Genomic DNA, 41,453 nt, shown 5'->3' on the forward strand with positions numbered 1-41,453 from the left:
CGTCCAGTTCGAATCGTTGAACGCCTGCCACACATGGGTCATTTCGTGCACGAAGAGGTCGCAAATTCGACCGAAGTTGTCGCACAGGAGGCCGAAGGTGGGGCTAGGAGATGCCAGGTTACTGAACGCGACATTGCCAAGATTGATGGCATACCGCATGCTCGGCACCATGGGATTGCTTCCTCTAAAGAACGGTCCGTCGTTCGTCCACGGTCTTCCGCCTGCTCCCAGGCCATTGGTAATCGCGATCGTCTCCCACGGCGGCAGGGTCGGGCCAAAGACGTTGCGCGCGAAATCCCGTTCGCTGACGTCCAGCACGCGGGCGAAGTCGGGTCGGCTTCCTTCACATGCCGGTGGGATCGGGGCCACTGGGGTGGGCGCAACCGGTGGAATGGGCGCAATCGGCGGGGGAGGCGGCGTACCTGGCGGTAGATAGATGAAGCCGCCTTTCCATCCACCTTTCCCGCCGGTCGTACCGGAAGAAAACGCAAAATTCTGGCGGTCGGGCGATATCGCGCGGCAGCCTACATACTCGGCCAGGTACCAGTTCACCTGCCTTGCGGCTTGTTGGAAATCGCGCTGTTTGACGAGCTTGATGCCCGGAAAATTGAACTCGATGAGGTCCCATGGATCGATGCCGATCCGCTTGGCGAGGGATATCCAAGTCTCGCCTGCCGCCACCGCATGTCGCGTTCCCGCTGGCGGTACGTAGCTTTCGACGACAGGCTTCAAGGGTCTTTCCTGGTTCGGCAATGTAAGGACCTCCCTTGCTGAGTCCTGCAGAACTACCCGATCTTGCCGCCAATATTCATTGGTCGCCGTTACTTTGAGGCGGTTCGATGGTTCCATTCCATTCGGGCCGCGAACAGGTAGGCTAGGGAGGAGCCTCATTCGTAGCTTGGAGGCGTGGACAATCGAACCAGCAATCTCCGCTTTAGCGCCGGCCTTTTGACCTCGAGCCTAGCAGGTCATGCGTGCCGCTGACGCTCACGGTTCCGGAGCACTCGAAACCGCCGAAAATTCCGCAGGAGCCGGTGACCGTGACGCGCAGATCTTTGCGCTGGTACATGTCGACCGAAACGCCCACGCGCGAAAAGTCGTTCGCGCTGTTCGGCAATATCAAGTCGATGTGTTCGGCCGCCCAACGCGGCACATGTGAGTTGCTCTTCCAGAACAGCTCGTTGCCGGCGTGGTGCATGAAGTTCGGCCCGACCGTAAGGGCACCGTCCACGCCCTCGAACACGAAGCCTGTTTCGTCGATGTGCACGTTCACCCGGTCGGGTGCCACTGCGAAATGCAGCGAGGTGATGTCCTGGGGCTGCGGGTCTTTGCCGAATTGCGAGCTGTAGGCATCGCTCCATTGTCCGCGGTCGCGTCCGAGCCCGAAGCCGTGCCGGCCCGGGAGATCCCGCGTTGAGAGTGGCTTGTCGGACAGCTTTGGGCGCCAGATCTCCCGAAACCCCTTGCCGATCGTTGCCGCCATCGACAGATCGAGAGCCCAATGCGACGCCTTTTCCGGGCTTTGCCCTTCGGCGAATGCGTCGAATCCGTCCGTCGTCTTGGCAATGCGCAGCTTCTTGATCAGCTCTTCCCAGTCCTTGGGCAGGAAGGTGACGCCGTCGAGCGTGGTCGTCGCGGCAGCGACACCATACTTCTCGAGTTGGTGTCGGATGTAGGGCTTCTCGTCATAAAGGCGCACATTCGGGTTGGCGCCGGCAAAGTAATTCTTCAAATCGATCTGCGGTCGCAGCATGGTCAATCGCGCCGCGATCTTCCGGTAAGTGTCGGTCGTCGTCGGATCGGTCGTCGTCATGGCGCGCCCTCCGTGGCAATCCTCACCTCAGATTGGTCTCGCCCGAACGGGTTCGGGTTCACTGTCTGCTCGTTCTATGAAGTTGCCGAAGGCCCCATGCCAATTCCGGCAAAAGTCAAACCCCTATTGCCCCAGCACCGATGCAGTTTGAACCCGCCAACTGGAATCGGCGACCACTATGCAGGGGGTACTTTAAGCGGCGAGGATGATCAGATGTCACTGCGAGGCAGGGTATTGGATATACTCAATGGGCCGGCGGTCGCACGCATTCGTTTCCGATTTCCGATCCGCGGCAGCCACGTGACGATTGCGCCGCAAACGTTCCATCACGTCGCCCGCGCGATCCGGTTGGGGCGGGTCACCGTCAGGGCTCCGACGGATCTCGCGGCAGGCGTTGCCGCACAATATAACGATGTGGCGAGAACCAGGGCGGACGGCACAGCGGTCGCTGCGAACACGCTGGAGGTCGTGTCGGCGGCGGGGCGGATGGACGGAGCCTATATCGTCCATGAGAGCCTGCATGCAGCCTACGATCTGTTGCGTACCGGCCTCGACGCCAATGCCGAAGAGGCGTCCGCGTACGTCTGCACGGCGCTCTATTGCCGCATGACCGGCCTCCCGCGGCCGCGCTGGGCCAACGGCCCGATTTACGCCAATGCCGCTGAGGTCGCCAAAACGTTACTGTCGCAATACCAAAAGGGCGATCCTGGCATTCCCTGGGTCGGCGAGAGTGAATGGCGGATGCTGCGCGCCGGCGTGGGCCTTCATCCGGTCTATACCAGCGGACCCGGTGGTATTCTCACCGGATGGCTGCTCGGCCAGCAGTACACCCACGATGGCTGAGTGATGGGCACCTCGCCTGTTTCGGGAGGTAGCAGATCTTCTGGTTCCTTCCGCCACTCCTTCCACGGTGCCCGGCGCACATGAGCGCGTCAGGCGATTAGCAAGCCCAGCTTGCCGACCATCGCAAGCGAGCGTTGAACGCTTTCTCGCGTTGATAGCAGCAGCGGCTCGGCGGGCTTCCTGGCACGATCCTTCTGACCTACCTGGATGGTCGGGCCGAATTTCTCGGTCATTTCGGCCGTGATCTGGTCGATAGTCCGCGTACCATCGAGCAATTGCAGGAAATCCCTGGTTCGGTCGTCCTCCAACTGCACGGTTTGGTGGAGGAGATTGGTGACGAGCGGACCTGTTTGCGCTTGTTTTCGCGCGAGCAGGCTCGCCTGCGGATGCTCGGTCGCTTCCGTCAATAAGAAGGGACGCGACAGCAGGAACGAGACCTCGCCGCTGCAAGCTAGGATAAACATCGCCTCGGTCAACGCCTTTTGGTCATCATCTGCCTGCCCGCCGCCAAGCAGCACTCGCGCCCCATCGAGCAATTCGTCAAATGACAGCGCGCGAGGCCAAGCGCGGCCGAGGCATAGGTGCGCCGCCTTCAAGAGCGAATTGGTCACCGTGATCCTGCTACCGTCCTCATTTTCGAATTCCATCGCTGAATCGTCCGTTACGCAGGCGTCCGGATCAACCGGGCTCGTCGTGCTCAGCAAATAGAACCGGGTGACGAAATCGAGGTCGGTCTGGCGGGAGAGCGAGACGTTGTCGTGGCAGAGCAAGGTACGGCGAAAGCCGTTACCGTCGATAAAGTCCTGATACTGATCGCGTGCCATGAACTCGGTTTCCGGGAAGCGTTGCAACGTCGCGCGTACCTCCTCGGAATAGCCCGCCAGATTGCGTCGCGAGAAATCGGCGTCGCTTAGATATTGCAAGCCATGAGAGCCTGCAAGCTCGACAACCTCGTGCAGCAGGAAGGCCTCGGCGCCTTCGTCGAGATCGTCATGAAACAACAGCTCGTCGGGCGCCTTGAGGACGCGGTTGTACTGATCGCGCATGATCGCGCCGTGAACCGAGTTGGCTTTCGATCCCTCGCTCAAGAACTTCAAGATTGCGCGGGCCTGTCCTACTTTTTCTTTCATGCCGGTGAGGCGGCGGGTGTGATACCGCATCATGTCGCGGACCATGTCGCGCATATGTGAGAACGGGTGCGCATTGTAACTGACGTAGCAGACCCCCTGCGGCGCGAGGTTCTGTTTGAAGATCATCATCATCTTCTCGCGCACCGCCGGTGGCACCCAGGAATACACGCCGTGCGCGATGATGTAGTCGAACCGTCCGAAGCTTGCATCGACATTCATGATGTCGCAGTGGAGAAGCTTGATGTTCTCCAGGCCCAATGTAGCGACATTGTTCTGACCGCGCTCGATCGTCACGCCGCTCAGGTCGACACCGACGAATTCGCTGTTCGGGTATTGAAAGGCCATCGGCAACAGGTTGCCGCCGACGCCGCAGCCAAGCTCCAGCACCCGGCAACGCTCGACCGGCGCCGGCTGCATGCCGTAAACGGCGGCCATGGTAGCAAGATGGTTGGGATGAGTAAGCCCATAAACATGGCCCGGGTAGTAGACCTCGTCGTATGGCGTTGGACCGATGTTTGGGTGACGATGCTCGGTTTGAATGTTCATCGTGCTCAATTCCACGAATATGCGAACTTGTTGTTGTCGATCGAGACACGTGCTTCCTTCACCTCTTCCTTGGCGAGCGACTTGCTGAGGAATTCGCGCGACAGCTCGGGGAGCAGGGTGTTGGTGATGATGTTGTCAATCATTCGCCCACCGGAGTCGGGGTCGTTGCAGCGCGACACAATGTGCTCGACGACCGCGTCGTCATAACCGAAGGTCGCGTTATGATTGTCGCGAAGGCGCCTTCCGATGCGGTCGAGTTGCAAACGCACGATCCCGGACAGCATCTCGTCCGATAGCGGGAAGTACGGTATCGAGACGATGCGTCCGAGCAGCGCCGCTGGGAACACCTTGAGCAACTCCGGCCTTAGCATCCTGGCGAGCTCTTCCGGCTCGTCGCGATACTTTGGATCGCGTGATAGGCCCATGATCATATCGGTGCCGACGTTGGTGGTAAGGATGATCAAAGTGTTCTTGAAGTCGATCCGTCGCCCGTTGCCGTCCTCCATGGTTCCTTTGTCGAATACCTGAAAGAAAATCTCATGGACGTCGGGATGAGCTTTCTCCACCTCGTCGAGCAGAATGACGCTATAGGGCTTGCGCCGGACGGCCTCGGTGAGGCGCCCACCTTCGCCATAGCCGACATACCCGGGAGGTGCGCCTTTCAAGGTCGAGACGGTGTGCGCTTCCTGGAACTCTGACATGTTGATCGTAATCATGTTTTGCTCGCCGCCATAAAGAGTCTCGGCAAGCGCCAGGGCGGTTTCGGTCTTGCCCACACCGGATGGGCCAGCCAACATGAATACGCCGATCGGTTTCGACGGGTTGTCCAGCTTAGCGCGGCTGGTCTCAATTCGCTTGGCGATCATTGTCAGCCCATGGGACTGGCCGACGACGCGGCGGTTGAGGATCTCCGGTAGCTTCAGCACGGTTTCGATCTCGTCGCGCATCATCCGGCCGACCGGGATGCCGGTCCAATCAGAGACAACGGACGCCACCGACTGCTGGTCTACATGGGCATAGACCATTCGCTTTTCCGGATTGATGGTCTCAAGTGTGTCGAACTTGCCGCGCAGCTCCGCGCGCTTGGCAGCCGGATCTTCGCCTTCCTTGGGCCTGGACAGGATTTCACGAATGCTGCGGATGTCCTTGATGAGCTCCTGCTCGACCGCCCAATCGCCATCGAGGTTCGTCAGCTTGTCTTTCAGTGCGGCGATGTCGTTGTCGATCGCGACAATGCGCTCGTTGTCCTCTATCCCAAGGTCGCCGTCGCTGACGAGCGCAGATCTCTCAGCTTCACGAGCGGCAATCGCCACGCGTGCATCCTCGATCAAGGCCGGCGTCGCGCTCTGGCTGATGGCTACGCGTGCCGAGGCTGTATCAAGCAGGCTGACCGCCTTGTCCGGCAACTGCCGTGAAGGAATGTATCGGTGGGACAGGTTGACTGCTGCGACGATCGCAGCATCCGAAATGCGAACGCCATGGTGCTTTTCCATCGGACCGAGAAGTCCGCGAAGCATGATGCAGCAGGTCTCCACATCAGGTTCATCGATCTGGATTGGCTGGAAGCGCCGGGTGAGTGCGGGATCCTTCTCGATGTACTGGCGATATTCCGCCCATGTGGTGGCGGCGATCGTACGCAGCGTGCCACGGGCGAGGGGAGGTTTCAGGAGATTGGCCGCATCGCCGGTACCGGCGGCGCCGCCGGCGCCGATGAGTGTGTGGGCCTCATCGATGAACAAGATGATGGGAGTAGGTGAGCTCTGGACCTCGTCGATCACCGACCGCAAGCGCTGCTCGAACTCGCCCTTCATGGAGGCGCCGGCTTGCATCAGGCCGATGTCGAGTGCGCAGAGCCTTACACCGCGCAGCGGTGGCGGCACGTCGCCGGCGGCAATGCGCTGCGCAAAGCCTTCGACAACTGCGGTCTTGCCGACGCCAGCCTCGCCGGTGAGAATTGGATTGTTCTGCCGCCGACGCATCAACACGTCGATCAGTTGGCGGATTTCTTCGTCCCGGCCAAGGATCGGATCCATTTCGCCCGATTTAGCCTTGGCAGTGAGGTCCTGGGAGAACCGGTCGAGCGGCGTCGTGCCCTTCGGACCAGCTTGGGCCGCGCCTTCCGTGCCGGCGCCAACCAGGCCCGATCCGTCCATCGGCCGCATGTTCTCCTCGTCGGAGCCGGTCCAGACAGCGCGGCGTTCCGCCGCCAGTGCGTCGACGTTGACCTTGGCAAATTCCCGCGAGAGGTTGTTCAGCGCGCGACGAATATCGTTCGATTTCAGGCCGGCAACGAGCAGATGACCGGTGCGGATCTGGGTCTCGCCAAAGAAAAGCGTGGCATAGTGCCAGCCGCGATCGAGCAGATCGATGACCGAATTCGCGACGCCCGGCATGTCGGTCTCGTTCTTAGCAAAGCCGCTGATCACGCCGGCCAGGTCCGACAATAAGCGCGCGCGGTCGAGCTTGTAGTGATCGACCGAGAGGCTGAGATCGTTGCCCTCCTGCTGCAGAATATGAAACAGCCAGTGCGCAAGCTCGACGTTGCGATTGCCGGCGCTCTTTGCGTGGCGGAGGGCCTGTATGAAGGCATCATAGCCGGCCCGGTTCAGCTTGCCCGTTACAGCTTCAATGCTGATGTCGGTCACGGCGGCTCCTCCTGCTCAACTCCTCCGCGGATGCTTGTCATCATGCGGAATTGGCTTCAAATTCCATAGTATTAGGCGATCAGCACTATGGATAGGTTCAAATCGCCGTGGCATTGGCTGCGGCGCTCCGGCGGGATCTCAATCGCTCCCCGAGCTGAAAGCGGGCATCGCGGCGATATTCTTCTGTGGAGGCCCAGTTCGGCGAGACCCAAGAAGTCCATCCAAGTCGACCACTTTGTCCGAGCCTGACCGGTACAACCTCTCCGGCAGGAATGGCGAGCTCTACCTCCCATTCCAATTCGTCGCCGACATAGAAGAAAACGGCGTCGGCCAGTGGCTCCGACAGGTTGGGTGTTTCGGTCGGCAGGAATTGTTCGTACTGAGCAAATGTTCTGACAAAGACCCGAACTCTGATCTTGTCCTCGACGCTGAACACGCGCGAGCCCAGAAGGGCGTCCTGACCGAGCCTCGCATGCGTTCCGCCGAGCCGGCTGCAGTGACTTGGGTCGAACGAGAGCCAAGTGCCGACGAATTCGTCGATCTCGACTTTGACCTCGAACAGTCCTTGCAGGAATCGCGTCAACCGTGATGCACACTTCGCCCTTGGCGCGACCAGTCCAGCGAAGCTGAGCTTCGCCATGTCCGGAACGGTATCGCGATCGGCGAAAACATCGGTGCCCAAGCCGGCGAAGGAGCCGACATAGGCAATGAAGCGATCGTCCGCCGGGCGGTCGTGCTGCGCGATCGGGCGCGCGTCGGCCCAGGCACGAAAGAAGAGTTGCAGGAAGCGCCCGTTAAACAGATCGAGAAAGCGCGGGAAAGCGTCATCCCGCATCAGCCACCAGCTGAGGCTTTCGTCGGTGGTGGCAATGGGCAGGGCGCCCTGCGGGCCCAGGAGGCCGAGAAATTTGACGAGTATCCTGAGCCGGCCACTCTGGTCGTCCACGGCCGCGAGATTCGAGGCGGGAAACTCCAGATAAGGCACTTGGCCGAGGTCGACATATTCGTCGCGGCGCGCGGCACTGTCACCGATCCGCGGTCGATCCGGGTTGGCGCGCTCGAACTGGCGTAACGTATGGAAGAAATCGAAACGCCAGGGCTCGGCCTTCATCTGGTCGATCAGGGTCATAGCGGTCTCCGCGTGCCCATGCGCGGCGGCCATCGCATGATCTCGCCGCGCTCCGGCGTCGAGATGACCGTCTGGGTGAAGGTGTTGAAGCCGGAATAGTCGGCAAAGAAGCGTTCCAGGATCGCCCCGAGCAAGAACACGCCGCTGCCCTCAAATGCCTTCTCGTCGAGTGTGACGATAATCTCCAAGCCACGTGCTGCGCCGCTGCCGGTGCGCTCACGCACGCGTCGCACGATGGGGCGGCTTTCTATGCTGCGCACGCCGCGGATCTTGCGTTCCGTGGCGTCGTCGAATTGGTCGGCGAACAAGGACAGCATCTCGCGCAGCGCTCCGGCGTTCTTGCCGCCACCGCGCTCGACGAGCCCAAGATAGTTGAGGCTGAGCATGTTGATGAGCCGCCAGCTGACAACGCCGCTGTTGACGATTTCGCTGCGGCTGCGCAATTGGGCCACCACCGGCTCGCGCGGCGGCGTCGGACCAGCGACGCACATCAGATCAAGAGATGTGTCGTCCAGCAAACGAAAATCGGCGCCGCCCTGGCCGACCGGCAAGTGCTCCGTGAGATGGCGATTGGAGCAGAGAGCCCGAACGCTCAGTTCGGCGACAGAGCCTTTGCCGCTCAATTCACCGGGCTCGAGCAGTGACAGGAACATGTCCGTCCCGGTGTAGTCTGAGGAGGCGCCGTATGTCTTTTCTTCCACTGTGCGGCGCCGCGGCAAGCGGCGCACAGTGAAATAAAGCCTGTCGGCCGACCCGCCGCTCCGGTCGACGGCGGCCGAATATAGCGGGCGCACGGGGCGCTTATCCTTCTCTGCCGGAAGGTGTGCGTAGACTTCGAGCACCTGGTGCGGTTCGTATTCCAGATAGCGGCTGCGATCTGGCACCACATGGTACTCGTGCGTATTCGACTTGACCGGAATACGATCACTCGTCTTCTCGAACAGATTGATCGCCGGCGCGGTATAGAGCCTGAACGTCTCGGGGCGCACCGAGGCGGCCAATCGTGAACTGTGTTCATCGAATGCGAAGACAATATCGATCGATTTGCTGCGCAGCCGTGACATCACGCCGCGAAGTCCGGTGAGGGTAATGCCGAGGAACTTGCGTGGAAACATGAAATATTCACGCAGCAATTCCGAGCCACGAAAGATCCGGTTATCGTTAGGAAATAGAGACTCATTCTCGTCGAAGCCAATTTGCTGCACGCTGTCATGGGGGGCACGAGTCACCACCGGATCGCCAAAGTCGTCGAGATGCCGGAAGTAGACCCCCCTGCAATTCGAGATCAACTGCTCGTAAAGCGCGATGGCGTCGGATTCCGCACCGGACAGGTAGATCGGAAGCTCGCTCACGCGGCAGCCTGCGAACCACGTTTCCGGCTTGGTCCGAGCCTCCGCGTCCGGCGGCTCGTCCTCGAGCCGGGCCGCACTACGATGGGTCAACGATAGCCTCAGCCCCGCGATGACGTCACTGCCGATCGGGATACCAAGCGCCTGCAGAGCGCCCGCCGTCGAGAAATACTCGGCGCTTGTGACGTCAAATGGCCAGAGCACGATGTCGCGGCAAAGTCGAAACCGGCAGGAAAGACTTCGCTCTCTCTCGCGATAGGTCGCGTCGAAATAGGCGCCGCGCGCGATCTTCCTGCCGTCACGCAGCGCGGGGTCGGCATAGGGTGGCCGTGCGGTCACCAGCATGGCCGAAGGTGTCGGCGCAAGATAGTTCGGTACCAGTTGCTCGAGCAGGTTTGCAGTGAATTCCGGGAACTCGTGCTTGAGCTTGAGTTGAACGCGGGCGGCAAGAAAGGCAGCGCCTTCCAGCAGTCCCGTGATCATCGGGTCCGAGCGGTCTCGGATCAGGCCGCCGAGGCGCTCTGCGATACCTGGATATTCTTCGGCGAAATCTCCCGCCTGCTCGTACAGCAATGACAGTTCACGATTGTAGAAATCGAGGAATTCGCGATTCATGCTAAAGTCGATTGATCTGGATGTCGCCGCTGTCGAGATCGACGTCGGCGACAAATTCCACGGGGACGTTGAGCGGCTCAGCTTTGAGGTCGGCGTGAACGATGAAGCGCAGCTTCAGCTGCTCAGGGCCGACCGAGCCGTCGCGACGAACCCGAATCGTCTTGCGGTCGAGTCTGGGTTCGTAGGTCGCTAGCGTCTCGCGCAACGCGTCGGTGAGTTCGTCGTCCGTAACCTCGTCGATCGAGCGGTGGGCGATATCGGGGAAGCCGTAGTTCAAGATCGATCTCCGGACGCAATCCCGGTCGCTCAGATCCAAAGTCGATTCCAGAGCAATGGTATTGAGAAGGGCTTCTAGGTCATGAGAGATTTCCCGCCGCAACAGCGTTTCCGAGATCGGAAAGCGGCCGGCGCTACGCCGTCCGGCAATGACCCGTTCACCGAATTCATCGCGCAAATTGAGCTTCTTGCGCGCATCGCGAGCTTCATGAGCCAAGCGAAAGGCCAGCATTAGCGGGGGAGAGAGACGATCCCTCTTTGGAGTAATGGTCATTTACCTTCCCCAAGATGCCGGGCCCGCTATGCCCTTCCGCGGAGCATCAGCTGGTCTCCAGGATGGTTGTCGCCTCGGCAGGCGGTCGTGCTCGTAACCGCTCCCGCCGAGACGTCAACGCAATCGCACCGTGCGGCGCCGGCTCAGCTAATCGCAACCAACGCCAAGCAGAAGCCGACGATCAGGCCCATTCCTTGTTGGCGGGAACGTCCCAGCCAAACACCGGCGCCGCTCCAGCGCCGCCTTTTTCCGTCTGGGTCTTGTACGTCATCTTGACCTTGGCGAAATTCAGACTCACGTTTTCAGTGAGGCGATCTTCGCCGTGCGATCCGCCCGTCGATACACTCGTGACCAGAATGTGCTTCATCTCGATCTTGAGATACTCCAGCGGATTTTCACCCGCCTTGCGCACCGTGAGGATCGCCGTATCAATGTGCTTGCCGTTCGCACAGACTTTGAAAAGCTCCGGCGTGGCCTTGTCGACGAAGTGCGTGAAGTGCAGGTCCTGGATGCTGACCTTGCCGGCACCGCCGCCCGAACCGCTGTGGAAAGTGCCTGACTGGCTCTCGCCGAAAGACCAGCTCAAAATATCGATTTCGTCCTTGTGCTTGTCGTCCAGCGACTCGCCCTTAATCGGATCGAGTTTCAGGAAAATGTCGACAGCCATAGCATAGTCCTTTCAAATTTCTGCATGTTACGGTTGCGATGCTGCGGCGTCAGGAGCCGGGGCCGGGAAGGCGCGAAACCAGACTGAGGCCGACGTCCATCGCCTCCAACTGAAAGTGTGGACGAAGAAAGAAGCGCGCGTTGTAATATCCCGGGTTCTCCTCGTTTGCTATGACCTCTACCTTCGCAGCGGCCAGCGGCTTGCGCGCCTTCTGAGCTTCTGACGACAGGGCTGGATTGGCATCAACGTACTCGTTGATCCAGGTCTGCAGCCAGACCGTCAGCTCATCCTTCTCCTTCATGGATCCGATCTTGTCGCGAACCATGCACTTCAGATAGTGCGCAAAGCGAGACACAGCGAACATGTAGGGCAGTCGTGACGACAGGTTATCAGAGGCGGTGGCATCCACGCCTTTCTCGCCGAAATACTTCTTCGGCTTGTAGAGCGACTGAGCGCCGATGAACGCCGCCTTGTCGGTGTTCTTGCGATGGATCAGCGGGATGAGGCCCGCCTTCGCAAGTTCGTGCTCACGGCGATCGCTGATGGCGATCTCGGTCGGGCATTTCAGGTCGACGCCGCCGTCATCGGTCGGGAACGTGTGCGTCGGCAGGTTGATAACTTCACCGCCGGACTGCACACCGCGGATGCGCGTGCACCAGCCAAACTCCTTGAAGGCGCGGTTGATGTTGACGGCCATTGCGTAGGCGGCGTTGATCCAGCCGTATTTGTCGCCGGTGTGTCCGTCCGTCTCCTCTTCGAAGGCGAACTCTTCCACGGGCTCCGATTTCGCGCCGTAGGGGAGGCGGCCGAGCGCGCGCGGCATGCACAGGCCGAGATAGCGCGAGTCGTCCTGATCGCGCAGTCCCTTCCATGCGGCATATTCCGGCGTGTCGAACACCTTGCCGATGTCCCGAGGGTTGGACAGCTCGGTCCAAGAGTCCATTCCCATCAGCGTCGGCTCGGCGCCGCTGAAGAAGGGGGCGTGTGCGGCGCCGGCGATCTTGCTGAGATCGCGGAGCAGTTGCACATCGGTGGGGAGGTGACTGAAATAATAGTCGCCGATCAGGCAGCCGAAAGGCTCGCCACCCAGCTGGCCGAATTCATACTCATAGATCTGCTTGAAAAGGGGGCTCTGGTCCCAGCGTGCATCGGGATAAAGCCGCAGATTTCGATACAGCTCGTTCTTTGAGACGTTCATCACCCGGATTTTCAGGTTGGCGTCGGTCTCGGAATTGAAGACGAGGTAGTGGAGACCGCGCCACGCACTTTCGATTGCCTGGAACTCAGGTGTATGAAGAATCTCGTTCATTTGCGCGGTCAGCTTCTGGTCGATCCGCGCGATCATCTCCTCGATGGTGTCGAGGACGTCCGACTTTATGACGCTTGTGTCCTTCAACGCCTCTTGAACGAGCGTGGATACGGCGTTTTCGACTTCGGTCGCTGCACGTTCAGTGCGCGGTTTGAAGCTTTGCTTTAGCAGGCTGGTAAACTCATCAGCTTCGACGGTTTTGACTTGGGTAGGGCTCTCTGTGTGAACAGCTTCTTTTGCCATGGTCCCCATTCCTTCCTTAGCTCTCGGTGCCAGGTTCGCTCGACTGGCTTGTCGCGCGTTCCCGCAGCGCTGCCATCAGTTGAGGATCGGCGAGAAGTTTTTTCAGCTGGTCCTCGGCGGCCACCTTGCCGTCCATGTAGCGCAGCAGGTTGGCGAGTTGTTCGCGTGCCTCGAGCAGCTTGGCGGTGGCCGGCACCTGGCGGGCGACTGCCACCGGAGTGAAGTCTGCCATCTTGTTGAAGCGCAAGTTGACCGAGATCTTTTCGTCGGAACCATCGCTGAGGCGATTGGCGACGCGCGCCGTCACGCCGGGCTGGATTGCGGCCATGCGGTTGTCGAAATTGTCCATATCGAACTCGAGGAACTTACGCTCCTCGACCTTCGACTTCTCGATGCCGGGGTTGTTGCCGGAGAGGTCGGAGAGGACGCCCATGACGAACGGCAGCTCGATCAGCCGCTCGGCATCGTAAGGATCCTCGTATGTTATGTGCACGCGTGGTGCGCGGTTTCGTCGAATGAATTTTTGACCGCTGTCAGTAGCCATGGTTCCCCTCCTTGCGAAATCGCATCAGAAGCCAAATTGCACGACGCAGATTGACTAAGGCGTCTCAACTTGCGGTCGGCAAAACATTCTTATGTCCAGTTAGTGCCTTCGAGAGAAAGGTGGTTCAATACGATTTGTCGATTGTCTTGAGAGCGCCCTCAGGAAGGACATCATTCAGAAGGCTGAGGAAATCCCGCTGTGCGAGGTCGCGCGCGCGATCGACCAAAAAGGGGATCGGGCTGGACGGCTCCGTGGTTCGGAAAAACGACGCCACCTTCGTCAGCAGACCCAAGGCCTGCGCTCTAGTTTCCACCGAAAAAACAATATCTTGGGCGCTCTCATCCGTCGTTGATGAGAGCGGGGTCGCGAGCTCCGCCATCCGTTCGATCGGCAGGTCGAAGACTTTGTCCCGCCCGATGTTGATGGCAGCGCTCTCCACGTGGGACGGCACCAGCATCCGCATCACTTCAATAAATGATTTGCCGACCATCTCCTGCGCTTGACGTACCAGCAACAGCGCCGGGTTGGATGGTTCCATTCGGGCAAAATAGGCGGCCGCTGCGCCGAGCGCTGCGGACGCCTGTGCAGATGAAGCAAACATCGTGGTTGCGTCCAACGGCACCTGCGTATCGACGGGACCGGCATCTTCCGCAGTTGCGGCAATCGCCACCGGATCACGCAATGCGACAAGACCCGCAAGCCAGGCAGCCATGCCGTCAACCAAGCCGGAGAGCCTGTCGAGGCTGATAGGTTGCCCCGAATTCATCTTCTCACGCCAGGTCGCCTTGATACCTGCGATTTCAGCAGCGACCGCGGAGCACCGCGCGCTGATTGCCTTGAGAGTATCGAGATCCGTCTCGCTGACGATGCGCTCGATAGTCGCGAGATCGAGCCCGTCGGCGTCGGCATCGCCGGCGGGAATTTCGCCTTGCGCGATTTGATAGGCACGGTAGTGGAGGTTGCCGTGTCTGCGGTTCTCGATCAGGGGGAGGAACTGGAGCGGGTTGATCACGGTCGGAAACACGTCGATTGCTTCGACCGTGACGGCCCGAAGCGCGTAGTCGCCGTTCTCGCCCCTCGGATGTACCGCTTCCCACTGCTCGCGCAGCAGCAAGTTGGTCGCCCTCAGGCAGTTAAGAAAGCCGTCGAGATCGCGGTTGAGGATTGAAAACTTCGCGAGCAGCAGGTTTAGGCGCAGATCGCGGGTACGCGCCAGGAGGGGCTGTGCAGCGGCAAATTGGCCGGCAAAATCGACTGCCTTTGGATCGAAGCGTCCACGCTCCCCATTGGCATTGACGACCTCGAAGAACGACATTGGCAGCAGGGATTCCGCACCTGCGAAGAAGTTCAGATATTGGACGTCTCCGATGGCGTCGAGATCCGGTCCGCAGGGATCGTCAGCGGTAATGGGCAGCGTCAGGGAGGCGACATCAAGCATGCGAGGATCGTCCATCTGCTCGGTCACGGCCCCGCTGCCGAGCCGTGACGACTAAGGGATCGCGCGGGGCGCATGATCCGATTCTATACCTATGGGTCAGATGCCTGCTGATCTTGGTTCATTCCCGAAGATCATGCCATTTTCCCGTGAACCGGCAAGCTCTTGGAGCCGACTACTTGATGGCCGGGGTGGTTCTTTGGACGGCTGTCGTGAAACGTCAGGAGGCCAGCCCCGGGGCGGACTTGCCGGCACTGCCAATTGGCGGGGCAGGATTTCCGCGGATCTTGCATACGTCTGATCAGCTCTTTGCAGCGGGTCATTCGATCGAAGGAGGGAGTTTAAGCCCACATGGGCCAGCTTACTCAGGATACCCGCCTCTGCGAACTCAAGACGCCTCTTGGCAAGGACGTTCTGGTTTTTGCCGGATTCGAGGGCTCGGAAGGTCTCAGCGAACTGTTCGAGTATCGCATAGAGTGTCTCAGTGAGGATGCCGACCTCGACTTCGACCGAGCCATCGGTCAGCAATGCACGCTGACCATAAAGCTGCATGAAAAGGAGCGCGAGTTCAGTGGCATTCTGACAGAGGCCCAGTGGCTCGGGGTAAGGAACGACTATTTCAGCTACCGGATCGTGCTGAGGCCCTGGTTTTGGCTGTTGTCGCGGACCACCGATTGCCGGATCTTTCAGGACAAGAAAGCGCCCGACATCATCAAGGAGGTGTTCAACGAACGCGGCTTCACCGATTATGAATCCAAACTGACCGAAGAGGGGTCCTGTCCGAAGCTCGAATATTGCGTTCAGTACCGCGAGACTGACATGAATTTCGTGTGCCGGCTGATGGAACAGCACGGCATCTACTACTTCTTCAAACACGAGGGCGGCAAACATACGCTGGTGTTGGCGGATTCCAAATCGTCGCATAGCCCGATCAACGGTCTTGCTACGATTCCCTATATCCCGTTAACGGGGGCCGATCGTCGAGGCGAGCAGCATATCTACGAATGGGTCTCGGAGCGCCGGTTTCGAACCGGCAAGATCGAGCTTAACGACTACAACTATCAAAAGCCCAACGCGCAGATGATCAGCGACGCCAAGGGCTCCGAGCACTACACCCGGTCGGAGATGGAGTTTTACGACTATCCAGGGAAGTTCAAGGAAAAATCCGACGGCGAGCGCTACGCGAAGATCCAGCTCCAGGCCGAGCAGGCAATGGACCGAAGGCGCCGCGGCAACGGCGACGCCGTCAACCTGTTCCCCGGTGGGTTAACGAAGCTTGAAAAGCACTCCAAGGATTCGCAGAACGTGGAATATCTCGTGGTGCGAGCCACGCACTCGTTCTCGATCGAATCTTATCGCACCGGAGGTCCGAGCGACGCCGGGCAACACGTCTATTTCGGCAGCTACGAGTTTCTGCCGAGCGATCGGCCGTTTCGAGCGCCAATGACGACGCCGAAGCCAAGGATCAATGGCATCCAGACTGCCAAGGTAGTGACCAAAGACGACAATTCGAGCGAGGAAATCGACGTCGAGTCGCTCGGCGAAATCTATGTCCGCTTTTTCTGGGATCGCAAGAAGAAGCGGTCGTGCCGGTTGCGCGTCGCCCAGGTTTGGTCCGGCAAGCGCTGGGGCGGTCAGATCATTCCGCGTGTCGGACAGGAAGTCGTTGTCGAGTTCCTGGAAGGGGATCCGGACCGGCCCCTGGTGATTGGCACCGTGTACAACGACGAATACAAGCTGCCTTACGATCTGCCGTCGAAAAAGACGATTGGCGGCTTGAAGTCGGACTCCACCAAAGGTGGCGGCGGCTTCAACGAGTGGAGCTTCGAGGACAAGAAGGGGTCCGAGAAGATCACGGTGCATGCCGAGAAGGACCATGACGTGACGGTCCGGGACACCGAGACACGGACCATCGGCGAAGCTGCATTCGGCGGCGATACCCGCAAGACCACGCTCAAGAAAGGCAATGACAAACTCGATATCGAATTGGGCGGTCAACACATCACGCTGGCCATGGACCAGTCTGTCAATGCGGGCATCAGCATCACGCTCACGGCCAGCGCCAATATCACCCTGCAGGTTGGTCCCAGCCAGATTATCCTGACCCCGGCGGGCATCGTCATCAACGCGCCGACGATCGCCATGACAGCGCAGGCCGGCATGGCGCTTGCTGCCGGCGGTCCGCTGGTCGCTCACGGCACTCCAACTCTTGTCGGCTGACGATCATGGGGCAGGTTCGATTCGGAACGGTACAGGATCTGTTTCAGGCCTATCCGTTGGCGCGCTATGATGTCGGCAGAGCCGACGCTGACAAGCCTTCGCTGGATTTCCTTCAGGAGGCCGCCGACGCGTGCAATTGGCACCCGGCCGTGTCTTATTGTGCATACCTACTTCCAAGGCGTGTGGCAATTGGCTGGGGATGTCGCTCTCTGCGGCGGATGTTCGATCATTTCGATGCCAGCGATAGCAGGTCGCTCAATATTGTGGAGACCTGGGTCCGGCAACCGGACGAGCAGTCCCGGAACAAGGCGCTGGCTGTCGGCAATGCCAACGATCCTGAGCAGCCGGCAACGTGGCTGGCGCTGGCGGCCGGCTGGTCCGGCGGAAGCGTGGTTCCCCCGGAATTTGCGCCCGTGGAAGCCAAGCCAGATCAGGCCGCACGGGCGGTGCGTACAGCACTGCTGATTGGCCTCTGCCGGCTCCCTCGTGACTTCCGGGACCAGATAATGACGTCGTGCCTGGAGGATGGTATTCAATTGGCACGCGGCGAACCGCGCCCTCCGCGCTAACGAGACGATGTGATGGTGCTTCGCTTTAATATCGAGAACGAACCGAATCTTCCGGACGGCGGACCTGTGACGTTTACGGTCACCGGCAGGCGTTCGGTCGATATTGGCCGGGACCGTCACCTCGACTGGACGCTGCCGGATCCGGCGCGGACTATTTCCGGAAAGCATTGCGAGGTGCACTTTCGCGACGGTGGCTATTGGCTGCACGACGTCTCGACCAACGGCACCTTTCTCAATGGTGCCGACCAGCGCATGCGGGGGCCGCACCGCTTGCGCGACGGCGATCGGCTCACGATCGGCCACTACATCATCGGAGTTTCGCTGGAGGATGAGGCTGGCGGGCGTATCCCAAATCAAGCGGCGCAACTGCACGAACCCTCGGTCCAGCAGCATGCGGATTACGGAGAGCTTTGGACGGCCGATCGTGACGTTCCGCCGCCGATCGATCCGCAACTGTTGAAGAAGCCACGCGAGGCGGCGCGGCCCGTCAATCCGGGGTTCCTTGATTGGGCAGCGAGCGTGCCGGCGCCGGGTGTAGACCCATTTCGATGGTCATCGCCGACGTCTACGTCCCAACCGTCCGTGCAGGACGATGACATGAACTGGGCAGCCGGTCCGGTCACCGCGCCGAAACCGCAAGTCGAGCGCCCGCAAGCCATCCCGACTCCACGCCGGCCGTCGGTTTGGATCGATGATGAACCAGTCGCTGCCCAGCCGCCAACATCGCCATCGCACCCGCAGGTCGAGACGGCGCAAGCAGCAGACGAGCGACCTGTCGCGGCCAAGCCAGTCGGTGGTACCGAGTTCGCGCGACTGGTGGCGCGCGCTGCGGGATTGCCGGAGAATTTCTTCGCCAGCAAGTCCGATGCCGAACTCGCCGAACAGCTTGGCATCATCTTGCGTATGACCGTGGACAATCTGATGGCGCTGCTGCAAGCGCGAACCCAAGCCAAGCAGCTGACCCGTAGCACCAGCCAGACCACCGTCCAAGCCCTCGAAAATAATCCGCTGAAATTCTCGCCGACCTCGGAGGAAGCGATGCGCATTCTCTTTGGGCCGCCGACACGCAGCTATCTCGATGCACAGCGCGCCTTTGCACAGGGCTTCAGTGATCTCAAGTCACATCAGTTGAGAACCTATATGGCGATGCAGCACGCTGTCCATGAGCTGATTGCGGGCATAGATCCGACGCTGATGGCGCGCGAGCTCGAGCTTCAGCGTGGCGCAAGCTCCTGGCTCGGCACGAACAAGGGCAAACTCTGGGACGAGTTCTTGACGCGCTGGAAAGCGCATCTTGGCCGCGACAACAACGCCCCGATCGAAACCTTTATGTTGCTTTTCTCGAACTATTACGACCGCGGTGATAAGCCCGGCTCAAAGTAAACTCTCGGCGACCACGAGGTTGCCTACAATTTCTAAGTGGATATAGGAATGTCTTGGTACAGCAAGGTCTTCTGGTCGGAAGGTTTGTTTCTGCGGCCGCATCATCTGCAGCAGAACGACCGCTACATCGAACACTTGCTGGAAAAGCGCGTTCGCTACACGACACCATACCCTTGGGGCTTTGCCGAGCTAGAGATCGATAGGGATCTTACCGAACAGAGCAAATTCGCGGTGCGCAGTGCGTCCGGCCTCATGCCGGACGGTACGCCGTTCGATATCCCTGCGGACAGCCCAATACCCGAATCGATCGAGGTGCCGGAGACGGCTGCAGGCCAGATCGTCTGGCTGATGATGCCGGTCGCGGCGCCAAACACCCGCGAGGTTGACGAGGACCGCACCGACAGCGCCAGTCGTTATGTTCGCACTTCGGAAACCTTCATCGACTCGACCTCGGCGCTCCGCATCGAGGAAGAGATCGACATCGCTTATCCGCGCCTGTCTTTCGAACTGCGCAAGACGAGCAAGCCCGGATACATGGGCCTGGGCATCGCGCGCATTCTGGAGGTGCGCGACAAGAACATCCTGTTCGACGACAAGTTCGTGCCGCCGATGCTGGTCTGCGCCGCGCATCCGATCATCGATGGCTGGCTCAACCGCATCATCGGCTGGGTTGAGACTAAACTCGACGAGTTGGCGCGTTACGCCGTCGATCCGTCATCCGGTGGTGGGTTGCAGAGCGTCGACTATCTGGTCCTGCAAGTGCTGAACCGTACCATTCCCGTGCTGACTCATTTCCAGCGCTCCGGCAGCGTTCACCCGGAGCGCCTGTACGAGGAATTGCTGAGGTTCGCGGGTGAACTTGCGACGTTTTCCACGGCGGAACGGCGGGCGCGCAACTATCCGGCGTACAATCACGACGATCTCGAGAACGTCTTCACACCCTTGGTGAGCGACATCCAGGACTTCTTGAGCGCGCGGCTGGGTCGGCGGGCGATCCGCCTGGAGATCATCGAGCGCGCACAGAATGCGTTCGTATCGCCGATCCGCGATCGAGCGCTATTCCGAAATGCGACCCTGGTGCTGGAAGTTGCCGCACGGCGGCCGCTTGTGGAGATCCAGAACGATTTCCCGCACCTGTTCAAGGTCGGGCCGAACACAAAGATGAACGAGATCGTGCACGCAAACCTGCCGGGCCTCACGTTGGCGCATTTGCCGACGCCGCCGCCGCATATCCGGGCCATCACGGATCACGTCTATTTCTATCTCGACCGCAAGTCACCGCTGTGGCCCGAGTTCAGTACGGCTGCGTCGATCGGAATGCATTTTTCCGGCGACTGGCCCGAGCTTGAGCTGTATCTTTGGGCTATCCTGGAAGACAGGCCATGAGCGACAAGGACAAGCCGGTCAATCCTTTCGGGCGGGGCGAACGGACGATCATCCGTCCCAACCCCGGCGGGAAGTTGCCGCCGGCGCCGATCTCTCAACCTCCGCCGGGTGGGGGGCCCGCAGCACGCCCAGCCTATTCGCCATCACCCGTACCCTCTCCCGGCACGCCGGCCCCACCACCATCCTTTTCGCCCGTTCCACAGGGCTCGAACTACGCCTCCGCGCCGGCCAGCCATCCAGCCGAGGAATGGATTTCGACACCCGCGCAAGGCCAGGTGCCGCAACCCTTGATGCCGCCAGGGCCGCCGTTGCGCGTTGACGATCTGGTCGCGCCAAATGCCAATCCGGTGATGCGCGCTGCGGGCCCGTTGCTGCAACTGCTCGGTCGGTTGCGTGTGGCGCTCATGCGAGCGTCATTCGCCAGCCTGATGGAGCAGGTCGCAGACGCGATCAAATTCTTTGAGAAGGACATCCGTTCAGCGGGCATTTCCGAGCACCAGGCCAACACAGCAAAATACATCCTGTGTGCCACTGCTGACGATATCGTGCAGCACATCCCAACCGAAGAGCGTCACGTCTGGACGCAATATTCGATGCTGAGCCGGTTCTTCGGCGAGCGTGTCGGCGGCGTCCGTTTCTTTGAGATCCTCGACCATTTGAAGGTTGATCCACTGGTCAACTATCCGGTCCTCGAACTTCAGCACGCCTGCCTTGCGCTTGGTTTTCAGGGCATCCACCGGACGTCAGGGGGCGGACTTGCGAACCTGCAACTGATCCAGCGCAACCTCTATGAATTGCTGCGCCGGGTTAGACCGAAAACGATGAGCGACCTGTCGCCCAACTGGCGCGGGCAGGCGCTGGCGGGGCGCCGGCAGCGTCTGCGTGTTCCGGTTTGGCTCGTGGCAGCCGTGGTCGCCGCGCTGCTGACCGGGTCCTATTTCGTTCTGCGGACGCTCCTCGCTGGACGGGCAGAGAATGCTGCTGAGGTGGCGCTCGCGCTCCATCCGGCCGGTCCGATCGAACTCAAGCGTCAGGTCGTTGCACCACCCCCACCGCCGCCGCCTCCGCCGCCGCCGGATCGCATTACCCAGTTGCAACGCATCCGCAATGCACTCGCGAAGGAGAACACCGCCTGCGCCATGACGGCGGACCAGACCCCCAGCTTCATCGTGATCAGGGTCTGCGACCTGGCCTTGTTTGCGTCGGGCCAAGCGACCATCCTCGACGGCTTTAAGCCGATCGCTCTCCGCGTCGCAGCAACCCTCGACAAGGAGCCGGGACGGATCCGGGTCGTCGGCCATACTGACAGTTCGCCGATCCGCACAGTCCGCTTCCCGACCAATTTCGAGTTGTCGGTCGAGCGCGCCAAGGCGGTTGCCGCGGCACTGAAACCTGGCTTGAACGATGGTTCGCGCGTCGACGTCGAGGGCAAGGGAGCAGATGCGCCGATTGCCAACAACACAACGCCGGAGGGACGTGCCAAGAACCGGCGCGTCGAGATCTTTATCGAACGCAGCGAATAGGCACACACCGCCGGATCAGGTGGTTTTGCGACGGGTACGGTTAGATGCTTGCCAAGGACATTCTTCGCATCGTTCTCTACGGGGTCGGGCTCAGCTCGCTCGGAGCGGTGATCTATTTCGCCGGTCCCTTCATCGCATTCGGCGATTGGCGGCCGCTGGAGAACCATATCGTCCGGCAGATCGCTATTCTGCTGCTCACCACGGCCGTGGCAGGCATCGTTGGCCTCAATCTGTTCAAGCGGCGCAAGGGTGCCAAGGAGATTGCCGATGGTATCGCTGGTGCAGACCAGCCCGTCAGCGATGAACCAGTGCTCAAGGAGCGCATGAAGGATGCGCTCGCGACGCTGAAGACCGCCAGCGGCAACAAGTCGGGCTATCTCTACGATCTCCCCTGGTACGTCATCATCGGTCCGCCCGGCGCCGGCAAGACCACGGCGCTTGTCAATTCCGGGCTCAAATTTCCGCTCGCGCGCGGGGCAACGCCCGCGGCGATCGCAGGGGTCGGCGGTACCCGCTACTGCGATTGGTGGTTTACAGAGGAGGCGGTGCTGATCGATACCGCCGGCCGCTACACCACCCAGGACTCCAACAGCAAGGCCGACAAGGACAGCTGGCTGGCGTTCCTGGACATCCTGAAGAAAAGCCGGTCGCGCCAACCGATCAACGGCGTTCTTGTCGCCATCAGTATCGAAGACATCCTGACGCTGCCGAAGCAGGAGCTCGCACTTCATGCCGATGCCATCAGGATGCGCCTGCTCGAGCTGCATCAGAGACTCAAGGTCAGCTTCCCAGTCTACGCGCTATTTACCAAAGCGGATCTCGTTGCCGGCTTCACCGAGTATTTCGCCTATCTCGGGGAGGCCGGCCGCCGTCAAGTCTGGGGTGCCACGTTCCAGACCGCCGACAAGACCCAGAATCTGGTTGGGCAGATCCCGTTCGAGTTCGACCGTCTGCTGGAGCGCCTGAGCGAAGAGACGCTCGACCGTCTGCAGGACGAGCCGACGCCCCAGCACCGCGTGCAATTGTTCGGTTTTCCGGCACAGATGGCGCGGCTCAAGCCTCAGATCCACGATTTCCTCAACCTGATCTTCGAGCCGACGCGCTATCACGTGAACGCGAACCTGCGCGGATTCTACTTTACTTCGGGTACGCAGCAGGGCACGCCGATCGATCAATTGATCGGGTCGCTGGCGCGCACGTTCGGCGCTGAGGAAGTCGGTTCCGGATCCTATTCGGGCACGGGCAAGAGCTTCTTCCTTGCCGATCTGATTTCCAAGGTCATCATCGGCGAGGCCGACTGGGTCTCGACTGACCGTGCCGCGGTGCGCCGCGCGCTGGTCCTGAAGACCGCAGCCCTGTCATTGATCGGTCTGGTCTCGATCGGGCTGATCGCAGCTTGGCTGGTGAGCTACAAGCGGAACGCCGATTTGATCGAGCAAAGCCTGCAGGCGGATAGCGAGTATGCAACCGCCGGCGCGGCACTTATCAAGCAGACGTTGATTGCCGATCATGATCTCGACAAGGTGCTGCCGCTACTCTACCGGCTTCGCAACGCCCCGGCGGGCTACGGATCGCGCGGCGAATCGGTGCCTCTGTCGGCTCGCTACGGGCTCAGTCAGCGCGCCCGGCTGCTGTCGCCCTCGAAAGCGGCCTATCACACCGCGCTTGAACGCATGTTCCGACCGCGCCTGCTGTATCGCCTGGAAGAGCAGCTCAATGCGCGCATAAACGAGCCTGCCTTCGTCTATGAGGCGCTCAAGGTCTATCTGATGATCGGTGGCCTGCAGTCGCCGGATCGCGAGTTGATCCGCTCCTGGATGCAACGTGACTGGGCGGATAATCTCTATCCTGGCGCCACCAACGCAGAAGGGCGGCGTCTGCTCGACGAGAACCTCGTGGCAATGTTCGACCTCGAGACCGAACAGCCGCCCTTGGTCGAACTCGACGGCCGGTTGATCAAGCAGGCCCAGAACTCCTTGGCGCGCCTGAGCGTGTCGCAACGAGCGTACGAGTTTCTGAAATCGGAGGCTCGCGCGTCGATCGCCGGCGACTGGATCGCCGGCCGCCATGGCGGACCCGACATGGGTGTCGTGTTCGAAACCACGACCGGGCAGCCTTTGGACGCCGTGCGGGTACCTGAGTTCTTCACGTATAACGGCTTCCATCAGAAGTTCGTCGCCCGGCTGTCCGGATTGTCTGAGCGGATGAAGCGGGAGCGATGGGTTTTGGGGGATGCCGGCCAGCAGTCGGCCATCAACCAGCAGTACGACAATCTGGCCGGCGATCTGCTCAGCATCTATTCAAACGATTTCGTGACGACCTGGCGAACGGCGCTCGGGAGCCTGCGCCTGAAGAAGCTGCTCGCCGACAAACCGAAATATGAGGTGCTTCGGGCGCTTTCGGCGCCGACCTCGCCGATGCGGCAAATTCTGGAGTCGGTGCGCGACGAGACGGTGCTGACCAAGGAACGGGCGAAGAGCGCTTCGGCGCCAGCTGCCGCATCGGCGCCAGCACTCTTCACGAATGCTCAGGATGGACCGCCTGGCACGATGATCGAAGCACAGTTCAAGCCTTACCACGCAGCGCTCGAAGGCGAGAGCACCCGCCGGCCAATCGACTCGACCGTCGCGAACCTGAACGACATCGCGCAGAACCTGACGCTGATCATCGAGAATCCCCAACTGACCGCACAAGCCACAGCTGCGCTCCAGAACCAGGTCGCAGCGCTCCGCAACAACGCCTCGCGCATGCCGCCGCCATTCTCCGATATGTTGCGAGCAGCAGCCGCGGAGTTCGAAGGTAGCATCGCGGCTTCAACCGCCGGACAAATCCTGCAAACGTTGCGCGATCAGGTCACGCCGGTCTGCCAACAGACCGTGACTAATCGCTACCCGTTTATCCGCGGCAGCGGCCAGGAAGTTCCGCTCGCGGATTTTGCCAAATTGTTCAGTCCGAATGGCGTTATGGACAGGTTCTTCACCCAGTACCTGGCACCTTATGCCGACACGTCGCGGTCGGACTGGGCTTGGCGAAAGGAGAGCCCCGTTGGTCGGTCGTTCTCGCCCGAGACGCTCAAACAATTCCAGAATGCGGCTTATATCCGGGATGCGTTCTTCCAGACGGGCGGCGGTGTGCCCGCCGTTTCATTCGCGATCCGACCCCCTGGGGCACCGGGACCAGGCGTGACAGTTAAGACCGAGATCGGTGGCACCACAATTGCGAGCCCAACCATTGCCGGATCGGCCCCTCCGTCCTTGTTCGGCGGGCCGCAACCTACGCCACCGCCACAGCCGCAGACCAACTCGCCGACTACTATCCTATGGCCGGGCCCAGCGCCGCGAACGGCAATTTCAGTCAGTAACGATACCGGCCCGCCATCCGTACTTGAGCGCATTGGTCCCTGGTCGTTGTTTCGGATGTTGGAGGCGGGCTCGTTAGTGGTGAAAGCGGAAACGGCCAGCGCGAGTTTCATCGTCGCCGGGCGCGAGCTCAACTATCAAATTTCGACCGGATCGTTGCGCAACCCGCTGAACCTGTCAGTGCTGCGCGAGTTTCGTTGCCCGACCGGGATATGACCATGCGTTGCGGGATATTCGGCAAAATCGGTGCGAAGCGCGATTTCATCGCGATCGCGACCCCGCGCAGCTTCCTGGAAGCCTGGGAGCCGTGGGTACAGGCTGCGCTGTCAGCAAGTCGCCACCAGCTTGGCCCAGGATGGCAACAGGCCTTTCTGACCGCGCCGGTCTGGCGGTTTTGGCTCGGCGCCGCGATCTGCGGCACGACAGTGGCGGGTGCGATCATGCCCTCGCTCGATGGGGTGGGGCGATACTATCCCTTGACCCTGCATGCGGTGACCGGCGAGGCCGTCTCGCTGCCGCCGCCGAGCATTGATCCGCAGGACGAATGGTTCGGGCAAGTGGAGGCGTTCCTGCTTTCGACCCTGGATCGGGCCGCAACCTTCGAGCAGATCTCCGATGCATTGGATCGGCTTTCGGTGCCACGACTGCAGGAGACCATCACCGGCGATCCGCCGGTCACGTCGCTTGGTACTGCGGCAATGGGGAGGGCTTCGGCGGTCGAAGCCTTCGCGGCGTCGTTTGCAGCACTTTGCGCTGCCAACCCACAGGTCTACGCCGCGGCTAGCTTCTGGTGGACCGCCGGAGGGGAAGGCTTCCCGCCAATGGCGCTGAGTTGTCGCGGATTGCCAGATCCGTTTCACTACGTCACGCTGCTGACCGGTGATCTCGGACCCGCGGCATCCGGGAATGGATGACGCGCGATGGTGCATATTCCGTCCTTGTTCGATGTTGGCAGCGTCACCCATGCCGGACGCGTGCGGGAGCGGAACGAGGATTCATGTTTGGTACGAACCGACGTTGGTCTGTGGGCGGTCGCCGACGGCATGGGGGGGCACGAGGCCGGTGATCTCGCCAGTCGCATCGTAGTGCAGTCGCTCGACGCTATCGCTACACCAGAATCAGCCGCAGACCTGCTGGCGGAATGCGAGGAGCGGCTTTTCAGCGCAAACCAGCAGATACTGGCGCTTAGTCATGAACGACAGGGTGCCACCGTCGGGACAACAGCGGCGGTTCTGCTCGTTCGCGATAACTACTATGCCTGCATATGGGCGGGTGACAGCCGGGTCTACCTTATTAGTCGCGGCGCAATTCGCCAGGTCTCGCATGATCACAGCGAACTGGAGGAGCTGATCGCAAAAGGTGCGCTGTCGCGCGAAGACGTGAATGATTGGCCGAGCAATGCCATTACGCGTGCCGTCGGTGTCGCCGATGATCCGGAATTCGAGGTGGTGACAGGCCCGGCCGAGCCAGAAGATATCTTCGTGATCTGCAGCGATGGCCTGACCAGGCACGTGCAGGACGACGAGATCCTGCAGCACGCGGCTACGCGACGCGCCCAGGCGGCTTGCGATGACATGCTCGCGCTGGCTCTTGATCGTGGCGGGCTTGACAATTTGACGATTGTGATCGTGCGACTACTGACGCCACGATCTCAGGGGACGACAAGATCTCCGCTCAATCGGGAGCCGCAACCATGAGTCCGAGCGATCCGTTCCGATCGTCCTATCACGGCGTGCCGCCCGGCACCCGTCTCAATGGCATTTACGAGATCGAAGCGATGATCGGCGCGGGCGGCATGGGTGAGGTCTACAAATGCCGTGAGATCCAGACTGGATCGCCTATTGCGGTGAAAATGCTACTGCCCGACGTGGTTGATAACGAGGCCGCGCTCGCGCTGTTCCGTCGAGAGGCCGCGGCACTCCACAATCTTCCGCACGACGCGATCGTTCGCTACTTCCTGTTTACCGTCGAGCCGGTGCTGCAGCGACCTTATCTCGCGATGGAGTTCGTGAATGGCCGCTCGCTCTCGAACATGCTCGATGATGGGCCGTTGACCTTCGAGGCGCTGATCAGGCTGAGGCAGCGTGTCGCATTGGGACTGGAGGCCGCACATGAGCACGGCATCATCCATCGCGACGTGTCTCCGGACAACATCATCATTCCGCTCGACGACGTCAGTCGGGCCAAGATCATCGACTTCGGCATCGCTCGGTCGACCCAAATGGGCGACAAAACCATCATCGGCTCGGGCTTCGCCGGCAAGGACAACTACGCATCGCCGGAGCAAGTAGGGTTGTACGGCAATGACGTGACTGCGAAATCCGATGTCTACAGCCTCGGTCTTGTGCTGTTCCATGCGCTGACCGGACAGAAACTCGACATGGGCGGCAGCCAATTTCAACTGGTGGAGAAGCGCCGGCGTGTGCCCGATCTCGGTGGTGTGGATATGCGCATCCGACCTTTGCTGGAGCGGATGCTGCAGCCTGATCCGGCATTGCGCCCCACTATGGGGGAGGTCGCCAGCTGGACGCCAACCGGTTCCGCCCAGACGCCGGCCGCGCCGTTATATGGCTTCGATCCGCTGCGGCGGCCGGAAAGCGCGTCGCCGGCGCCGCAGGACAGGATGCCGGAGATCGCGCGGAGTCCGCGCCGCCTCTGGCTGGGGGCGGGCGCCGCGGCATTGTTGCTGCTGGTCGGCGGTGGTGGATATGCCTTCTACAAGCTGGTTTGGTCAGCGCCAGGCACCGCGGTCTTGTCGCCACCCCCGAAACTCGCCGGAGCAATGGCGCCGCCGAAGGTCGAGCCCGCTGGACCACAGCCCGGACGCCAAGAGCCGGAGAAGTTGCCCGCGCAGCCGACGGCGACGCAGTCTCCGGCACTCGATGGGCCAGGGCGCGCCGAGCGCATCCGCAAATACGTGGCCCAATATTCCGGCGGTGACTGCTTCTTCGTGTTGCCGATTGCCGTGAGCCCAAATGCCGCTGTCATCGAAGGGTTCGGTGCCTCGACCGTCCCATTCGACACGTTCGACAAAGCGTTTCGGCGTGAGCAGGGTTTCGAGGCTTCGATCGGCGTCAGGCAAGTGACCCAGGCGCAATGCCCAGCCGTCAAGTTCTTGAGTCAGGTCGGGAGCGATCAGGCGCGAATGCCACGCATCACCTTGTCAGCGACAGAGCTGAAGGGCGGTGAAACCCTCAATGGGACCATCGAGAACTTTGCCAACCGCGTGGTGGAGCTCCTGATGGTATCTGATCGCGGCGAAGTTCAGAGCCTGTCTTATCTTCTGAAGCCGGGCATCGACTCACTTTCGTTTACGCTCCCGACAGCGCGCGCGAGCGGTCCGCAACTGCTATTGGTCGTGGCGGTCCCGCAGGTTCTCGACTCGTTGCGCCAGCCGCGACCGATCGCCGCCGACACGTTCTTCCTGCAGGCGCTAAGCGAGGCTCAGCGCAATAAGATGACTGTCATCGCGGCCGTGCGCTACGTGCTGCTCACCAATTGACCGGCACGCTCAGAATGTTCCGATCACCAGGATTTTCAGGTCGGCATCCGGCTTGAAGTCGCTTGCCGTATATTCAAGCGTGTTTCCAGTAGCGGACGATGCCTTTAGCCGCCCAGGACAGAAGCTCACCAAGCGGTCGCTGCCGCCTGGGTCGATAGTCAGCTTGAATGACCGGATCGGCCCAGCCCAATTCGCGCCGGTCTTGAGCACGTACGATATGCGCCGCTCCTGGAGATTTGCGCCGTTGGTCTGGTTATTGCCCGTGCGCTTGTCGAGCTCGGCAAGGAACGTATCCTGGATGCAGTATTCTTTCCGGTAACGCGCAACTTCCTGACCGAGTGCGCTGCTGCGGCGCAGGCTCGAGCGCAGAATGGTGTCAGGACTGGAGCCGACGCTCGGCCGGTACTGGTGTTCGACCGTGACGCTGCGCACGGGCGGAAACAACTGCTGGCGCACAGCCGAGGTCTTGACGGTCCACCCCGGCGCATATTGCTGGCGACCGTTGTCGCTCATTCCGGCAGGCATCAGAAGTCCGTCGTCCACAAGCCGGGTCCGGGTCGCCGCGGGCAGGTCGGTCACCCGGATCTCGCGGCCACCAATCGGCAGCAGCGGCAACTTGAGTTCGCGGAGCAGGGCACTGACATCCCTGTTGCCAACCATGGCGCGCTGATCGACGGTCAGCGGCGCCAGGTTGCCATCGACCTTGGTCTCGAATTCGACGAAGTTGATCGGATCACTTGACGGCAATGCAACATTCTCAGCCTCCGACAGGTCGATGTCGGGCAGCGGAAAGGCAACATTAAGCGTGACCGGCTTGGCGGTGAGGTTGGCGAATTGGTAGCGAACGCTGATTCTGTCGAGCGTGATACGAAGGTTCTCGCTCTCCATGGCCACGTCATTGGTGCGTACGAACTGGAGCCCACCGATCGACAATTCCGCAGCCGAGTCGTTGGCGCGTGCCGGCCAGCCTGTCGCAACGAGCAGCGCGACCATCAGGGCCCGTATAAGGAACGACAGTCGGGCGGAGGGTCCGTTCGGCAAGCTAGTCTGTATGCGGCGTCGCAGCATTTGCCGGCTCCATCCGATGCGGGTCAATCGATCGGTTGATAAAGATCGCCCCACTCGGGCTTCCAGACCCCGTCTGGATCGCACACCACGAGCGCGAGCTTGACGTCGTTAGCCAGCCGGATCGCGCCGCGAAAAGCATCCTGAGCCGGCAATTGCGCGCTGACCTGGTCGGTGGTCAGCCGCCCTTGGCTCGCGGCGGCAGGCAGCACGATCGCTCCGGAGGCACCGTCACTGTCGCGTTTCAGGAGCAGCGTGACCGCGTCGGGCTGGACTTCGTTCACTTGCTCAAATCTATTCCGGGCCATGGTTTTCCTCGGCAAGCTGAAGAAATTTCGGACTATCACCGTCCAGTGATAGAATTGAACGCGATTGAGATTGCTCACCACTAATTGACGCGCGGCATCAACGGCATCTCGGATTAGTCGATCCGACGCGGCGATCGGTTCGGGGTACATTGAGGCGAATATGCTTCGTCCAAAACATTGGATCTGGGTCTTCATCGTTAGCGCGGGCATTTTCGGAACCAAGGCGCACGCCGACGATACTGTCGTACGCAGCTTTACCGGCGGTTCGGCTGCTTCCATGGTCGGCATAGTCCCGGCCAGCGAGGACGTGGAACTCGCGGGACCGCAAGCACTCAGCGCCGACGGGCAGGGCAACCTGTTTTTGCTCGATCAGATCAACGGTCGCATCATCCAGTTTGACCCGAAACAGCCAAACTCCGATCCCGACGTCCTCAAGATGCCGAAAGACGTCCAGCCGACCGATCTCGTCGTCCATGACGACGACATAATGGTTTGGGACGGTGGCGTACGGACGCTGAAGGCGGCGCCGGGGCAATCCACGCGCGGACTCGGCGGTGACGTGATCCAGCTTGAGGAGGTCTCGAGCCGTGGAGCAGACGACCAGGTTGCCGTCTCCGCTTTCGCCCAGATGGGATCGCAGGCACCCGGCAGCGCGGCGGACCTGCTCGATCAGAACACCCGCGCGGCCATCATCAGGACGACCCGGCAGCCTGACCGGCAATACGTGGCTTCTCGAAGCAAGGGCTCGGTGATCGCCGACATCATTCCGGACAAGGGCAATGCCAGCGTCCGGGTCGAGATCCAGACCATGGTCACCAACGAAACCATCGGCCAACTCGGCCTGCGCGTGCGCAACCAGCTCGGCACGGTGGAGTTTCTCGAGATCGACAACAGCGACCGCTTCTACGTGCTGGCCGAGGACGTTCCGCCATCAGGAAAGAACGCCTCCACGTTCGTCGCACGCTATGCCGCGAACGGGCGTCTCGAGGGAATCTATGAGCTTCCTCTGGAAAATACGCCGCTGACCAGACGGTTCGTCACGGTGTCGGGCAGTGGCGATGTCTATTTCCTGCGAACCAAGCCGGACGGTATCGAAGTGATTGGCGTCGGGTTCCGACCTCTGACCAATGCCTCGATTATCGACGTGCGGCCGTCGCGAACGACGACGGCGCCGGCACCACAATCCGGCGTCAAATTTGACGCTTCGGCCGCCGTGAGGCCGTCCAATCGCCAGCAGGCGATCGAGACCGCGTTTGCGTTCGAGGGTATCCAGTGGAAGCTGACGCAGGCGAACTACGGCAACGATCCCGACAGCCAATGCAGCGGCTTCAGCCGTGTTCGTCGGCCGTGGTATCTGCAGGGAAAAGTGAACCAGGAGGTGCGCGGCGTACCGTATTGCTGGGGCTGCCACGGTTCCCTCGCGAACTTCCGGCAGCGGATCGAGAGCGGAACGCTGGCTGGCAATGTGTGCACCCGCAATGCGCCACGGCCCGATGTGGCGGGCGTCGACTGTTCGGCATTCGTCAGCGCCGCGTGGGGGCTCTCCGTCCACTATACGACTGCAGCTATCCCCGCGATCGCTGCGCCCGTGGCAAATCCTTGGGACCTGAGGCCCGGCGATGCGCTGAACAAGCCAGGCTCGCATGTGATGCTGTTCCTGCGGTTCACGCCTGATCGCAAGGCCGAGGTGATGGAATCCTCGACCGGTGGCTGCAACGGCCGCGTCTGTCGCAACGTCTATCCATTGGCGAGCTTGCTCGCGCGCGGCTATGTTCCGGTCCGCTTTCGAGCGTTCGCGGATGATCAGACGACGGTTTCAGCGGGCGCCTATCAGGAGCAGACTGAACAACCGCCGGCGGGCCGCAAAACGGCAGGCAAAAGGCGCTGAACCCAGTGTGTCGCCAGAGCTACAAAATGGGTAGGCATGATGTCGAGGTGGATCACGATGCGGATGCCCAGAGGACTTGACTGCGGGATCGGGCGGCTGTGCGCCACCATCGGGCTCGCCGCGTTGATCGGACTGACAATCCCGCGGGCGCATGCGGCAGGAGATTTGTCGCTCAGCAATCCAGATGGGGCGGCGGTGCGTGCGCTCGTGATCGGGATCGACGACTACCAGCACGTGCGCAAATTGAAGGGTGCGGTCGCTGACGCTACGGACATCGTGACCAGCCTTAAATCCATGGGGGTTGGCGACGTCGTCGAACTGACTAACGCGCAGGCCGACAGGGCAGGCGTCCTGCGCGAGATCAGTGCACTGGTGGAGCGGACCAAGAACAACGACCTCATCTTTCTGTCGATCGCCGGCCATGGCACCCAGGAGCCGGAGCGCGTCAAGGGCGCGGAGCCGGACGGGATGGAGAACGTGTTCCTGCTGCCAGGCTTTGAAACCACGCCAACCGGGTCCGTTGAGCGGGTTCTGGGCAGCGAGTTCAACCATTTCATACGGCAGTTCGAGCTGCGCGGAGCGAGGGTGATCTTCGTGGCTGACACCTGCCACGGTGGCGGTATGGTGCGCGACATCGATCCGCGTGCCGCTGAGATGAGCTTCCGGCAGGTCCCGCGCTACACGTTGCTGGTCGACGAACTGAAGCCGGTGTCGGACAGCAACGATCCGAAGTCTGAACTTGACCTTGACCACACGGCGTTTCTGGCCGCGGTGGACCGCTACACCAAAGCGCCGGAAGTCCGCATCCCTGGCATCGATGGCCTACGCGGGGCTCTCAGCTATGCGGTCGCGCGTGCGGTGGAAGGTAGCGCGGACATCAATCACGATGGGAAGGTGACGCTTAAGGAGCTTTTCAGCAACGTTCGGCAGGTGGTCTATCAGCTCTCGGACCAGCGCCAGAATATCGTGACTGTATCATCGCCAGCTCAGACGCCGGATACCGACGTCGCCTTCGGATTGACGCGCGGTGTCGTGCTGATTCAGGGGCCGGCCGCGAGAGCGGCCTCGGGTCAGGCCGGAGCCGGGGTGCCCGTCGATGGACAGGCGCCCGCACCGCCGGCTGTCACGGCCAAGGCTCCAACCATTCCGACCCTTGCGGGGGCGGCCAAGGAACTTCCGATCGCCGGCGCGCCGGGGCCTCTACGCCTCGTTGCACCAATCCGGCTGGCGGCGCTGGACGGCAAGACTAGCTATTTTGTAAGCGTGAAGCCAAAAGATGTTTCCGTGCAGGCTGTTCAACCGACGGACAATCCCGACCTGATATGGGATCCTGTGTCGCACGACGTGATCGCTTGGGGTGATGTGGTCGCCTACGGGATGGACGTTGCCAGCCTGCCGACGGTGATTGATAGGACTGCGGCAATTCGTGAACTCAAGCGCATTGCGACACGGTCGCCGCAGGTGATGCGTATTTGGCCAGACGATCGCCAACAACGTGCTGGCCAGACCATTGAAGTTGACCTATCTGATGTGGCATCAAGGGCGGTGCTGCTGTTCAATGTGTCCGGCGACGGCACCATCCAATTGTTGTATCCGGTGGGTGCTGATGCGGCGTTGGCCAGATCGGCGAGTTTGCGCCTACCGCTCAGGGTCGGCGAGCCGTTCGGTGCGGAACAGATCGTTGCGGTGACTTCGCAGCAACGCATGGTCGAGCTTGAGACAGCCCTAGTACAGTTCAACCGGCGTCGCGCCTCGGGGCAGGTGATCAAGAGTCTCGAGCGTTACTTGCCCGCGGACGCGCGAATCGCCTCGATCGGCTTCTTCAGTGCTCCCTGACTCTTAGGGGAGCACGCCATGCCGTCATCGCAGTCGATCCGCCGCCAGCGAGCATGGTTCGCATTCCTGCTGCTACAGGCGGGCAGCGGACCTGCGTCCGCAGCACCGTTGCCGACGGGGGCGTTGCATATCGGCACGACGTACGTACCTTGGCTTTGGCCCGCACAAGCGGTGCGCAGGCAGACCAATACCGCGAGTGTGTCCCTTCAGATCCTGCCGAGTCAGACCGTCAACGTCGGCGCCAAGGTCTCGTTCGGCGTCACCGCCAGGAGGCCTGGATATCTCATTCTGGTTGACGTCGACTCGGAAGGGCGGATGTCCCAGATCTTTCCGACCCCCGAGCTATTGGCGCAGTCGAACGAACGCGACATTAATCTCGTCAAGCCGGGTGTCGAATTTGTCGTCCCTGCTCCGGCGGCGCGGCAGCGTGGTTTTGAATATGTCGTCGCACCGCCGACGGGGTCCGCAGTGATGATCGCCATCCTGAGCGAGCTGCGCGTGCAATTGCTCGATTTGCCGGACATGCCTCGCAAGCTGGAAGGTCAGGCGGACGCGTTGAGCTATCTATCGGCCTGGACCAGTGAGCTGCGCGTGCCGGACAACAGCAGCGGAAAGCTTGTGACGAACAATTGGTCGTTCGACGTCAAATCCTATTCCATCAAGTGAGTCCTGTGAGGCTTGGGGCTATAGCTTGCTCAGTCGGCTGAAGAAGCCACCGCGGGCGATCATGTAATGAATGTCCTTTGGAAAGGGAAAAGCACTGCGAATGTTGGAAATCGCGTGCTGGAGGAATTCCCCGTCCAGCGGCGCAGGCTTATGCCGCGGTTGGTCCGCGACCTGCGGTATCATGAAGCGATCCACGAAAGCCGCGTCAAGATCGTTGACCCTGACCATCTGTCCAAATGCCGGGAACAGGTCGTAATGACCCAAGCTTACGTTGAGATTCTTGAGGGCAGGGCGCTGAGGCTGGGTTTGATTGCCATCGGCCGTCGCCAGCCCGCGCCCGATCAGGTCCAGCTTCACCGATTGCGGGAGAGTTGACGGACCATACACGATCTCGAGGGCGTGGCCGCTCTGCCCAGATAGCCACTGGTACCAAAAGGTCGCATCGTCGGGCCGCGCATTGGCACCGTAAAGGCAATCAAATCCCCAACAAGCCGTCAGCTTCCCCTGATACTTTCCGAGGCTCCCGACGAGATTGCGCATGCCGTTACCACCGCCGGAGTGGCATGCGATGATGAGCTTGCCGATCTGGAGCTGAGGAATGGACGTCGAGGAGATACCCAGGAACCTGGCCAGAGCTCCAAGGATCTCCTCGAGATAGCGTTCACCCCAGTTCGCGGTGGCCAGGTCGGACACGCTGTAGTTTCCGGCAAAGGTGTTGCCCACAGCATATTCGTAGCCCAGGAAGGGCGCGATGAGCACCACGTCCTTGCCGGAATCCCGGACCTGTTCGCGCAGCCGCGCTGGATCGTTGTGGAAAAGGAATTCATGGTTTTTGACGTAGAAGCCGTGAAGCCAGATCACGACATCGAACTTGGTGGCGGCTGTTGGGTGCTTTGGCGGAAGATAAACCGCCGTTGGTTTCATGCCGGGCGCCTGCCGCTTCGTGAAGAGCGTCACCCCAGGAAAGGCGTTGGCGTCCTTTTGCTCAAGCTCACACGCAACCACGCAGGTCGCTCCGATTCGGCCACATCAGGCTTGGGACTCTGACGTTAGCTCGGCCACTTGCCATGCTTGCGATCCTAAATCCACCGGGCCTGATGGCTCCGACGCGCCGTGACAACTCGGCGCCGTGCCAGCGCGCAGTTGTGTAGGAGCGGTGAGGCTAATGGCATACCTCGACATTGGCCTCGTTGCCTGGCCCGCCACCGCCGCGATATTCGAGATGGCAGCCGCGCTGGACCGGACGGCAGCTGCTGGCGTTGCATATGATCTGAGGACTGGCCGTCGCATGGCCCACCGCAGCGCCATAGCCGCCTGCGCTCGCCTGCGCCCGCTGACGCAATGGCCGATCCTGCCGCTGACTGTCATTGCTCTTGGCGGCATTGACGGGCCTGGCGCGCTGTTTCTCGCATTCATTGTCGTCGTTGAGGAACGAGCCCCTTGCACAGGAGATTCTGCTGCAGTGGTCGCCGGCAGCCTTGTAGCCATGATCACAGATCAGGGGACAGACGCGGGACGGCTTGAGCTTGATTGCGTCAAGCGCGTCGAGACTTGCGAGCTTGGCGTCAAATTTGGTTCCCGCGTGCTGGTTGAAGAGAGCCAAGGAGCGCTGGGAGGCTGCATTCCATTGGCCATCTACGCTACCGGTGAAGCAGCCGACGCGGTTCAATTCGCTTTGTACGGATTTGGTGATATCGGCTTTTGCGATATCGGTCTGGCGCGGCTCGGCGCTGAGTGCGGCAAGCTTTGGCGGCGTATTGTCGTCAGCCAGCGCAGCGACTGTAGGATTGTCCGCGAAGGCACTCCCAACAGCCGGCTTATTCCCGGAGAGAGCCGCAACGATTGTAGATTCGGACGCAATTCGTTTCCGTTCTGCCTCGGTGGCCTGCTCCTGCGCGGCCTGCTTCGCCTTCTCGGCGGCAATTCGGGCGTCTTCCGCAGCCTTCAGATCCGCGGCCGCCTTCTCTTGGTCGGCACGCTGGGCGCCCTGCGACATCAGCCGAGTTTTCTGCTGTTCCGCCTGCTGCGCCTTCGCTGTTGCCGCGACGCGTGCGTCCTCAGCATCGAGCTGATTAAGCTGCAGCTTGGCAAGATTTGCGTAGTATCCGTCCGGATGCTGGTTCAGGAACGCGTCCAGAGCGGGCTTGTTGCGTAGTTGCAAGGCCAATTCGTAATCACGACGAATTTCTGCCTGGGGGTTGGCTGCTTGCACCGGCTCATCAGCCTTGGCAGCGGGAACAAGTGCAACGTCTTCGCCGCCCAGCGAGCCGTAGACATAGGGCTCCTGTCGGTTGCCGGTGGCTTGCAAGACATCATCGCGGACGAAGCCGAAGGCCCTACGCAAGTCGAGCCCCGGCTTTGCGATGTACTTTACGAGAGCCGTCGCATACGGACTATTCTTGCTGTTGCCATCGAGGGCGGTTAGTCCGGCTTTCGCGGCAAACGCGATCAGCGTGTTGGAGACGGCGGGTTCGACCCTGGCCAGCCCGCGGCTGATTGATCGAGAGGCAACTGTACGCTTCATCGAATCGGCAAACGGATTGTTGCGGCACGCGTCGACGATCACCACGCGCAACTGTCTCGCAGGCTCGATTGCCAGCAGGACGCGGTCGAGTGAGAATGCTTCGTCATAAATATCAGTGTCACGTTCGAGTCTGGCGTCGGTCGGGATCAGATAGTTTGTCCCGTCGATCTCGATGCCGTGGCCAGCATAGTACACCAGGGCTATGTCCGCATTGCGCGCCTGATCGGCGAATTCTCTCAGGGCCCGCCGCATATCGGTCGCGGCGAGGTTGAGCCTTGAGTCAACCACATCGAAACCTGCGCCCTTCAAGGTTTCAGTGATGGCGGCAGCGTCGTTGGCCGGGTTTGGGAGCAGAGGGGCATTCTGATAGTTGGCATTGCCAACCACCAAAGCCACGCGCTTTGTCGCCCAGGCTGGCTGGGCTGCCAGTAACAGCGAAGCGGCAAGAAGAAGCAAAACTCGAAGGTGCCTGTATAACCTCATGGCGAACACCCAACCTATGCTCATCGAATGATAACGTCGCGAAGATGGCCGCGTAAGGCATGATTACTGAATTCACACGCCACTGGCCGCTGGCCTATCTCCGTACAGTACCAGTTTCGAGCCCGATCCATTCCTATGTGTTGTCTGGCACTGCGCTCGCGTTCAAACGGCACGGAAGAAATCGCGGGCCGGCGCTGTGTGCCGTTTCATGAGGATGATGGGCACCCGCCAGTATCGATGTCTCGCGCTGGCGAATTAAGCTTTTGAAATTATAGGATTATTGCACTTAAGGCGTGTTCGCGGCAGTGCAGCAGAGCCTCTGGCTTAGTTCAAACGAAGATTCCGCGGTCGGCAGATCGAGGGGACGTGAAGTCCAGGACGCCGGCTTGCGGGTCAATCTCTCGGTTACAGCTTGCGCGGAGGTCAGGAGCCCGTCAGTTCGGCTTTCCATGGTCCCCGGTGCTCGATCTTCAGGTTCCTGCCGGACGCTCGCCCCGGCAACTGCTCCTTCGCAACGAGGGAACCAGTCTCCGAGTCGCGAAGGCGGGCCTTGGTCGACCAGTCGATCGCGTCGGTGGCCGCTGCCGGAAGTCGTCAGTGCGCAAGTCGCCAGCCGACTTAATCAGAAAGCCCTGAATATAAGCCGCTCTATTTCGAACGATAGCGTACGGAGATACAATCGCAATTCCGAACTTTGGAGAAGTTGATGCCCATTCCGTTGAGGATTTACATCACGCCATTTGCCGATAGGGGGAGCGTTGAGCCCGGGCAATGGAGCAGCGAGACAGCCAAGAAGGCGCTCGACGTGGTCAATACGATCTGGTCAAAGGCCAAGATCGCGTTCGTGATCAGCGATTGCTTGATGGAGAAGCCGCTCGACATGGCAAAGAGCGCGCGCAGCAATGACCAGCGATTGCTGGGTGTTCTTGCCTCTCGGCACGATCCGGACAATGCCGTCCACATCTACCTCGTCAATTCGATTGAAAATCTGGCCGCCGGTGGAAGCTCATACCCCAATAGCCAACCGGAGCCGGCAAGCTTCGTCCAATGGTATGGCAATGACCACGCCAATGGACGCGCCTGGGCTCACGAGCTCGGCCATCTAATGAGCCTCGATCACGTCGAGATCGACTATTCCAATGAGAAGCAGGCGGCGCGGCGTGTCAAGAACCTCATGACGATAGGATTGAGCGTCGGTTCTGACCTGACGGGCCAGCAGATTGATGCAGCCAAGGGTTCAAAGCTGGTCAAGCGATTTGGTGGATAAGTCCGTGGCCGGCCGCAGAATTTGTCAGCTCCGTCGTTCTGCACGTTGCGCGCCTTCGTTCCTATTCGCGAGATCCTCGTCGCTCCAATCCAGGCGTTCGGCGCAAGAGTCCATGATTGCGATCACGCTGGTAACCACTTCTCCCGCTTTGGGAAAAGCCATCCGCAATTAATATGCAAATGACCCCAACGATGAGATCACCAACGACCATGTCAAGTGCTTCCGGGATATTGCAGCTGCGCTAGACGACGCTTACCGTTTCGCTCTATTTTTGATGGGCGATCAGGCAGACGCAGAACAAGCCGGCAAACGTACTATCCAGATGCACTGCCGATTTAACGTGGTTGGGTAGCGGCCCTCCAAGTCTAGGGCGATCGCGCAAAGTCGTCGTGCTGTACGAATTCCAGGGCCCGTCCTATCGCGACTCTCTTATATCGTAGCTGCTCCGATCGCGACAGTGATGTCGCGTATTGCACAAGCGCATACTCCTTCGGTGCCAGATCGAAATGGGAGCAAGGTCACAACCTTCGTTGCAGCTGTCGATTTGAACTTCTCTTTTCCTGCCTGCACTAAAACAAGGTGGTCCTGCGGCCGTCCGGACGATCACCGACGAGTTCCTATTTGTCGATTGCAGGTCGAAGAGAATGTTCCACAAAACCGGTCCGGGCAAGGTTGACGTCGATCTGGATTTTTCGGGAGTGGGGGTTTTGCACGCGCGGCTTTGGAATTTCGATTTCGATGACTTTGCCGGCTACCAGTTTCGGGGCTTGAAGACAGAGCACTTCGAATTTCTGAAGAACAAGGTGGTTCCCCTGGTGGAGCACGACGCTGGTCAGATCTGGATGACGGGATCCGCGAGCCGGATCGGTACGGCTGATTGGAATATGACGACATCAGCCAACCGCGTCATTACGGTCGCGCGGTCTCTGTCAGAGATGGGCATCCGCCCGGAGCAAATGCAGACGCACGCCATCGGCAATACGCAGACGGCAAATCACAGGCTGGACGAAGACAACGATAGATCAGTGGTCCTTTGGGTTCTGCCTAAGGTCTATTTCGAACCGATCATAAAGCCAGACTTGCCGCGACCCGTTCCGCCGAAGCCAAAGGTCAGTCGAAATTTCAAGATAGCCATGCTGCTTGAGGTCGACGGTTCGATCTCGTTTGCAGCGAGAGCGGCCATCAAGCGCATCGTCAAGGGCAGGGCCGGAGCCGGGATTGCGTTTGCCAGCGCGTTGTTCTCCATATGGGACACGGAAAACAATTTGAAGTGCACCTACGTCTATGCGGCGGTCGGCCTAGGCTTCGGCTTGACCCTTCCGAAGACCGGCGGCAGATCGGGTACTCTGCATGGCCCCTGGAATTCGTTTACGACCGAAAAGCCCATCTCCTGTTCGCAGTTCGGCAAGTCAATGCGCTTTACGACTATCGGGATAGGGGACTTAAGCAAGAACTGGATCTTGCTCGAAACGCCCAGAGGAGTGAAGGACGTCTACTTGAGCATCAGCACGGGCACGACCATCGGCGGCGGCGCGTCGACCTACCCAGCCCATTTGAGCGCTTTCGTCCCGCTGGAGCGACCGAAGCCGTTTGGCGGGCCTTGAGTGAATCGGCTCATCATAACCTTTAGCCGGCGTCGGCGAGGGGAGCTCCGGGTTGACCCGCCGTAGTGATCTCAATGGGTCAAAAAACGCCGAAAATGTCAGAATAACCTTTGAAGACACTACAGTATTTCGAGACTTCCAAGCTGAATACGAGGGTTCGATTCCCTTCACCCGCTCCATCCCAACAATTGATGCATCTTGATTGACCGTAAGCGCGATTTTCTCCGCACGATGACGCCCGCGCTTTTGACGGATGGCCTTCGTATCGAGGGCGGCATCTGACCCGTTCAGGCAGCGGCGGTTTTGGGGAAGTTGAAGGGCAGCAGGTCGGTGATATCGGCGTCGTCGGCGCGCTGAGGCAATTCGGTGAGCACGTGGCGCAACCAGGCTAACGGCTCGACGCGTGAGGCGCGGCAGGTCAGCATCAGACTGTAGACGACGGCACTGGCCCTGGCTCCCTCGACGGTGTCGCTGAACAGCCAGCTCTTTCTGCCAGTGGCAAAGATTCTGATATCGCGCTCCAGGAGATTGTTGTCGATCGGCATCCTGCCGTCTTGCGTGTAGCGCGTCAGATATGACCATTGGTTCAGAGTGTAGGATACGGCATCGCCAAGCTTGCTGTCGGGCAAGACCTTCGGGGCGATTTGATCGAGCCATTCCTTGAGGGCGTTCAGGACGGGAATGCTGTGTTGCTGGCGGAAGCGGCGAATGCATTGATCTGGCGTTTCGCCTCTGTCTGGTTTTTCGTCCCGCGCCTGCCTTTCAACCCGGTAAAGCTGTTCGAAGAACCGCAGCGCCTGCTCTGGCGGGCCGCCGCCCTTCTTCCTCGCCTTGAGGGCATCGACAAAGCGCCGTCGGGAGTGGGCCATGCATCCAATGTGGGTGGTCCCTTCCAGCGTGCGCCATGCGGTATAGCCGTCACTCATCACGATGCCACGGTAATCGCCGAGGAAGGCCTGCGGGTGGATCTGGCCGCGGCCCGGCTGATAATCCAGAAGAACGATGGGCTCGTGACTGCCCTGGCCGCTGCGATAAGCCCACATGTACGATGT

The 41,453-nt window shown here is 60.5% G+C and carries 31 protein-coding genes (1 of these 31 running past the window's edge); 15 read left to right on the top strand and 16 right to left on the bottom strand.

Translation table 11 applies throughout. The features are described from left to right. A protein-coding gene (locus IVB42_RS05395) for a hypothetical protein (protein ID WP_247362309.1) crosses the window boundary here: on the bottom strand, nt 1–732 show its 5' portion. 267 nt of this gene lie to the left of the window's left edge; the window shows 732 of its 999 coding nt (coding positions 1–732); it begins with the start codon at nt 730–732; its stop codon lies beyond the left edge, outside the window. Between the two features lie 202 nt (nt 733–934). After that, on the bottom strand, nt 935–1,813 hold the full coding sequence (locus IVB42_RS05400) for a hypothetical protein (RefSeq protein WP_162496436.1): 879 nt from the start codon (nt 1,811–1,813) through the stop codon (nt 935–937). Nucleotides 1,814–2,047: 234 nt separating this feature from the next. On the opposite strand from IVB42_RS05400, the gene IVB42_RS05405 reads away from it, so the two are divergent. Continuing rightward, nucleotides 2,048–2,656, top strand: a complete 609-nt coding sequence (locus IVB42_RS05405; protein ID WP_231190730.1) for a hypothetical protein — start codon at nt 2,048–2,050, stop codon at nt 2,654–2,656. Between the two features lie 89 nt (nt 2,657–2,745). Here IVB42_RS05405 and IVB42_RS05410 read toward each other — a convergent pair whose 3' ends face one another. The 9 genes from IVB42_RS05410 to IVB42_RS05450 form a co-directional block, all read right to left on the bottom strand. Then, nucleotides 2,746–4,332, bottom strand: a complete 1,587-nt coding sequence (locus IVB42_RS05410) for a class I SAM-dependent methyltransferase (protein WP_085383663.1) — start codon at nt 4,330–4,332, stop codon at nt 2,746–2,748. Nucleotides 4,333–4,337: 5 nt separating this feature from the next. After that, complete coding sequence (gene tssH / locus IVB42_RS05415) at nt 4,338–6,977, bottom strand: type VI secretion system ATPase TssH (protein ID WP_247362313.1); 2,640 nt, start codon at nt 6,975–6,977, stop codon at nt 4,338–4,340. Between the two features lie 97 nt (nt 6,978–7,074). After that, a complete protein-coding gene (gene tssG / locus IVB42_RS05420; RefSeq protein WP_018457638.1) occupies nt 7,075–8,139 on the bottom strand; it encodes a type VI secretion system baseplate subunit TssG in 1,065 nt (354 codons plus the stop codon). Next, nucleotides 8,103–10,070, bottom strand: coding sequence for a type VI secretion system baseplate subunit TssF (gene tssF / locus IVB42_RS05425; protein ID WP_247362314.1), 1,968 nt, complete (start codon nt 10,068–10,070; stop codon nt 8,103–8,105). The genes tssG and tssF overlap by 37 nt, the downstream gene beginning before the upstream one ends. A 1-nt stretch (nt 10,071) precedes the next feature. Then, a complete protein-coding gene (tssE, locus tag IVB42_RS05430; protein ID WP_026233415.1) occupies nt 10,072–10,620 on the bottom strand; it encodes a type VI secretion system baseplate subunit TssE in 549 nt (182 codons plus the stop codon). A 181-nt stretch (nt 10,621–10,801) separates the two neighbouring features. Next, nucleotides 10,802–11,287: a type VI secretion system tube protein Hcp gene (locus IVB42_RS05435; protein ID WP_018457635.1), complete on the bottom strand. Its 486-nt coding sequence runs from the start codon at nt 11,285–11,287 to the stop codon at nt 10,802–10,804. A gap of 49 nt (nt 11,288–11,336) precedes the next feature. Next, the gene (gene tssC / locus IVB42_RS05440; RefSeq protein ID WP_204511553.1) at nt 11,337–12,839 is read right to left on the bottom strand and encodes a type VI secretion system contractile sheath large subunit; all 1,503 of its coding nucleotides are present in this window, start codon (nt 12,837–12,839) and stop codon (nt 11,337–11,339) included. 16 nt (nt 12,840–12,855) lie between these two features. Then, on the bottom strand, nt 12,856–13,383 hold the full coding sequence (gene tssB, locus IVB42_RS05445; protein WP_026233414.1) for a type VI secretion system contractile sheath small subunit: 528 nt from the start codon (nt 13,381–13,383) through the stop codon (nt 12,856–12,858). A gap of 124 nt (nt 13,384–13,507) precedes the next feature. Continuing rightward, nucleotides 13,508–14,848, bottom strand: coding sequence for a type VI secretion system ImpA family N-terminal domain-containing protein (locus IVB42_RS05450; RefSeq protein WP_247371738.1), 1,341 nt, complete (start codon nt 14,846–14,848; stop codon nt 13,508–13,510). 321 nt (nt 14,849–15,169) lie between these two features. Here IVB42_RS05450 and tssI point away from each other — a divergent pair, with 321 nt between their 5' ends. From tssI to IVB42_RS05495, 9 genes are all read left to right on the top strand, one after another. After that, nucleotides 15,170–17,038, top strand: a complete 1,869-nt coding sequence (gene tssI, locus IVB42_RS05455; protein WP_018457631.1) for a type VI secretion system tip protein TssI/VgrG — start codon at nt 15,170–15,172, stop codon at nt 17,036–17,038. Nucleotides 17,039–17,043: 5 nt separating this feature from the next. Beyond that, on the top strand, nt 17,044–17,607 hold the full coding sequence (locus IVB42_RS05460; protein WP_026233412.1) for a hypothetical protein: 564 nt from the start codon (nt 17,044–17,046) through the stop codon (nt 17,605–17,607). A 12-nt stretch (nt 17,608–17,619) separates the two neighbouring features. Continuing rightward, nucleotides 17,620–18,990: a type VI secretion system-associated FHA domain protein TagH gene (gene tagH / locus IVB42_RS05465; RefSeq protein WP_018457629.1), complete on the top strand. Its 1,371-nt coding sequence runs from the start codon at nt 17,620–17,622 to the stop codon at nt 18,988–18,990. Nucleotides 18,991–19,038: 48 nt separating this feature from the next. Beyond that, the gene (tssK, locus tag IVB42_RS05470; protein ID WP_018457628.1) at nt 19,039–20,376 is read left to right on the top strand and encodes a type VI secretion system baseplate subunit TssK; all 1,338 of its coding nucleotides are present in this window, start codon (nt 19,039–19,041) and stop codon (nt 20,374–20,376) included. A 290-nt stretch (nt 20,377–20,666) separates the two neighbouring features. Further along, entirely contained in the window at nt 20,667–21,899 is a 1,233-nt protein-coding gene (tssL, locus tag IVB42_RS05475; RefSeq protein WP_256467656.1) for a type VI secretion system protein TssL, long form, read from the top strand. Between the two features lie 44 nt (nt 21,900–21,943). Further along, a complete protein-coding gene (tssM, locus tag IVB42_RS05480; protein WP_247362320.1) occupies nt 21,944–25,474 on the top strand; it encodes a type VI secretion system membrane subunit TssM in 3,531 nt (1,176 codons plus the stop codon). Further along, complete coding sequence (gene tagF, locus IVB42_RS05485) at nt 25,471–26,172, top strand: type VI secretion system-associated protein TagF (RefSeq protein WP_018457625.1); 702 nt, start codon at nt 25,471–25,473, stop codon at nt 26,170–26,172. Before tssM ends, tagF begins: the two co-directional genes overlap by 4 nt. 6 nt (nt 26,173–26,178) lie before the next feature. Continuing rightward, on the top strand, nt 26,179–26,955 hold the full coding sequence (locus IVB42_RS05490) for a protein phosphatase 2C domain-containing protein (protein WP_085348552.1): 777 nt from the start codon (nt 26,179–26,181) through the stop codon (nt 26,953–26,955). Further along, nucleotides 26,952–28,760 (top strand): serine/threonine-protein kinase, encoded by a 1,809-nt coding sequence (locus tag IVB42_RS05495; protein WP_247362322.1) that lies wholly within the window; start codon nt 26,952–26,954, stop codon nt 28,758–28,760. The genes IVB42_RS05490 and IVB42_RS05495 overlap by 4 nt, the downstream gene beginning before the upstream one ends. A gap of 9 nt (nt 28,761–28,769) precedes the next feature. Here the strand turns inward: IVB42_RS05495 and IVB42_RS05500 are convergent, their stop codons facing one another. Both IVB42_RS05500 and IVB42_RS05505 read right to left on the bottom strand, forming a co-directional pair. Then, complete coding sequence (locus tag IVB42_RS05500; protein ID WP_085383672.1) at nt 28,770–29,753, bottom strand: DUF4424 domain-containing protein; 984 nt, start codon at nt 29,751–29,753, stop codon at nt 28,770–28,772. Nucleotides 29,754–29,851: 98 nt separating this feature from the next. Continuing rightward, nucleotides 29,852–30,412 (bottom strand): hypothetical protein, encoded by a 561-nt coding sequence (locus tag IVB42_RS05505; RefSeq protein ID WP_231191009.1) that lies wholly within the window; start codon nt 30,410–30,412, stop codon nt 29,852–29,854. Between IVB42_RS05505 and IVB42_RS05510 the strand changes: the two genes are divergently transcribed. The 3 genes from IVB42_RS05510 to IVB42_RS05520 are packed head-to-tail and all read left to right on the top strand — an operon-like array spanning nt 30,411 to nt 34,523. Next, the gene (locus IVB42_RS05510) at nt 30,411–32,021 is read left to right on the top strand and encodes a hypothetical protein (RefSeq protein ID WP_240543156.1); all 1,611 of its coding nucleotides are present in this window, start codon (nt 30,411–30,413) and stop codon (nt 32,019–32,021) included. The two genes, IVB42_RS05505 and IVB42_RS05510, sit on opposite strands and share 2 nt — an antisense overlap. A gap of 57 nt (nt 32,022–32,078) precedes the next feature. Further along, complete coding sequence (locus IVB42_RS05515; protein ID WP_247362325.1) at nt 32,079–33,857, top strand: caspase family protein; 1,779 nt, start codon at nt 32,079–32,081, stop codon at nt 33,855–33,857. A gap of 18 nt (nt 33,858–33,875) precedes the next feature. Next, complete coding sequence (locus IVB42_RS05520) at nt 33,876–34,523, top strand: DUF4384 domain-containing protein (protein ID WP_247362327.1); 648 nt, start codon at nt 33,876–33,878, stop codon at nt 34,521–34,523. An 18-nt stretch (nt 34,524–34,541) separates the two neighbouring features. Here IVB42_RS05520 and IVB42_RS05525 read toward each other — a convergent pair whose 3' ends face one another. Both IVB42_RS05525 and IVB42_RS05530 read right to left on the bottom strand, forming a co-directional pair. Further along, nucleotides 34,542–35,528 carry a hypothetical protein gene (locus tag IVB42_RS05525; protein WP_026233408.1) on the bottom strand — a complete coding sequence of 329 codons (987 nt, stop codon included), beginning with the start codon at nt 35,526–35,528 and terminating at the stop codon, nt 34,542–34,544. A gap of 157 nt (nt 35,529–35,685) precedes the next feature. Beyond that, nucleotides 35,686–37,530, bottom strand: a complete 1,845-nt coding sequence (locus tag IVB42_RS05530) for a caspase family protein (protein ID WP_247362339.1) — start codon at nt 37,528–37,530, stop codon at nt 35,686–35,688. A 706-nt stretch (nt 37,531–38,236) separates the two neighbouring features. Here IVB42_RS05530 and IVB42_RS05535 point away from each other — a divergent pair. Next, entirely contained in the window at nt 38,237–38,797 is a 561-nt protein-coding gene (locus IVB42_RS05535; RefSeq protein WP_026233406.1) for a hypothetical protein, read from the top strand. A 644-nt stretch (nt 38,798–39,441) separates the two neighbouring features. Next, nucleotides 39,442–40,401: an OmpA family protein gene (locus IVB42_RS05540; protein ID WP_018457614.1), complete on the top strand. Its 960-nt coding sequence runs from the start codon at nt 39,442–39,444 to the stop codon at nt 40,399–40,401. Nucleotides 40,402–40,688: 287 nt separating this feature from the next. On the opposite strand, the gene IVB42_RS05545 is transcribed toward IVB42_RS05540, so the two are convergent. Next, the coding region (locus IVB42_RS05545; protein WP_247371188.1) for an IS66 family transposase at nt 40,689–41,453 on the bottom strand (765 nt) is incomplete at its 5' end.

This window comes from Bradyrhizobium sp. 45, from assembly GCF_023073155.1.
Classification (GTDB): Bacteria; Pseudomonadota; Alphaproteobacteria; order Rhizobiales; family Xanthobacteraceae; genus Bradyrhizobium; species Bradyrhizobium canariense_D.

Coding starts and splice junctions, on each gene's coding strand:
- IVB42_RS05490 (WP_085348552.1), top strand. CDS start 26,179: ATGGTGCATATTCCGTCCTTGTTCGATGTTGGCAGCGTCACCCATGCC.
- tssL (WP_256467656.1), top strand. CDS start 20,667: ATGCCGCCAGGGCCGCCGTTGCGCGTTGACGATCTGGTCGCGCCAAAT.
- tssI (WP_018457631.1), top strand. CDS start 15,170: ATGGGCCAGCTTACTCAGGATACCCGCCTCTGCGAACTCAAGACGCCT.
- IVB42_RS05460 (WP_026233412.1), top strand. CDS start 17,044: ATGGGGCAGGTTCGATTCGGAACGGTACAGGATCTGTTTCAGGCCTAT.
- IVB42_RS05505 (WP_231191009.1), bottom strand. CDS start 30,412: ATGGAAGCAGCCGAACCGCCGGTAAAGCTGCGTACGACAGTATCGTCG.
- tagF (WP_018457625.1), top strand. CDS start 25,471: ATGACCATGCGTTGCGGGATATTCGGCAAAATCGGTGCGAAGCGCGAT.
- tagH (WP_018457629.1), top strand. CDS start 17,620: ATGGTGCTTCGCTTTAATATCGAGAACGAACCGAATCTTCCGGACGGC.
- tssM (WP_247362320.1), top strand. CDS start 21,944: ATGCTTGCCAAGGACATTCTTCGCATCGTTCTCTACGGGGTCGGGCTC.
- tssK (WP_018457628.1), top strand. CDS start 19,039: ATGTCTTGGTACAGCAAGGTCTTCTGGTCGGAAGGTTTGTTTCTGCGG.
- IVB42_RS05510 (WP_240543156.1), top strand. CDS start 30,411: ATGGTCGGCATAGTCCCGGCCAGCGAGGACGTGGAACTCGCGGGACCG.
- IVB42_RS05495 (WP_247362322.1), top strand. CDS start 26,952: ATGAGTCCGAGCGATCCGTTCCGATCGTCCTATCACGGCGTGCCGCCC.
- IVB42_RS05530 (WP_247362339.1), bottom strand. CDS start 37,530: ATGAGGTTATACAGGCACCTTCGAGTTTTGCTTCTTCTTGCCGCTTCG.
- tssG (WP_018457638.1), bottom strand. CDS start 8,139: ATGGCCGCCGCGCATGGGCACGCGGAGACCGCTATGACCCTGATCGAC.
- IVB42_RS05400 (WP_162496436.1), bottom strand. CDS start 1,813: ATGACGACGACCGATCCGACGACGACCGACACTTACCGGAAGATCGCG.
- tssF (WP_247362314.1), bottom strand. CDS start 10,070: ATGAATCGCGAATTCCTCGATTTCTACAATCGTGAACTGTCATTGCTG.
- tssE (WP_026233415.1), bottom strand. CDS start 10,620: ATGACCATTACTCCAAAGAGGGATCGTCTCTCTCCCCCGCTAATGCTG.
- tssB (WP_026233414.1), bottom strand. CDS start 13,383: ATGGCTACTGACAGCGGTCAAAAATTCATTCGACGAAACCGCGCACCA.
- IVB42_RS05540 (WP_018457614.1), top strand. CDS start 39,442: ATGTTCCACAAAACCGGTCCGGGCAAGGTTGACGTCGATCTGGATTTT.
- tssC (WP_204511553.1), bottom strand. CDS start 12,839: ATGGCAAAAGAAGCTGTTCACACAGAGAGCCCTACCCAAGTCAAAACC.
- IVB42_RS05535 (WP_026233406.1), top strand. CDS start 38,237: ATGCCCATTCCGTTGAGGATTTACATCACGCCATTTGCCGATAGGGGG.
- IVB42_RS05410 (WP_085383663.1), bottom strand. CDS start 4,332: ATGAACATTCAAACCGAGCATCGTCACCCAAACATCGGTCCAACGCCA.
- IVB42_RS05515 (WP_247362325.1), top strand. CDS start 32,079: ATGCGGATGCCCAGAGGACTTGACTGCGGGATCGGGCGGCTGTGCGCC.
- IVB42_RS05520 (WP_247362327.1), top strand. CDS start 33,876: ATGCCGTCATCGCAGTCGATCCGCCGCCAGCGAGCATGGTTCGCATTC.
- IVB42_RS05500 (WP_085383672.1), bottom strand. CDS start 29,753: ATGGTCGCGCTGCTCGTTGCGACAGGCTGGCCGGCACGCGCCAACGAC.
- IVB42_RS05435 (WP_018457635.1), bottom strand. CDS start 11,287: ATGGCTGTCGACATTTTCCTGAAACTCGATCCGATTAAGGGCGAGTCG.